The sequence below is a fragment of the Dethiothermospora halolimnae genome, assembly GCF_037577855.1.
GTDB classification, from domain to species: domain Bacteria; phylum Bacillota; class Clostridia; order Tissierellales; family VENL01; genus Dethiothermospora; species Dethiothermospora halolimnae.
This window is the reverse complement of record NZ_JBAKFX010000022.1, coordinates 1-56,851: the sequence shown is the minus strand read 5'-3', so window position 1 is coordinate 56,851 and position 56,851 is coordinate 1. Positions and strand designations below refer to the sequence as shown.

Annotated in this window: 43 protein-coding genes; 39 read left to right on the top strand and 4 right to left on the bottom strand. The window is 29.8% G+C overall.

The window, feature by feature from the left end; genetic code table 11:
• The first annotated feature begins 93 nt into the window (after positions 1-93).
• From V6137_RS10550 to V6137_RS10540, 3 genes are all read left to right on the top strand, one after another.
• Positions 94-867, top strand: a complete 774-nt coding sequence (locus V6137_RS10550; RefSeq protein ID WP_425447892.1) for an ABC transporter permease — start codon at positions 94-96, stop codon at positions 865-867.
• A 146-nt stretch (positions 868-1,013) separates the two neighbouring features.
• Entirely contained in the window at positions 1,014-1,979 is a 966-nt protein-coding gene (locus V6137_RS10545) for a hypothetical protein (RefSeq protein WP_425447891.1), read from the top strand.
• Positions 1,980-2,128: 149 nt separating this feature from the next.
• Positions 2,129-3,055, top strand: coding sequence for a transposase (locus tag V6137_RS10540; protein WP_425447890.1), 927 nt, complete (start codon positions 2,129-2,131; stop codon positions 3,053-3,055).
• Between the two features lie 296 nt (positions 3,056-3,351).
• Here the strand turns inward: V6137_RS10540 and V6137_RS10535 are convergent, their stop codons facing one another.
• Positions 3,352-3,945 (bottom strand): hypothetical protein, encoded by a 594-nt coding sequence (locus tag V6137_RS10535; protein ID WP_425447889.1) that lies wholly within the window; start codon positions 3,943-3,945, stop codon positions 3,352-3,354.
• Positions 3,946-4,186: 241 nt separating this feature from the next.
• On the opposite strand from V6137_RS10535, the gene V6137_RS10530 reads away from it, so the two are divergent.
• The 18 genes from V6137_RS10530 to V6137_RS10445 all read left to right on the top strand — a co-directional run bounded on the left by V6137_RS10530 (position 4,187) and on the right by V6137_RS10445 (position 27,623).
• Positions 4,187-4,330 (top strand): hypothetical protein, encoded by a 144-nt coding sequence (locus V6137_RS10530; RefSeq protein ID WP_425447888.1) that lies wholly within the window; start codon positions 4,187-4,189, stop codon positions 4,328-4,330.
• A 198-nt stretch (positions 4,331-4,528) separates the two neighbouring features.
• Positions 4,529-6,673, top strand: a complete 2,145-nt coding sequence (locus V6137_RS10525; protein WP_425447887.1) for a TIM-barrel domain-containing protein — start codon at positions 4,529-4,531, stop codon at positions 6,671-6,673.
• Between the two features lie 33 nt (positions 6,674-6,706).
• On the top strand, positions 6,707-8,188 hold the full coding sequence (gene malQ, locus V6137_RS10520) for a 4-alpha-glucanotransferase (RefSeq protein WP_425447886.1): 1,482 nt from the start codon (positions 6,707-6,709) through the stop codon (positions 8,186-8,188).
• Between the two features lie 4 nt (positions 8,189-8,192).
• Positions 8,193-10,556 (top strand): glycogen/starch/alpha-glucan phosphorylase, encoded by a 2,364-nt coding sequence (locus V6137_RS10515; RefSeq protein WP_425447885.1) that lies wholly within the window; start codon positions 8,193-8,195, stop codon positions 10,554-10,556.
• Between the two features lie 53 nt (positions 10,557-10,609).
• Positions 10,610-11,914, top strand: coding sequence for a sugar ABC transporter substrate-binding protein (locus V6137_RS10510; RefSeq protein WP_425447884.1), 1,305 nt, complete (start codon positions 10,610-10,612; stop codon positions 11,912-11,914).
• Between the two features lie 73 nt (positions 11,915-11,987).
• Positions 11,988-12,446 carry a hypothetical protein gene (locus V6137_RS10505; RefSeq protein WP_425447883.1) on the top strand — a complete coding sequence of 153 codons (459 nt, stop codon included), beginning with the start codon at positions 11,988-11,990 and terminating at the stop codon, positions 12,444-12,446.
• Between the two features lie 14 nt (positions 12,447-12,460).
• Complete coding sequence (locus V6137_RS10500) at positions 12,461-14,554, top strand: carbohydrate ABC transporter permease (RefSeq protein ID WP_425447882.1); 2,094 nt, start codon at positions 12,461-12,463, stop codon at positions 14,552-14,554.
• Complete coding sequence (locus V6137_RS10495) at positions 14,554-15,447, top strand: sugar ABC transporter permease (RefSeq protein ID WP_425447881.1); 894 nt, start codon at positions 14,554-14,556, stop codon at positions 15,445-15,447. The genes V6137_RS10500 and V6137_RS10495 overlap by 1 nt, the downstream gene beginning before the upstream one ends.
• A gap of 38 nt (positions 15,448-15,485) precedes the next feature.
• Positions 15,486-16,571, top strand: coding sequence for an ABC transporter ATP-binding protein (locus V6137_RS10490; protein WP_425447880.1), 1,086 nt, complete (start codon positions 15,486-15,488; stop codon positions 16,569-16,571).
• Between the two features lie 44 nt (positions 16,572-16,615).
• Positions 16,616-17,641 (top strand): LacI family DNA-binding transcriptional regulator, encoded by a 1,026-nt coding sequence (locus tag V6137_RS10485; RefSeq protein ID WP_425447879.1) that lies wholly within the window; start codon positions 16,616-16,618, stop codon positions 17,639-17,641.
• 74 nt (positions 17,642-17,715) lie between these two features.
• On the top strand, positions 17,716-18,615 hold the full coding sequence (locus V6137_RS10480) for an ROK family protein (RefSeq protein ID WP_425447878.1): 900 nt from the start codon (positions 17,716-17,718) through the stop codon (positions 18,613-18,615).
• 149 nt (positions 18,616-18,764) lie between these two features.
• The gene (locus tag V6137_RS10475) at positions 18,765-19,691 is read left to right on the top strand and encodes a transposase (protein WP_425447877.1); all 927 of its coding nucleotides are present in this window, start codon (positions 18,765-18,767) and stop codon (positions 19,689-19,691) included.
• Positions 19,692-20,042: 351 nt separating this feature from the next.
• Positions 20,043-20,957 carry an NUDIX hydrolase gene (locus V6137_RS10470; RefSeq protein WP_425447876.1) on the top strand — a complete coding sequence of 305 codons (915 nt, stop codon included), beginning with the start codon at positions 20,043-20,045 and terminating at the stop codon, positions 20,955-20,957.
• Positions 20,958-20,979: 22 nt separating this feature from the next.
• A complete protein-coding gene (locus V6137_RS10465; RefSeq protein WP_425447875.1) occupies positions 20,980-21,654 on the top strand; it encodes a cysteine hydrolase family protein in 675 nt (224 codons plus the stop codon).
• 15 nt (positions 21,655-21,669) lie between these two features.
• Entirely contained in the window at positions 21,670-23,025 is a 1,356-nt protein-coding gene (locus V6137_RS10460; RefSeq protein ID WP_425447874.1) for a nicotinate phosphoribosyltransferase, read from the top strand.
• A 30-nt stretch (positions 23,026-23,055) separates the two neighbouring features.
• On the top strand, positions 23,056-23,949 hold the full coding sequence (locus V6137_RS10455; protein WP_425447873.1) for a class I SAM-dependent methyltransferase: 894 nt from the start codon (positions 23,056-23,058) through the stop codon (positions 23,947-23,949).
• Between the two features lie 181 nt (positions 23,950-24,130).
• The gene (locus V6137_RS10450; RefSeq protein ID WP_425447872.1) at positions 24,131-26,206 is read left to right on the top strand and encodes a methyl-accepting chemotaxis protein; all 2,076 of its coding nucleotides are present in this window, start codon (positions 24,131-24,133) and stop codon (positions 26,204-26,206) included.
• A 253-nt stretch (positions 26,207-26,459) separates the two neighbouring features.
• Entirely contained in the window at positions 26,460-27,623 is a 1,164-nt protein-coding gene (locus V6137_RS10445) for a M14 family zinc carboxypeptidase (RefSeq protein WP_425447871.1), read from the top strand.
• 48 nt (positions 27,624-27,671) lie between these two features.
• Here V6137_RS10445 and V6137_RS10440 read toward each other — a convergent pair whose 3' ends face one another.
• Positions 27,672-28,271 (bottom strand): TetR/AcrR family transcriptional regulator, encoded by a 600-nt coding sequence (locus V6137_RS10440; protein WP_425447870.1) that lies wholly within the window; start codon positions 28,269-28,271, stop codon positions 27,672-27,674.
• Between the two features lie 166 nt (positions 28,272-28,437).
• Here V6137_RS10440 and V6137_RS10435 point away from each other — a divergent pair, with 166 nt between their 5' ends.
• The 3 genes from V6137_RS10435 (at position 28,438) to V6137_RS10425 (ending at position 31,982) form a co-directional block, all read left to right on the top strand.
• Positions 28,438-30,441 (top strand): oxidoreductase, encoded by a 2,004-nt coding sequence (locus V6137_RS10435; protein ID WP_425447869.1) that lies wholly within the window; start codon positions 28,438-28,440, stop codon positions 30,439-30,441.
• Between the two features lie 256 nt (positions 30,442-30,697).
• Entirely contained in the window at positions 30,698-31,261 is a 564-nt protein-coding gene (locus tag V6137_RS10430) for a hypothetical protein (RefSeq protein ID WP_425447868.1), read from the top strand.
• Positions 31,212-31,982 carry a nucleotidyltransferase domain-containing protein gene (locus V6137_RS10425; RefSeq protein ID WP_425447867.1) on the top strand — a complete coding sequence of 257 codons (771 nt, stop codon included), beginning with the start codon at positions 31,212-31,214 and terminating at the stop codon, positions 31,980-31,982. The genes V6137_RS10430 and V6137_RS10425 overlap by 50 nt, the downstream gene beginning before the upstream one ends.
• A gap of 121 nt (positions 31,983-32,103) precedes the next feature.
• Here V6137_RS10425 and V6137_RS10420 read toward each other — a convergent pair whose 3' ends face one another.
• Together V6137_RS10420 and V6137_RS10415 are read right to left on the bottom strand one after the other, a co-directional pair.
• The gene (locus V6137_RS10420) at positions 32,104-32,721 is read right to left on the bottom strand and encodes an MBL fold metallo-hydrolase (protein WP_425447866.1); all 618 of its coding nucleotides are present in this window, start codon (positions 32,719-32,721) and stop codon (positions 32,104-32,106) included.
• 44 nt (positions 32,722-32,765) lie between these two features.
• Positions 32,766-33,548: a CPBP family glutamic-type intramembrane protease gene (locus V6137_RS10415; RefSeq protein ID WP_425447865.1), complete on the bottom strand. Its 783-nt coding sequence runs from the start codon at positions 33,546-33,548 to the stop codon at positions 32,766-32,768.
• Positions 33,549-33,716: 168 nt separating this feature from the next.
• Here V6137_RS10415 and V6137_RS10410 point away from each other — a divergent pair, with 168 nt between their 5' ends.
• From V6137_RS10410 to V6137_RS10340, 15 genes are all read left to right on the top strand, one after another.
• A complete protein-coding gene (locus V6137_RS10410; protein WP_425447893.1) occupies positions 33,717-34,250 on the top strand; it encodes an N-6 DNA methylase in 534 nt (177 codons plus the stop codon).
• A 190-nt stretch (positions 34,251-34,440) separates the two neighbouring features.
• Positions 34,441-37,074 carry a hypothetical protein gene (locus tag V6137_RS10405; protein WP_425447864.1) on the top strand — a complete coding sequence of 878 codons (2,634 nt, stop codon included), beginning with the start codon at positions 34,441-34,443 and terminating at the stop codon, positions 37,072-37,074.
• Between the two features lie 208 nt (positions 37,075-37,282).
• Entirely contained in the window at positions 37,283-39,229 is a 1,947-nt protein-coding gene (locus V6137_RS10400) for a response regulator (protein WP_425447863.1), read from the top strand.
• Between the two features lie 358 nt (positions 39,230-39,587).
• Positions 39,588-39,890 carry a hypothetical protein gene (locus V6137_RS10395; RefSeq protein ID WP_425447862.1) on the top strand — a complete coding sequence of 101 codons (303 nt, stop codon included), beginning with the start codon at positions 39,588-39,590 and terminating at the stop codon, positions 39,888-39,890.
• Positions 39,881-41,275, top strand: a complete 1,395-nt coding sequence (locus tag V6137_RS10390) for a class I SAM-dependent methyltransferase (RefSeq protein ID WP_425447861.1) — start codon at positions 39,881-39,883, stop codon at positions 41,273-41,275. Before V6137_RS10395 ends, V6137_RS10390 begins: the two co-directional genes overlap by 10 nt.
• Positions 41,268-42,611, top strand: a complete 1,344-nt coding sequence (locus V6137_RS10385; RefSeq protein WP_425447860.1) for a restriction endonuclease subunit S — start codon at positions 41,268-41,270, stop codon at positions 42,609-42,611. The genes V6137_RS10390 and V6137_RS10385 overlap by 8 nt, the downstream gene beginning before the upstream one ends.
• 222 nt (positions 42,612-42,833) lie before the next feature.
• Positions 42,834-43,163, top strand: coding sequence for a hypothetical protein (locus V6137_RS10380; RefSeq protein WP_425447859.1), 330 nt, complete (start codon positions 42,834-42,836; stop codon positions 43,161-43,163).
• Between the two features lie 143 nt (positions 43,164-43,306).
• Positions 43,307-43,585, top strand: coding sequence for a phospholipase D-like domain-containing protein (locus tag V6137_RS10375; protein WP_425447858.1), 279 nt, complete (start codon positions 43,307-43,309; stop codon positions 43,583-43,585).
• A complete protein-coding gene (locus tag V6137_RS10370) occupies positions 43,582-46,560 on the top strand; it encodes a helicase-related protein (protein WP_425447857.1) in 2,979 nt (992 codons plus the stop codon). The genes V6137_RS10375 and V6137_RS10370 overlap by 4 nt, the downstream gene beginning before the upstream one ends.
• Before the next feature lie 9 nt (positions 46,561-46,569).
• Complete coding sequence (locus V6137_RS10365) at positions 46,570-47,325, top strand: DUF4391 domain-containing protein (RefSeq protein ID WP_425447856.1); 756 nt, start codon at positions 46,570-46,572, stop codon at positions 47,323-47,325.
• Between the two features lie 13 nt (positions 47,326-47,338).
• Positions 47,339-49,216: a site-specific DNA-methyltransferase gene (locus V6137_RS10360; RefSeq protein ID WP_425447855.1), complete on the top strand. Its 1,878-nt coding sequence runs from the start codon at positions 47,339-47,341 to the stop codon at positions 49,214-49,216.
• A gap of 16 nt (positions 49,217-49,232) precedes the next feature.
• Positions 49,233-52,286: a type III restriction-modification system endonuclease gene (locus V6137_RS10355; protein WP_425447854.1), complete on the top strand. Its 3,054-nt coding sequence runs from the start codon at positions 49,233-49,235 to the stop codon at positions 52,284-52,286.
• A gap of 281 nt (positions 52,287-52,567) precedes the next feature.
• Entirely contained in the window at positions 52,568-54,388 is a 1,821-nt protein-coding gene (locus V6137_RS10350; RefSeq protein ID WP_425447853.1) for an ATP-dependent nuclease, read from the top strand.
• A 97-nt stretch (positions 54,389-54,485) separates the two neighbouring features.
• Positions 54,486-55,523 (top strand): hypothetical protein, encoded by a 1,038-nt coding sequence (locus V6137_RS10345; RefSeq protein ID WP_425447852.1) that lies wholly within the window; start codon positions 54,486-54,488, stop codon positions 55,521-55,523.
• A 64-nt stretch (positions 55,524-55,587) separates the two neighbouring features.
• The gene (locus V6137_RS10340) at positions 55,588-56,034 is read left to right on the top strand and encodes a hypothetical protein (RefSeq protein WP_425447851.1); all 447 of its coding nucleotides are present in this window, start codon (positions 55,588-55,590) and stop codon (positions 56,032-56,034) included.
• The last annotated feature ends 817 nt before the right edge of the window (positions 56,035-56,851 follow it).

Genomic DNA, 56,851 nt, shown 5'->3' with positions numbered 1-56,851 from the left:
GGAATTTGTAGTCAAGGGGCTACACCCTAGTAGCTGAATCCTGTGATGCTACCACTTTTGTAAGAAGTGAAAAACTATACTTAATAATTTCTTATGATGTTATTTGATATAGTTTTAGAAACCAGGTATACTATGTATAATATTATAATATGTGAGTTGAAAAAATTTAAAAGAATTTGGATACTCTTAACTTTAGGAGTATTTGCTTTGATGTATATAACCAATATTCCATTAAATAAGTCATCTATAGTAAATGTCGATGATCTATTTACATGGCTAAATATGACTATGTTTTCATATGGTTTTCTTATAGCCATAAATATACTCACAGCATATGTATTTGTAAGTGAATTTAAAAACAATACAATGGAAACATTGATAATGTATAGATATAATAGATGGAAGATATTTGTGGGGAAAATCATTGCAATAGTGTTAGTAGCATTCCTATTATATATTGTGGAGTTTATTATAATTATAGTTATAGGCACTATAAGTTTTAAGGATACCCTTACAACCACAATTATAATAAAACATTTAACACTTACTATAAAAGCTTTTGCCTTTCAAATGCTTATGATTACAGTAACCGGGTCCATAGCATTAGTTAGTAGAAACATAGTTGCTCCGTCAATATATATTTTTGCACAGCTTATTACAAGTATAGTGTTTTTAGTTAATCCAAAGGTGAGAAGTTTTATACCATTTCCATTACCGGTGGTATCTAATCTTATGTTGATAGAGAATAATTATAGTATTATCAAAGGTATCACTATTTTACCCAGTACAGTCATAATAGCTATTGTAATGTTTATTGGAGGACTTATATATGGATGTTGGCATATGGAGAAAATGGAAGTTGATTAATTATAAAGAAAGGTTCTGAGGCTTCAAGTTAGGACCTTTTTTATAAATATGTTAGAAATATAAAGGAGATGAAAGGTGTATATAGAACTCATTAGTATAATATAATGGTCTAAGGAATTTAAGGTGGAAAATAAGGGGGCGGTTAAGTGATCGAAATAAAACCATTTATTAATAATTATGTTGAAGATGCAGTTAAAATATTTACTGATAATTATGGTAGGTTAAGGAGAGATCATAAAGAATTACCTGGTAAATATGAAAAGTTAGATAGTATCTTTTCACTGCTAAAGGGTATAAGTGATAATCCATCGGCAGTAGCTATTAAAAATGGTGAAGTAGTAGGTTACATGGCAGGATATGCAAATATAAAGGAATTTAAAGGTAATAACAAAGGAGTCTATATTCCTGAATGGGGCCATAGTTCCCTTGGTAATGATAACAAAGAAGATATATATTATCGACTTTATAGATATCTTTCAAAAGAATGGATTTCCATGGAAAACTATACCCACTGCATTACATATTATGCCAATGATGATTTGTTAAAGGAGCTGTTCTTTAACCTTTCATTTGGGTTATTAGTAATAGATGGACTAAGACCTATGGTACCAATAGAAATAGACAGGTCAAAAGATATATTAATAAGAAGGGCCAAATTAGATGATATTATGGATATTAAAAGATTTGATAAAGGTATCAATGCCCATTTAAGTAGAGAGCCGATATTTTTAAATAGAGGCAAGGAACCTACAATTGAGGAGTTAAAAAATAATTTTTTTAATAAAGATGTTATAACTTTTGTGGCAGAAAGGCAAGGGGAAATGGTATCTGCCATAAGAGCAATGGTCGGCAAAGGGCCTAATGCTAAAACGGTTCAAGATAAGGGGACTCTAGGGGTAAACTTTGGATACACAGATCCCAGAACCAGAGGTTTGGATATAGCTACTAATGTTCTAGCTGAAGTTATAAATTGGGGAATAAAAAATGGTATGAAGCATTGTACCGTAGATTTTGAATCCCAAAATAGAGAAGGAAAAAGGTTCTGGTTAAGACACTTTGAACCCATTTGTCATTCAGTAATAAGAAAAGTAGACGATAGATCCCAAATTTAAAACCGGTTCAGTGAAAAAGCCGGTAAATTAAATACAATAAACTTCTCCAAATATAAAACCGGTTCATACAATAAAATATTAAATCATGTATAAAAAATATCTCTTAAGCTAATACTTAAGACATAAAAATTAGCGAAAGGGGTATTGCTATGCCTAGACCTATTAGATCAAAAACAAATTTTTCGATTTATCATGTGATGATTAGATCTGTTGATGGAATTTTATTATTTAGAGATGACTATGATAAGGAACAATTCTTGCTAAGATTAAAAAGATATAAAAAGAAGTATGGTTTTAAGTTATATGCTTATTGCTTGATGGATAATCATGCCCATATGGTTATTGATTCAGCTGGAGCTGATATATCAAGACTAATGCACGGATTAAATCTATCATATGCCAAGTATTATAATATAAAATATGAAAGAAGAGGCCATGTTTTTTCAGACAGGTTTAGAAGTGAAATAATAGATAATGATAAGTATATACTTCAAGCATCAAAATATATCCACAAAAACCCTAGAAAATTAAAAGGATGGGGTAAAAAAGTGTTTCTATATCCCTATTCAAGTGCCCCTATATACTTGGGAGAGGTAAAAGATAAGTTCCAAATACTAGATACTGACTTTATATTAAAGTTATATAGCGAAAAAAATAAGAAAAAAGCTATAAAAGAATACTTAGATTTTATGTTAGTGCCCAATTCTGAAGATGAAGAAAAACAAATAGAATTAAAATATGGCTTTGAAAATCAAAAATGTGAATATAAAAGTGAAAAAGTTGTTATAGCTAAGGATATAGAACCCGATAATGTGATTGATTTTGTGGCAAATTATATAAATCAAGATAGAACTAAGATAAAAATGAAATATGTTAGAGAAACAACGGAAGCTAAAGCTATAAGTATGGTACTTATAATAAGGTTTTGTGACTATAAAACTAAAGATGTGTGTGGTTATTTTGGAAATATAACTCAATCGAGGGTGTCGGGATTATGTTCTTTAGGGGTGGATTTGCTATTTGGAGATGACAAGTATAAAAGTATAATAGATGATTTTTTAGATAAGTGTTCATAAATAGGCAAATTTATCTTTAAATTTAAAATTAATAAACGAAAAATTTTATTTAATTATAGTAAATTTGGACAAGCAATCTAATTAAGGAATAAAAGGGGGAAAATAACAAAAAAATAAAGGTTGTTCTAATCTCAAATGTGTTTTTTTCAAATTAAACACATATAAAATTATACAATGAACCGGTTTGAAAATTAATCGGCGCTGAAAACGATAAAAAGGGAGCCAGTAGTAATGTCAAAAATCTTAAGTGATTTGAGCTAACAAAAGAAATAAAGATATAAGCTGTGTATCAATCTTTATAAATATAAGTTGCTTTCTGGTAATTGTTTCACCTTTCTTTTGTCTTCTATAATATTTTGTATAACTATTTTTAATTTACTTAGTTTTTCTAGTTTTATATACTCCTCATCTTTTTCCTTTTTATTATTTGGTACAAATTCAATCATAGACACACCAGTTTCTTCATTTTCGATTACTACTTCATCAAAGGAAATATCTATTGGCATAAAATCATTGGATGTCCATTCTATTTGTCTTTCCTTTCCATTAAAATTGATTCTTAGTGAGTATAGTCCTACTGGATACATCTCTCTTCTTTTCTCAAATTTAGTTGGCATATTTAAAATATCCATATTCTTCATCTCATTATATATCTTCTTCATATCTTCATGAGTTAACTTTAACTTTATAGTTTTTAAGCCTTCCACTGTGTCCTTTGTTATGGTATCTTTAAAGGTATCTACTTTGTTAAGACCTTTAACTCCATATTTTAGTGCAAAATTAAAGTCTTTAGGATATCCATATAAATACTCAAATGCTGTATCATATGAAAGGTAAAAAACTGCTAAAATTGTTAATATTATAATTATAGTTATGTTTGTTTTTTTCATTTAACTCCCCCTAAAAGTTTATGTATTTTTATACATTATATACCATATACATAATATATTCAACTATTTATTAACTGTAATAATGAGAAGATAGAGTATATAACTTCCAACTATGAGTAATCGGTTATATATCCCTTAATAGTAATGAATCAACCTCACTATATGGATTTATATAGGAAGAAGTTAGACAAGTATATTCTGTCTAAACATTAAAAAACCTAACAAACAAAGGGGACAAAATATGAAGAAATCAGGTGCTAAAGATTTTAATATAGATATAAAAAAGAGAAAAAGTCAAAATAATATAAAGAAAAAATTTTTAGAGTGGAAGTTTATTTTTTTATTAAAAGATGAAATCAACCGGTTTAAACAAGTAAATTTCTAAATGAACCGGTTTAATATTATTTATCCCTAATAGTTTTATTTTTAACAACACTTTACAATTGAAATGAAATGGTGTATTCTATTTATATAACAACAGTGCAAGCGGTTGCAAAAGATTATAAACATATAATTTTAAATTATATGTTTATTTATATAGCATTTGTGCAAGCGCTTGCAAGAGTGTAGGAGGGACTTGACCATGGAAACATATAAAATGAATAATGGAATAAAAGTATTTAAGTATGGTAATCCAATAGAAACAGGAGCAGTGGTTAAAGAAAAGGTGATTTCAGAAGAAAAAAATGATTTAGATATTAATTTTCAAGATAAACATAGTAATATATCTATAGCCCTTTCACCGGAAGACATGGTTTATGGTCTGGGAGGGAATTTAGGAGAGATAAATAAAAGGGGTAGATTATACGAATCCTACTGTACCGATGATGCTTGTCACACAGAAGATAAAACTAAGCTTTACTCAGCCCATAACTTTTTTATAGTATCTGGAGAAGTTTCTAGGGGATACTTTATTGATTTTCCAACTAGAATTAAATATGATGTAGGTTATCATGATAAGAATTATCTGAATATTAAAATTTATGGGCAGGACTTTTACATCTATATAATCGAAGGAGATAATCCAACTAATATATCAAATAAATTTTTAGAGATAATAGGTAAACCTTATGTTCCTCCTAAATGGGCCTTTGGATATTTTCAAAGTAGATGGGGATATAAAGATAAAGAGGATGTAAAAAAAGTATATGATACTTTTAGAAATAATGATATACCATTAGAAGGAATTTATCTTGATTTAGATTATATGGATAATTTTAAAGACTTTTCTATATCAGAAGAAAGATTTAGCGGGTTCAAAGATTTTGTTAATGAATTAAAAGAGGATGGTTTATATTTAGTTCCTATAATAGATGCAGGGGTAAAGGTAGAAGATGGATATGACATATATGAAGAGGGCATTAAAGGGGATCATTTCTGTAGGGATAAAGATGGTAAACCCTATGAAGGAGTAGTATGGCCAGGAAAAGTTCATTTTCCAGACTTTATGAAGGAAGAAACTCAATTATGGTTTGGTTCAAAGTATAAAGCTTTAACCGATTGTGGAATTGAAGGTTTCTGGAATGATATGAATGAACCAGCTATATTTTATCAAGAAAAGTACTTAAATCAAGCCATAGAATATGCAAATGAAAAAAAAGGACAGAACTTAAATGTTTATTCATATTTTGAGTTAAAAGATAATTTTTCCAACTTAGCTAATAAAGATTTATACTATCAGAGTTTTTATCATAACGTAGATGGAAAGAAAGTTTCCAATGATGAAGTTCATAATTTGTATGGCTATTATATGACTAAGTCTGCAAATTTAGGGTTAAGTAAGTTATTAAATGATAAAAGGTTTTTATTAATATCTAGAGCTTCTTCAATAGGAATGCATAGATATGGTGGAATTTGGACAGGAGATAATTCCTCTTGGTGGTCCCATTTAGAACAAAATATAAAAATGATGCCTTCATTAAATATGTGTGGATTTTTCTATATTGGAGGGGATACTGGTGGATTTGGTGGTCATTGTAATGGTGAACTTTTAACCAGATGGTTACAACTAAGTGTATTTACACCACTACTTAGAAATCATACAGCCATTGGTTCTGCAAATCAAGAACCCTATGCTTTTACAGAAGAAGTTATGAATAATTCTAGAAATATAATAAAGGGAAGGTATATGCTTATTCCATATATTTATTCAGAATATATGAAAGCTGTAAATAACCATAAATTAATGTTTAAGCCCTTATCCTTTGAATTTAAAGGAGATTTAGCTAAAGAAGTAGAGGATCAAATTCTTTTAGGGGATCAACTAATGATAATACCGATACATCATCCCAATCATAAAGGAAGATATGTATATCTTCCAGAGGAAATGTTAGAGGTGTCCTTCTTAAAAGAAAATATGACTAGTCTTGTAAGGGAAAAGGGAATTCAATATGTAAATTATAACTTAGATGAGTTAAAGTTTTTCATTAGAAAGGATACAATGATTCCCTATACAAAACCTTCTAAAAATGTAAAGGAATTAGATCAAAACACTTTATCAGTTTTAGCCTATGTTGATAAAGAAGCTAAATATCAATTATACGATGATGATGGAGTAAGTTATGACTTTACAAAAGGAAAAAGTTTCACAACCAAGATTAAGATTATTAAAAAAGCTGATGATTACGAGATACAAGTGGATAATACTAATCCAACTATAGAAAATATAAGCTTTAAGATAGTAGATTCCCAAAACAATATAAAATATAAAGAAATTTCAGTTGATTAGCTAATACAGTGGATTTAGATAAAGGAGAATGCTATGGAAAAACAACGTCAAAGTGGTATTTTACTTCATATATCTTCTCTTCCCGGTGATTATGGAATTGGAGATTTTGGAAAAGAAGCCTATAATTTTATTGATTTTTTAGAAAGGACCAATCAGAAAAATTGGCAAGTATTACCTTTAGGGATTACTAGTTATGGAGACTCTCCATATCAATCCTTTTCAGCTTTTGCAGGAAACCCTTATTTTATAGACCTAGAGGAATTTATTGATAGGGGATATATAACCTTAGAGGAAATTAAAAAGTATAACCTAGGAAATAATCCTAAAGAAGTAAACTACGGATTATTATATAAAAATAAGCTGGAAATTTTAAGGCTAGTTTATAATAGTGCTAAAGATAATATATATAATGAACTTAATAAATTCTATTTGGAAAACAAATGGTGGCTTAGGGAATTTGGACTATTTATGGCCTTGAAAGGTTATCATGACAATAGGTCATGGTTCTATTGGGATAAAAAATATAGAAAAATAGATTCCGATGAAGTAAAGAAGTTTGAAAAAGATAATGAAGACTCTATTTACTTTTGGATTTTCACCCAATACTTTTTCGATAAACAATGGAAAAATTTAAAAAAATACGCAAATAAGAAAGAGATAAATATCATAGGGGATTTACCAATATATGTATCAGAGGATAGTGCCGATGTATGGTCAAACCCACAATTATTTAATTTAGATGATAATTTAATTCCTAAAACAGTATCAGGATGTCCTCCAGATGCCTTTGCAGCAAAGGGTCAATTATGGGGTAATCCCATTTACGATTGGGAAGCAATGGAAAAAGATAATTATAAATGGTGGATAGAACGATTTGCACATAGCTTTAAATTATTTGATGTAGTAAGAATAGATCACTTTAGAGGTTTTGAGTCCTATTGGGAAGTTAAATATGGTTCTAAAGATGCAGTTAATGGTAGATGGACTAAGGGACCAGGAATGAAGCTTTTTGATACATTAAAAAGTGAACTGGGAGATTTAAATATAATAGCAGAAGATTTAGGCTTTTTAACAAAAGATGTAGAAAAACTTTTAAAGGATTCAGGTTTTCCGGGAATGAAGGTGTTACAATTTGCCTTTGATCCAAGGGAGGAAAGTGACTATTTACCCCACAATTATAATAAAAATTCTGTAGTATATACAGGAACCCATGATAATTCAACAGTTATTGGGTGGATGAACTTAGTAGATGATAAAACTAGGGAATATGCAACTAAATATTTAAAACTAGATTCCCACGAAGGATCAAACTGGGGCTTCATAAGGGGAGCTTGGAGTTCAAATTCATATTTAGCTCTAACTACTATGCAAGATATTTTAGGTCTAGATGACAAATCTAGGATGAATATTCCATCGACTATTGGCGGCAACTGGATTTGGAGAATGGAAAAAACAGATATTAATGATGAACTAATAACAAGGTTAAGGGATATAACAAATACTTATAGGAGGTGACCCTTTGGATTATAAAGGAAAAATACAAGAAAGAATAAAAAGTTATTCACTAACGACCTTTGGCAAGAAATTTATCGATTGTAATGACAAAGAGAAGTACATTACCCTAGTAAAGGGACTTATGGAAGAGATAGTTCCTAAGTGGAACAATTCCTTAAGTAAATATCATGGTAAAAAGAAGGCATATTACTTTTCGGCAGAATATTTAATGGGAAGAGCTTTAAGTAACAATTTAATAAATATGAATTGGAAGTCAGAAATAAAAGGGTTATTAGAAGAATACCAAATAGATTATAACAAAATAGAAGAAGCAGAAGATGATGCTGGATTGGGGAATGGTGGTTTAGGAAGATTGGCTGCTTGTTTCCTTGATTCAGCTGCCACACTAGACTATCCCTTAATGGGATATGGATTAAGGTATGAATATGGTATTTTCAGTCAAAAATTTATAGATGGTTTTCAAGTCGAAAAACATGATAATTGGCTAGAGTTTGGAGACCCTTGGTCCATAAGAAAATCTCAGGATAAGGTAGTGGTAAACTTTAGTGATGGAGATGTTTTGGCTATTCCATATGACACACCTATTATAGGATATGGGGGAAATACAATAAACACTTTAAGGCTATGGAAAGCTGAAGCTATTAGGCCCTTTGACTTAGAGGAGTTTAATAAACAAAATTATGACTTATCGGTAAAGGATAAAAATGATGCTGAATATATATCTAAGGTTTTATATCCCAATGATTCAAGGGAGGAAGGTAAGATACTAAGATTAAAACAACAGTATTTCTTCGTTTCTGCATCATTACAGGATTTAATTAGAAAACACTTAGAAAACTATGATAATCTAGATAACTTTCATAGCCTACATGGAATACAACTAAATGATACCCATCCAACAGTTGCTATTCCAGAAATGATGAGAATATTAACTGATGAATATGATATGGAGTGGGATAAGGCTTGGAACATTACAGTGAAAACCTTTGCATACACTAATCATACAATACTACAGGAGGCCTTAGAGCAATGGCCAATAAAACTTTATAAATCCCTATTACCTAGGGTATATGAAATGATTGAAAAAATAAATGAAAAATTAATAGAGGAACTAAAAGAGAAAGGCATGTCCCAAAAGACAGAAAATTACGAAATAATATCAGGGGATAATATTAAGATGGCATATCTTGCAATCTATGGCACCCATTCAACAAATGGTGTGGCCCAGGTTCATACTGATATTTTAACTGAAAGTGAATTAAACAACTGGTATAAACTATATCCTGAAAGATTTAACAATAAAACCAATGGAATTACCCAAAGAAGATGGTTATTAAAATCTAATCCAGAACTTTCAGATCTTATAACAGACTTATTAGGTTCAGATAAATGGATAACAAATCTAGAAGAGTTAAAAAAGTTAGAAAAGTATAAGGATGATGAAAAGATCCTTAATAAATTTTTAGATATTAAACAAAAGAAAAAGAATCAGGTGGCAGAATATATCAAGGAAAATGAAGGTGTAGAAATAGACCCTAATTCCATATTTGATATACAAATTAAAAGATTCCATGAATATAAAAGACAATTATTAAATGCATTCCACATATTAGACCTATACTATAGATTAAAAGATAATCCAGATTTAGATATGGTCAATAGAACATTTATCTTTGGTGGAAAGGCAGCTCCAGGTTATGAAAGGGCCAAGGGAGTTATAAAGTTTATAAACGAGATCAAAGAGTTAGTTAACAATGATAAAGATATAAATGAAAAGATTAAAGTAGTACTTGTAACTAACTATGGGGTTTCCTATGGAGAAAAGCTATTTTCAGCAGCAGATATATCAGAACAAATTTCAACAGCGGGAAAAGAAGCATCGGGAACAGGGAATATGAAATTTATGTTAAATGGTACTCCAACAATAGGGACATTAGATGGAGCAAATATTGAAATAGTAGAAGAAGCGGGAGAAGAAAACAACTTCATATTTGGACTTAAGGTAGAAGATATAAAAGAAATAGAGGATAGTTACAATCCAACAAAGTATTATAAAGAAGTAAAGGGATTAAAAAGAGTAATGGACTCTTTAATAGATGGTACATTTAGCGATGGAGATACTGGGATATTTAAAGAACTCCATGACTCTATTTTAAAGGGAGCCAGTTGGCATAGTCCTGATCAGTACTATTTGATGAAGGATTTTGATAGTTATAGAGAGGCCCATAAAAGGGTAGATAATGCCTTTAGGAATAGAAGGGACTGGGCAAAGAAATGTTGGATAAACATGGCCAATGCTGGCAAATTCACATCAGATAGAACCATAGAACAATATGCCAAAGAAATATGGGATATTAAAAAAGCTTAGTTAGTAATAATATATTTTAATAAAAGCATTAATAAAAAATAGGAGGTAAAAAAATGAAAAAACTTATTGCTTTACTTTTAGTGTTAATGTTGTCAGTTACCCTTGTGGCTTGTGGAGGTAATGATGAGTCTAGTAATGGAGAAAATGGAGTTAGTGAGACTATTAGTGTACAGGTAGAAGAAGGTTGGTTGTCCCATTATGAAAAGGCAGCGGAGAGGGTTAAAGAGGAATATCCAGATGCAAAAATTGAGTTTATTAAAACACCTTCCTTTGACCATTTAGATGTATTGGATTCTACAGATGTTACAAATAAAGATGTGGCAGATGTATTTGCAATCCCTGCAGATAGGATCTATGGTCTATCTCAAAATGAAGCCTTATCGGGTCTTGATGCTAAAACAATGGCTAAAAATGTAGGTGGATTTGATAATTATGATGAAGGGTTAGGTGGAAACTTTAAAGTAGGAGAAGACTATCTAGCATTTCCCATGAATATTGAAACTTTAATTATATTTGGAAACTCAGCAAATGCTAAGGCAAATGGAATTGATCTTTCAAAAACTATAGAGTTTACTGACTTAGATACAGAGGATATGTTAATACCGGCTTTTGATGCTTGGTTTGGAGTTGCAACTACAAATTCAGCAGATATAGAACTACTTGGAAAAGATGACTCTGGTAAGCTAACTTCAGATTTAACTAAAGAATTTAGTGACTTGTCAAAGGATAAACAACAATTATTTGAAGCTTTATTTAATTATTGGAAGGCTCACAATGAGGCCAAAACATCTCTTTGGGATGAAGATGCAGCGTGGGGTTATATGGATACAGCATTTAGTACAGGAGGCAAGGCTTCATTAAGACTTGAAGGGCCATGGTCCACAGGAAGTTTATCAAACTTAGCCAATAATGGAGAAGACTTAGAGATATTACCTATAAACAGAGTTACTATAAACGGTAATTCATTAGCCCACTGGAAAGGTGGATGGGGACTGTCAGTAAATGCAAGGGTTGAAGGTAACGAAGGAAAAATGAAGCTTGCTGAGAAATTTATTGAAGAGGTGGTAAACCCTAAGTATGCAGTAGATTTCTTTAAAGCTACAGGTAAGATATTAGAGAATGTACCATTATCAACATATGAAGAATCTGATTTATCAGACACAGACAAAACAGTTATCAGTGCTGTAATTAAATCCTATGAAGAAGCACCAGCTAGACCACTATTTACAGAGTGGGGATCTGTTTGGGATACATGGAAAAATGCAATACTTTCATGGTCAAATACTAAGCCAGCTAATGTGGAAGAGGCTTATGAAGAGCTAAAAGCATCATTTGATGCTATGATGTTAAACTTTTAGTTTTACTAATAATTAATAGGGAAGAATAGCTTTAGCCTTCTTCCCTATACTTTTATTATAAATAGGAGGAGTTATGAATTTTAATGTAAAAATCCCTGAAAAAAAACTTTATATTATATTAATATTATGCGGATTAATTATATTTATAAATTCTATGGATGTTATGATAAAGGTGAAAGATATAGAACTTTATAATCAGTGGGTATTAAAACTAAAAGAAACAGGGGACTTAAATAGTGTGGATGGAGGACTTCATGATTTATATGTTACATCCCATCTTAGCTTTTTTCTCATTAAAATTATAGTACCTATGGTTCTAGGGATATACTCATACTTTGCCTTTAAATATAACAAGATTAATAAAATTTATGTTTATATATGGACTATTTTTCTATTGGGAAGTTTGGCATTTAATTTAGTGGAATTGAGGCTCGATTCAATATTCTATTATGTTAATATAGTCAGTTATATAATTTTAATCATTACCATACTATCCTTATTAAGCATTATAAATAGTAGAAAAAATTCTTAAAAGGTGGGAGTGAGTTGAAAGATTATAATAGATTTTTATATGATGAAATTGGAAACAAGTATGAAAGGAAAAATCTGTATTTAAAAGAAGTTGCTAAATTAAATGAAAGTATAAAAGAAGCATCTATGGAAAAAAAGAAAGAGCTAAAATCTCAACTAAATGAAGTGATAAAAAACAAAGAGAGCCATCCCTATATTAAAAAATTAAGGGAATATAAGAACAAAGAAAAGGACTTCTTAAGTTCATTAAAAGATAAGAAAAAAGAATTTATAACTAAATTAGATAAATCGTTGGCTCCAAAGATAAGAAAACTTAAGATTAATTTATTTATTTCTGAAGAAAAGTATAAGTTTTACAAAGGCTATACAGCTCTAACCTATGATGCTGAATTAAAATATGAAGAAAATAGACTAAAAAAAGAAGAGTTACCTAATATAATAAATTATATAATTAAAGGAGAAAAAGAATTAAAAAAGGCTATAGAAGAAAAGAAAAATATAAGTCCAAATGATGAAAAAAAGGGAAAAGAAGAGTTAGGCAGATTTAAAACACAACAAAAAGAGAAGCTTAAAAAGGAAGAAAAAAGATTAAAGGAAAATAGAAAAAAAGGGTTAATTTCAAAAAAGGCTGAAAAAAATGAAATAAAAGCTCTTAAACAAAAATATAAGGAATCTGTGAAAAGTAAATCCTATAATATTCCGTCAAAATCTAAAAATGGATTTATTAAAAGTAAAAAGCATGATATTAATGAGAAGACCAAATTAGGTCTAAAGGTAATAAAGTCCAATATAGCTGATCAGCGAAGGAAAACTCCCATTGAAGTGGAAAAAAGCAAACCTAAAATAGCATATTTTTCTTTATTATTTCCAGGTATGGGGCAATTAATCAATAAGCAGTTTAAAAAGGGATTGATATTTTTACTAGCCACTTTATTTGTATATTTTATTGCTATACCCTATGCTTTAGGATTTGGAAACTATCAAGGTGAAGGCATAAGGGGACTTATAACCCTTGCTGAGGGAGGCAGACGAATAGATAAATCATTAATATTTATGATAGAAGGTATATTGGCAATATTTTTAGTGATAATATCTATGTTTCTTTTATATATTTCCTTTAAAGATGTACTAAAAACAGAAAGGAATATTATAAAAGGAATTAGGCCTAGAAACTGGTTTGAAACTAAGTCGGCTTTGGGAGAGGAAGGCTTTCCATATATTATAAATGTTCCAGCCTTTATAGTTATTATATTTATTATATTAGTACCTGTAACCACCACTGTATTATTGTCCTTTACAGGGATGGACCCTCAGCATCAATCTAAATTTAGCTGGATAGGGATAGATAACTATAAGGCTATATTTCTAGGAGAGGGTTTAGCAGGCTCTGTATTTTGGCTTACTTTAAGTTGGACACTTATATGGACCTTTGTAGCCACAACACTGGCTATAGTTATAGGATTTGGGCTATCCTTATTAGTTAATAACGATAGGGTAAAGGGAAAATTGTTTTTTAGAACAGTATATCTATTGCCCTGGGCAGTTCCAGCATTTATAACCATAATGTTTTTCAGTATAATGTTATCTCAAAATGGAGCTATATCCCAATTGGCTAATGATTTTTTAGGACTTGAACTAAATGTAAAAAATAATGCAAATCAAACTAGAATGGCCCTTATTTTTCTACAAGGTTGGCTAGGAAGCTCCTATGTATTCTTATTATCCACCGGGGTATTACAAGCTATACCTGGAGATTTATATGAGGCAGCCGAGATGGATGGAGCTACAACATGGCAGAAGTTAAGACGTATTACTATACCCATAGTGTTATTTCAAACGGCACCATTATTGGTAGGACAATATGTATTTAACTTTAATAACTTCTCTATCATATATCTGTTTAATGGAGGAGGACCCTTTGAACCAAGCAAATATGGGAATTTAGCAGGATCTTCAGACTTGCTTATATCATATATTTATAAATTAACAATAGAAAACCAATATCAAGGAATAGGTGCAGCCATTACTATATTTGTAGCTATAGCTGTAATGTTCGTTTCATTCTTGGGATATAGAAACTCTAAAGCCTTTAAAGAGGAGCGATTATAATGAATTTATTTAGAAAAAAAGGAGATTTATATTTATCAGATAAGCAACCTCTAAGCATTTCAGGTAGGATTTTACTAGTAATAACATATATTATTTTGTTTTCTTGGGTATTGGTTATTTTGTGGCCCTTATACCAAATGATTTTATCAGCTTTTAATGGCAAGCAAGAGCAGTATCTAATGTTAAATGATCAATTTATATTTTCTTTAAAGCATTTTAAATATTTATTTGAAAATACGTTATATTTAACATGGGCTAAAAATACGATATTTATTGCATTGGCCACAGCAGTACTGACATTAATTATTGTTTCTTTTACAGGATATGCCTATTCAAGGTATAGATTTAAAGCTAAAAAAACATCTTTAATGGCTATGATGCTTATACAGGCTATACCTACATTTGCAGGAATTACAGCCTATTTTACAATGTACTCTGTTATAGCATCTATAAATCCAGCTTTTACAAGACAAGTTATGCTTACACTAATATATGCAGGAGCAGGAATAGCAAATAACACATTTATACTAAAGGGATATATAGATTCTATTTCAACGGAGTTAGATGATGCAGCGAAAATAGATGGGTGTTCTAATATGCAGGTGTATAGATTAATTATTATGCCCATTGCAAGACCTATGTTAGCTTTAATTGGACTATGGTCATTTATAGGTCCATTTATGGACTATTTGTTACCTAAGGTTTTATTAACAAGTCCAGAAAGTTACACCCTGGCAGCAGGGTTATTTACATTGGTAAATGATAAAAGAACCATAAATCAGCCGGCCTTTGCTGCGGGAGGATTACTCACGGCTATTCCAATAGTAATATTGTTTGTAGTGCTACAAAAACAACTGGTTTCAGGCTTATCTAAAGGCTCAGTTAAAGGTTAGTAAATATATAAAGCTATAAAAGGTTTGGAGGGAAATTTATGGAAGTTAGACTAAATAATATAGGTAAAAAGTATGAAGGGCGAGAAGAATTCACATTAAAAAATATAGATTTAACAATAGAAAGTGGAGATTTTTGTGTTATATTAGGGCCATCGGGATGTGGTAAAACTACATTGCTAAGAATGATAGCTGGACTTAACTCTATAACAGAAGGGGACTTATATTTTAATGATAAAAGAATAAATAGAACTCCACCTAAAGATAGGGACATAGCTATGGTTTTCCAATCTTATGCCCTATATCCCCATATGACAGTATATGATAATATGGCCTTTTCCCTAGTGATGAGGAAAGAAAATAAAAAAGTCATCCATGATAGAGTTATAGAAGCGGCAAAACTACTAGAGCTTAGTGATTATCTATACTCTAAACCATCGGATATTTCAGGGGGACAGAGACAAAGGGTTGCCCTTGGAAGGGCAATAGTAAGGAAACCTAAGGTATTCCTTATGGATGAACCCTTGTCAAATTTGGATGCTAAACTTAGGGAGCACATGAGGGTTGAACTTGTAAGGTTTCATAAAGCCTTAGGCAGTACTACAATATATGTTACCCATGACCAAATAGAAGCTATGACAATGGCAACAAAAATTATATTAATGAATGATGGTAAAATTCAGCAGGTAGGGAATCCGGAAGAGTTTTATAACAAACCTGCCAATAGATTTGTGGCTAAGTTTATCGGGGCACCTACAATAAATATTATCGAAGGAAGTATTAAAGATGGAAAGTTCATGGCTAAAAATGGTATTATAAATGTAAAACCCTCTAAAGAAGATGCAGTAGCATTGAAGGGTTATGAAGGCAAAGAAGTTTCCATGGGAATAAGGGCAGAAAGGTTTAAAAGTGGTGGAAAGCTAGGAGATACCTTTGAATGTACAGTGGAAATGGTGGAAATGTTAGGTAAAGAAAAAACTTTATATACTAGACTGGATAATGGACAGGAGTTAATTATATCTGTACCGGGACATTATGTATATAATGGAGGAGAAAGGCATTCCTTTGGATATGACATTGGCGCTTTACATTTCTTTGACAGTGAAACAGGAAAACGTATAAACTAAACAGAAAATAGACTCATAATATATGGGAGGAAAAGAGGTGAGTTATGAAAAAAGGAAAGCAGGTTACGGCTAGTGATGTTGCACAATTGGCAGGAGTTTCTATATCCACAGTATCGAGGGTAATATCTAATAATCCTAAAATAAGTGAACCTACGAGATTGAAGGTGCTAGAGTGTATGGATAAACTAGAGTATTATCCAAATGCAAATGCCAGATCATTAGCTATAAAAAAGACAGGAACAATAGGAATAGTAATACCTACAACTTCAGAAGATTATTTTTCTAACCCATTCTTTACTGAGTCTCTTAGGGGAATTATTAAAGGAGCATCAAATTTAGATTATGATTTATTAGTTTCTACCAATACAGAGAAAGGTGAAGAACTTAAGATAATACAAAAATTTATAAGGGGCTCTAAAGTCGATGGAATAATACTTATGACTAGTAAAATTAATGATGAATGTATAGAGTATTTAGAAAATATTGATTTTCCCTTTTCCCTTATTGGTTCCACTATAGAGCAGGATAAGAGGACTAATCAAGTTGATAATGATAACTATTCCGCTGCATATGAATTAACAAAACATATCCTTGATAACGGAAGAAGAAATGTGGCTATGATAGTAGGGGATATGGATTTGATAGTAAGTAAAGAAAGGGTAAAGGGTTATAAGAAGGCACTAGAGGATTATAATATTGGTTTTGATAGTAAGTTACTCTTTAGTGGTAGCTTTGATGAGAAAACAGGATATTATTATGGAAAGAAGATATCTAAAATTAACCCAATTCCCGATGGATTAATTGTGACCGATGATTTAGTAGCCTTTGGTGCAGTTAAGGCGCTTCATGATATGGGAGTAAATATACCAAAGGATATACAAGTGGGTAGTTTTAATAATAGTTCACTGGCAGAGCATTCAAATATACCTTTAACATCTGTGGAAATCAATGCTAGTCAGTTGGGAAAAGAGGCTATGAAATTATTGGTAGATGCAATTGAAAATGAAACCAGAGGAAAGAAAATATTAGTACCATATACAATTTATAAAAGGAAATCCACAAGACGATAAGGAAATATTATACATGGATAAATATAATATTTATCCATGTATAATATTTTGTAATGTAAGGGAGGAAAGGATATATGGAAAGAGTAATTGGAATTGACTTAGGAGGTACTAAGATATCCGGTGGACTTATTAATGAAAATGGAAAAATACTTAAAAGAGCAAGGCGACATTCTCAAGGCAGAGAAGGAAGAAAAGCTGTATTAGAAGGGATATCTAAGGTAGTCGAGGAATTAATGGAAGGTGAAAATATAAAAGCCATTGGTCTAGGCTCCCCAGGGGTAATAGACGTGGATGAGGGCAAGGTTTTGCATGTTGGAGGTAATATAGAAGGATGGGCCCATACAAATATTAGAGAAGAATTATCGGAAAGATTTAGTAATATACCTATTTTCGTAGAAAATGATGCAAATGTGGCAGCTATATGTGAGGAATGGGTTGGAGCAGCTAAAGGATTAGAAAATTTTATAATGATAACACTGGGAACTGGTTTAGGAGGAGGTATATACTCGAAAGAGTCTGGCATATGGTACGGCAAAAACTACCAAGGAGCAGAGTTAGGCCATGGGATTTTATATCCAGGTGGAAGACAATGTAACTGTGGACAGAAGGGGTGTGTGGAACAATATATCTCTGGAAGTGGTATTGAGAAAAATTATTATGAGTTAACCGGTAGAAGAATGAAGGGAAAGGATATATTTAAAAGTATTAAAGAAGATGAAGATGCTGAAGGGGCTGTTGAAAAGTTTATCAGAGATTTAGGTATATATCTAATAAATATTAAAAATATCTTCGATCCAGAGGGAATAATTATAGGGGGTGGAGTTATAAACTCTAAAGAATACTGGTGGGATGAAGTTATTAAATATTATAAAAAAAATTGCAATAGCCCAGAAGGGACGGAAATATTACCGGCCAAGTATTTAAATGATTCAGGAATGATAGGCGCAGCTAAGGTAGCTTTTGATAATATTTAAAACCGGTTCAGTGAAAAAAATGAAAAGTTTAAAAAACCGAATATCTCTAAATTTTAAACCGGTTCACACAATAGATTACTAAATCATGTATAAAAATTACCCCTTAAGCTAATACTTAAAACATAAAAATTAGCGAAAGGGGTATTGTCATGCCTAGACCTATTAGATTAAAAACAAATTTTTCGATTTATCATGTGATGATTAGATCTGTTGATGGAATTTTATTGTTTAGAGATGATTATGATAAGGAACAATTTTTATTAAGATTAAAAAGATATAAAAAGAAGTATGGATTTAAGTTATATGCTTATTGCTTGATGGACAATCATGCCCATATGGTTATTGATTCAGCTGGAGCTGATATATCGAGACTAATGCATGGATTAAATCTATCCTATGCCAAGTATTATAATATAAAATATGAAAGAAGAGGTCATGTTTTTTCAGATAGATTTAGAAGTGAAATAATAGATAATGATAAGTATATACTTCAGGCATCAAAATATATCCACAAAAACCCTAGAAAATTAAAAGGATGGGGTAAAAAAGTGTTTCTATATCCCTATTCAAGTGCCCCTATATACTTGGGAGAGGTAGAAGATAAGTTCCAAATACTAGATACTGACTTTATATTAAAGTTATATAGCGAAAAAAATAAGAAAAAAGCTATAAAAGAATACTTAGATTTTATGTTAGTGCCCAATTCTGAAGATGAAGAAAAGCAAATAGAATTAAAATACAGCTTTGAAAATCAAAAATGTGAATATAAAAGTGAAAAAGTTGTTATAGCTAAGGATATAGAACCCGATGATGTGATTGACTTTGTGGCAAATTATATAAATCAAGATAAAGCTAAGATAAAAATGAAATATATTAGAGCAACAACGGAAGCTAAAGCTATAAGCATGGTGCTTATAATAAGGTTTTGTGACTATAAAACTAAAGATGTGTGTGGTTACTTTGGAAATATAACTCAATCGAGGGTGTCGGGATTATGTTCTTTAGGGGTAAATTTACTTTTTGAAGAGAAAAAATATAAAAATATTATAGATGACTTTTTACATATGTGCCTATAGTAACTTAGTGTATATTTTGGCATAAAAATTAAAATAAACGGGCTAAAATCTTTATTTAATTATAATAAAGGTGGACAAGCAGTAAAATCACAAGGTTAAAATTATAAAAACTTAGTGAAATTTTTAATGAAAGGGTAGAATTTTAGAATAAAAATAAATATAGATTTAGTCAATGAACCGTTTTTATGTCTTTAACTTAGTTTTAAAATATAATTTAATCACTGAACCGGTTTAATATTATTTCCAAATAAACCCTTGACAAATATAATCATAAAGAGTACAATGTTAATAACAAAAAGTTAATAACCTATAGTTAACTACTCTTATATTTAAAGTGAAAGGGAGAGTTATATGGTAAAAGAGATTAAAAACGAAAAGGGACAAACCGAGAAAGAGTTTTATAAAAGTTATAATCCAGATAAGTATAATAACCGTAAACCTTCTATAACTTCTGATGCCCTAATGTTTACGGTACAATGGAAGGATGGAAGGGAAAATTCTAAGAAATTGGAGGATCTAAGACTTAAAATACTAATGGTTCAACGGGGGAATTTCCCTGATATACATAAATGGGCTTTACCCGGTGGTTTTATGGAGAAGAATGAAACTGCACTGGAAACCGCCAAAAGAGAGCTCAAGGAGGAGACTGGAGTTGAAGGGGTATATTTAGAGCAGCTATATACTTGGGATGATGTAGAAAGGGATAAAAGGGATAGAGTTATTTCCATATCCCATATGGCTCTTATAGATAGCTCTGAACTTAAAGTTAAAGCCGGTAGCGATGCTAAGGATGTCAAATGGTTTGAAATAACAAGGGAAGTTAAAAGGGTAGATAAAAGAATTACTGAAGATGGGTACATCAAATATAAATATATAGATATTTATTTAAAAAATGGAGGTATAGACATTAAAGGTGAGGTTTTAGAAACCACCACTGTAAAAAATAGAATTAGGGAAATTAAGTATGAAGTTATAAATAAAGAAAATAGTGGCATAGCCTTTGACCATGCCATGATGATCTACTATGGCCTATTAAGACTTAAAAATAAAGTGGAGTATACAGATGTTGCCTTTAGCTTACTTCCAGAATATTTTACAATAGCAGAGGCCCATAGGATATTTGAACTTACCACAGGTATCCAGTATACGAACCAAAACTTTAGAAAAAAATTTAAACATATGATGATTGAAACCAATAAAAAAAGTAAAAAGTATAGTCCAAGACCTGCTAAACTATACAAACTTAATATTTATTGGGACGAATAATTATAAAGGGGGTTTTATAACTATGAGGTTAAATAAGGAAAGTTTATTAACAAATGGAGTCAAATCACTAGAAGGTATGTTAGATATGATAGATAAGGCTCCAAAGTTAAATATAGATAATCTAGACTCAAACAAAACTATTTTAATCATAATAGATATGGTTAATGGCTTTGCAAAGAAAGGAATACTTAGTAGCCCAAGGGTGAATGATTTAATATCCCCTATAACTAAATTACAAAATAAATGTATAATGAAAGATATTTATACTCTAGCCTTTATAGATAACCATACAAAGGATTCTATAGAACTTAAGTTTAGACCAAAGCACTGTATAGAGGATACAGATGAAAGTAAGTTAGTAAAGGAAATTGAGGAATTAGGGGTTGACAAAGTTATTAAAAAGAATTCCACCAATGGATTTGTAAATGAAGCCTTTATAGATTGGAAAGATGCTTTAGAAAATAAAGATTTTGATAACTTTATTATAGTTGGAGACTGTACCGATATATGTATAAGCCAATTTGCCCTAACTTTAAAGGCTTACTTCAATGAAAGGAATCTGGATAAAAGGGTTATAGTACCGATAAATGCAGTGGATACCTATGATTTGGATATTCACAATGGAGATTTAATGAATTTAATTAGTTTATATCAATTTATAGATAATGGAATAGAGGTAGTTAAGTCAATAGACTAAAAGGGGGAGCAGATCATGACCAATAGAGATCAAAGATTGCCAAAGGAAGTATTTCAAATAGATTCAAGGGTAAAAACAGGGTGGTTTTCAGATGAATATTTAAACAATACAGCAAGGATTTTATCGGCTTTAGCTAAGGAAAACTATAAATTTGGAGACAATAAAAGTGATTTATTAGATGTAGATATAACAGAGGTGAAGAATGGAAACTTAGAACTTGAAATGCAGTTTTTCACTAGAAGAAAGCCCTTTAGTGTTGTAGTTGGTGTAGACGAAGCCTTGGCAATATTAGAAGAAGGTACAGGTTATTTTGATGAGAATGGTAACTTTGTTAACACCTATAAAAATCTAGAAGTTGAAGCAGTTAGGGATGGTTCAATGGTAGACTACGATGGCAACCCCCTTAATGTAAAACCGGTTTTAAAAATAAGGGGAAGATATAGGAATTTTGCCCATCTAGAAACTGTACTTTTAGGAGTATTATCTGAACCCACAAGAATAGCAACTAATGTATATAGTACTCTAGTTGCTTCAGAGGGAAAGGACCTACTTTTCTTCCCTGCAAGATTTGCCCATTATAAAATGCAAGGTATCCATGGCTATGCCCATAAAATAGCTGTAGAAACCTATAATAAAATGCATAAAAAAGAATTGCCAGCCTTTGTATCAACCCACGAACAGGGTTCATGGTGGGGAGGTAGAGGAGGAGGAACAGTGGCCCATGCTACAATAGCCTCTTTTCTAGGAAATACCCCTGAAACAATGATGCAATTTGCTAGGATTATGCCTGTGGAAACCCCCAGAATAGCATTGGTAGATTTTCATAATGATTGTGTAGGTGAAACCTTAAAGGTAATGGCTAAAATGTTTGAAAAATATTGGGAAGCCTATGAAAAAGGTGATACTAAAGAAGCAGATAAATACAAACTTTATGGAGTAAGACCAGATACCTCAGGTAATATGATTGATAAATGTATAGAAGAACCCCATACAGATGATGACTTTGGAGTAAATCCTAAACTTGTATGGAGATTAAGAAAAGCAATAGACAATGGTTATATGGATTGGGAAAACAATTTCACATGTAATGATATAATGTCAAAGAAAAAGGAAGTTGCAAAAAAGTGGTGTGAAGATATAAAAATCATCGTTACCGGTGGTTTTGATGTTGAAAAAATTAAAAGGTTTGAGAAGTTTAAAGTACCGGTAGATGTATATGGGGTAGGTTCAAGTCTTCTTAAAAATGATAAAAAAACTAATAACGATTATACCGCCGATGTGGTAAGGGTTAAGATTCATAACAAATGGTATAATTTATCTAAAAAAGGTAGAAAACCTTGTGACAATAAAGAACTGGAAAGGGTTAATTAAAATTAAATTAACATATAGGGTGATAATATAATGGGAGATAGTATTTGGAATAATGCAGTTGAATATTTAAAAAATTCTAGAATGAGCTGGTGGAATAATGACTATATGGAGTTTTTAATAGAAAAGGTTTGGAAAATTAAAAAGCCTGTATCCGTAGTTGACTTTGGCTGTGGAATTGGATTTTTAGGAGAATTATTATTGCCCCTTTTACCTAAAGGTAGTGTATACACGGGAATAGATGTGGGAGATAAGCTATTAGATGAAGCTAGGAAAAAATTTAAAGATAAGGAATATGAAACCCATTTAATAGAGGCAGATTTAAATGATTATGAACCAAAAGAAAAGTACGATATTGCCATATGTCAGACGGTATTACAGCATATACCTAATTCCATAAACATATTAAAGAAGATGAAGAAGTCAGTAAAATCAGAAGGGATGGTTATCTGCATAGAGTTAAGCAGAGATGTAAGTGGTGCAGCCATCTATATTGATGGATTGGACTATGGTAAACTAAATACATTGGGAATTGAGCAAAAACTACGTAGAAATAGTTTAGATAGAGTAGGAAAAGACTTCGAAATAGGATTGAAATTGCCTGTTTATATGGAAAGGATAGGACTTGAAAATGTGGGTATAAGGGTTAATGACCATGCCCAGTTTATAAGTGCATCCCAAATAGAGTATAAAAATAAGGTATATGCTTCCATGTCGGGGGAATATCCCAATAAGATGTCAAGGGAAAATAAAGAGGAATTTGTAAAAAATTTAGTGGATAGGGGACTTACAGAAAAAGAAGCAGAACATGAATTTGAAAGTCGACTTGAGATTTCCAATCATCTATATAAAAATCAAGAAAAGTCTAGTATTGTAGTTAGCAATGGAATGTTTATTTCCTATGGATATAATCCTAAAAATCTATAAAAGAGATAAGGGATACTCAATATTGAGTATCCCTTATCTCTTTATTTTTAAATTAGTTAAATAAATAAAACCTAATATAACAAAAATTGTTTACAGTAACATTAAGATTCATATATAATATGAAAGTCGGATAAAAATTTGTAGAATATGTTAGCGATGATTTTGGAGAGGAGGACAATAAATGAAAAACAATAAGAGACAGGCACTTGGTAGTATTAAGATAAAGTTAATTTTTTATTTTGGCATCATAGCACTTATACCCATATTATTAATAGGAGCTTTTACATACATTAATTCATCTAAAGCTTTAGAAAGAGAAATAGGGGTTAAGGTGAAAAACTTTGCAGCTATGCATATGGAAAAAGTGGATCAACTAATATATGAGAGAGTAAAAGATCTTGAGTCAATAAGTATCTCTCCTACAGTTATAAACTCTGTTAAAAAGTCAACACTTAAAAAAAAGGGAGAAGAATTAGGGGTGTTTATAGCTAATAAGACCAGGCAATATCTCAACAAAGAAGTAGAGAAATCAGGTTATTTTTCAAGTTTTATTATTATTGATAAAGAGGGGCGTATAGTTGAGTCTACTAAAGGTGGAAAATCTAAATTTATTAAAAAAGATGCAAAATGGTGGAAAGAGGTTTTAAGCAAAGAAGTATCATTTGAAAAGTTAGAATATGATGAAGAACTTAAAGAATATGTTATGGGGATAAATGTACCTATTATAGATGATAATAAAGAAAAAAGAGGGGTATTACAAGGAAATTTTAGATTTAAAACTGTGTGGGAAATTGTTAACAACGGTTCAGCTGAAGGCACATTAGTTAAACTAATAAAAGATGATGGAACTAAGTTGGCTGATACAGTCTCAGGTGCCAGTATAAATGTTGATTTAACAGAACATAAGATAAATAAAGAATCCAGTGGATATAAAAAAATTACTAAAATAAAACCGGGAGAATTAGGATATTTTAAGGATAAGGATATTAAAGGAGAAGAAGTGATCACAGGATATATAAAAAGTGACGGATATAAAAGTTTTAAAGGATTTTCATGGGGGCTAATTGTAAGTCAACCAACAGAAACCGCTTTGGAATCTATAGAAAAATTAAAGAGTTTTAATTTAGTGTTAGGAATACTAACCCTAATGGTAGTTATAATACTATCTATTGTTATTTCTCAGAATATATCTAACCCCCTTATTAAACTTAAAAATAAAGTAATAAAAGTATCTAATGGTGATCTAAGTCAGGAATTTAATATTAAGAGAAATGATGAACTGGGAGAATTGGCAAAGGCCATGAATAGTATGACTAAAGGCCTTAAAAATATAATTGAAGAAACCATAAACGCATCTAAAGAAATAGATACTCAGAGTGACAAATTAAGTAAAGCCAGTACTGAAATTAAAGCGGGCAGTAATCAAATAGCTTCTACCATGGAAGCAATGGCCAATGGAGCTGAAGAGCTGGCAAGTTCATCTACAAATATAGCAAATGCAATACACAGTCTTGACACTCAAATAATAAAATCCAGCACTCAAGGAAGTTCGTTGGAACAATCTTCTAAAACTGTCTTGGATACTTCCAATGAAGGAAAGGACGAAATGTTAAAATCCATAAAGAAAATGGAAAGTATAAATGAATATGTATATAAGTCAGTTGAAAAGGTTAAGCACCTAGATAAAAAATCCCAAGAAATATCGAAACTAGTCCAAGTAATAAACAATATTTCGGAACAAACTAATCTTTTAGCATTAAATGCAGCCATTGAAGCTGCTAGAGCTGGAGAGTCCGGTAAAGGCTTTGGTGTGGTTGCAGAAGAGATAAGAAAGTTGGCAGAAGAAGTAAGTATAAATGTAATTGATATATCTGAAATAATAAAAAACATGCAAAATGAATCTAGTGTAGTAACAGAATCATTAGATAGTACATATCAACAGGTCAAAAAAGGGAGAGAGCAAATTAAAATAACGGGAGAATATTTTAATAATATAAATTTAGAAATAAATGAAATGATAGATAAGATAAAAATTATGTCCAAGGGCTTAAATAATATGGAATACAATAGTAAAAAAATAAATGTTGGAATAGAAAAGATAGCAGCTATATCTCAAGAAAATTCTGCAAGTATAGAGGAGACAACAGCTTCAGTACAACAGCAGGACAGTTGTGTAGAAGATGTTTTCAATAATATTTACTTACTATCCCAAATGTCTGCTAAACTAAATGATATGATAAAGAAGTTTAAAATATAGATGTTTGACAATGTATAACTATCAACAAAGCCTAGATACGTATCTAGGCTTTGTTGATAGTTATACTTAAATTATAATATTAGAAAATGCTTTCTCTAATTTTATAAACATTTTAGTCATAAAATAATAATAATATAATTACATATAATAAAATAAGTGTCGAACTCTAGAAAAAAATGGAGAAACATGATATTATAGTTTTATTAATCAATATGACTAAAAAGACTTAAGACACTACAAAGGGGGAGTCATTATGTTGAAAAATGGACTTAAAGGGACTATATTATTAATTATATTACTATTTATATCATCTACTGTATCAGCCACAGATTTTGATCCGACAAAACCAATAACATCTAGTATGATGAAAAACATTTTAATTGAATTAGAAAAATCTAATCCAGATATAATAAAACTAGATATTATAGGTAAAAGCCATGATAATAAGGAAATATATTCTGTTAGATTAGGTAATGGAAATGTGGAAATATTAATAGGAGGTTCTATACATGCCAGAGAAAGAATAACAACCAATATAATATTACAAAATATAAAGGACTACATAAAGGCATATAGAAATAATACTAAAATAGATGGTTATAATGTAAAAGCATTATTAAACCAAGTAACTATAACCTTTGTACCAATGATAAATCCCGATGGAGTAGACTATACTATAGAAGGTAAAAATAGTATAAAGGATAGTATGTTAAGGGAAGCCATAGGTTATATAGAACCCCATCCCAATAATATAAGCTATACCGATAGTAGATGGAAAGCAAATATAGTAGGGGTAGATTTAAATAGAAACTGGAATGTAAGCTGGGACATGGTACAAAAATATGAAATAGATAGACCCAGTGATGCCCACTTTAAAGGGTATTTTCCCATGTCTCAACCGGAAGTAATAGCACTAAAAAATTTATCAATAAGCAAACCCTATATAGGGTATTATTCCTATCATACCCAGGGGCATGTGTTGTACTGGTATACAAATCAAAAGGGACAGGACCTAGAAGAGCTAAAGGATGTGACTAGGGCCATTCAACGATATACAAGATTTAGACTTGACCCTAATATAAATAATATAAAAAGAGATGAAAAGCCAAAAAAAGGCTATATAAGTTGGACCTCTGTAAAGTTACATAAACCCTCATTGGTAGTGGAATTTGCCAATGGGAGATATAGTGAAAAGGATTTTTGGAAAATATATAAAAGATCAAAGGCCATACCTTTGATAACTAGTAACAAAGCTTTAAAATATAAGGACTTATATAAATATAATGTTTTTGTCACTAATAAACTAGTACAAAAATATAAAAGTCTTGAAAGGGCTAAAACATTTTGTAATGATTTTATAGAGAAGGATAAGAAAGCAATAATAAAGTATGAAGGAAAAGTGGTTTACAGTAAGTAGAAATTAAAAAACCCCTAGATATAGAGCTCTATATCTAGGGGTTTTGAGTTATGGTCTAAAGATATTAATGACTTTTTTCATAGAGTCCTTAGCGACCTTTTCAATATCATAAGATCCATCATGAACACACCAGTCATAGATTATGCCCCTTGAGAATCTAAGGATAAAATCTGTTATTTCTTGAGGAGTCATTGAAGATGTTATTTCTCCTTTACTTTGTCCAATGACAACAATATTCCTAAGTATAGATGGGAGACTGCGGTCATTAGAAATAAAAAATCTATTGCCAGCTTGAATCTGACTTTTATAAACCTGAATCATAAGGTCAATTCCCATTTCCTTAGCATAGTTTACCTGATAGATTACAAATTCTATTATTTTATCAAGATTATTTTTACTTTTGAGCTTATTAGCAACATTAGATTCAAAATATTTATCAACGATTCTGTAGGCTTCTATAATGATACCCTCTTTAGATTTAAAATGATGATAGAAAGATCCTACAGAAACATTTGCTGATTTACAAATAGAACTTACTGTGATATTATCGTATCCCTCTTTTACCATAAGTTTAATAGCGGTATCATAAATTTTTTTTCTGGTTTCAATGGCTTGCAATTGACGCTTGTTTAAATTTTCTTTTTTCATTTTAGTTCTCCTAACATATTTAATATACATAAAGATTATAACATAGAATATAATTCTGATAAATTTATTAAAGAAGTTTGACATAAAAATAACAAAAAGATATAATGAACTTATTCACCGAATACGTTCTGTGAAATGTTTAGAAATTAAAAGGGGGTTATTTAAAATGAAAGAAAAGTATTCAAATCTTTTTGCACCTTTTTCAATTGGTAATTGTGAAATAAAAAACAAATTTACTATGGCTCCAATGGGACCAGCGGGACTTTGTGAGAAGGATGGAGCCTTTAATCAAAAGGCTATAGATTATTATGTAGAAAGGGCAAAAGGGGGAACAGGACTTATAATGACTGGCATATGTTATGTGGAAAATGAAATAGAAAAGTGTGCCATGCCATCTATGCCTTGTCCTACACTAAATCCAGCAAACTTTATAAAAACTGGAAGGATAATGACAGAAAGGGTACATGCATACGATTCAAAGATATTTTTACAGTTAACAGCAGGATTTGGTCGTGTTGCTTTACCCATAGTACTTGAGGGTGAAGCTGTAGCACCATCACCAATAGAAAATAAATGGGATCCTAGAATTAAATGTAGAGAGCTTACTACTAAAGAAGTGGAAGCATATGTTAAAAAGTTTGCAGAAGCTGCAATGGTTGCCAAAATGGCAGGTTTTGATGGAGTAGAGATTCATGCAGTTCATGAGGGCTACCTTCTTGACCAGTTTGCAATATCATTATTTAATAACAGAACAGATAAATATGGGGGAGATCTTAAGGGAAGATTAAGATTTACAACAGAAATAGTAGAAGCTATAAAAAATACATGTGGAGAAGATTTTCCTGTTTCATTAAGATATAGTGTTAAAAGTTATATCAAGGGAATAAATCAAGGGGGACTTCCTGATGAAGATTTCAAAGAACTTGGTCGTGACCTTGATGAAGGGTTAGAGGCTGCAAAAATACTTGAAGAAGCAGGATATGATGCCTTTAATGCAGATGCAGGTACATACGATTCGTGGTATTGGAATCATCCACCTATGTATTTTGAAAAAGGGATGTACTTACATCTTACTGAAGAATTAAAAAAGGTTGTAAATGTACCAGTATTAGCAGCAGGAAGGATGGAAAATCCAGATTTAGCATCTAGGGCAATAGAAGAAGGAAAGACCGATGCTCTGTCCCTTGGTAGAGCTCTTTTAGCAGATCCATATGTTCCTAAAAAAATTAGACAAAATAATCTTGAAGATATTAGACCATGTCTTTCATGTCATGATGGATGTATGGGAAGAATAGGAGAAGGAGGAAACCTATCCTGTGCAGTTAATCCTTCGGCAGGAAGGGAGAAAGTCTATGGAATTGAACCAGCCATTAATAAAAAGAAAGTTATGATTATAGGTGGAGGCCTTGCAGGTATGGAGGCAGCTAGAGTATGTGCCATAAAGGGACATAATGTTAACATTTATGAAAAGGGATATAAGTTAGGAGGCAACATTATACCAGGGGGAGTACCTGATTTTAAGGAAGATGATAGAGCCCTTGTAAAATGGTATGAAAAGCAATTAACAGATCTAGATATAGAAATAAACTTAAATGCAAAGGTAAATAAGGATATAGTGTTAAATGAAAACCCAGATACAGTGATAGTTGCAACTGGTTCTACTCCGATAATTTTAGATATACCAGGTATTAATGATAATAATGTGTTAACAGCAAGTGATGTATTATTAGATGAAGATAAAGCTGGGGATGAAATAATAGTCATAGGAGCAGGACTTGTAGGTTGTGAAACAGCTCTTTGGCTTAGACAAAAGGGAAAAAAAGTGACAGTTATAGAAGCTTCTTCTGAAATATTAGGGGGTCCCCATAGTATGCCATTTATGAATTATGATATGCTTAAGGACCTACTTAATTATGATGGGGTCGATATAAAAACGAACACTACTGTTAAATCAATAAATAATGAGGGAGTATTAATAGAAACTAAAGAAGGAGAGATATCATTAAAAGCTGATACAGTAGTAATGGCAGTAGGTTATAAACCTCAAAGAGAATTATATAAAGAGTTAGAAAAAGAAATAGGAGATGTTTATCTTCTAGGGGATGCAAGAAAAGTTAAAAATATTATGCATGCAATATGGGATTCATATGAAGTAGCAAGGGGTATATAGTTAAGATTTAAGTTTGTGAAATAATATGGAACTTTATAGGTTAAGTAATAATAGAAATAACCATCATTTTTTAAGAAATGATGGTTATCTCTATTATTGCTATTTTTATATACCAGTAATAATCCCCCAACAATAATAATATACATTTATTATGTATAAACTAGACAAGCTACTATGGTGTCAGTTATTAAAAATTCTTTGATATAATCAATTCCACATAAAAATTAGAAATAATATAAAGCGGGGGATATAGAAAATGAAAGAATACAATAAGCCAGACAAATGGCAAATCCTAGATGACAATTTTGATTATTATTTAAACTGTTATTCTTGGTGTTACACTAAAGAGTATAGATATAGTAAAGATAATCTATCATTTAGATATAAACTATTTATCAATTTAGAAAATAGTAAAGAAGTCTTTTATTATCCCGATGGATTGGAATTAAGGGATAAATTAGTAAAACTAAATTTAGTGATTTCACCTAAGAACATTAAAAGGGATAAGCTAGAAAATATATCTAAAGAAACAGGTTTATCAATAAAGGATATTGATTATGATATAATTAATAAATATAGAAGCTATAATATAGTTTTATTAGAAAAAAACATAAAGCCATGGGATCTTATTATGGAAGATCTAGACCATATAGGTCCTATCCCTTTATTAGATAAAATAGATCTAGATGAAGTTACTAACCCTAGGGACATCAATGACTGTATATTAAATATACAAGAGAATTTCACTAGCTTTATAAAGGAGATTACATATGACGGAAAAAATAATAAAGAAACTAAAGAAAATAGAGAAAAATCATAATATAAAAATATTATATGCCGTTGAAGCCGGTAGTAGGGGATGGGGTTTTAAATCACCTGATAGTGACTATGACATTAGGTTTATATATATCCATAAATCAGAGTGGTACCTATCAATATTAGAGAAGAAAGACGTTATAGAACCACCAATAGAAGATTTATTAGACATAAGTGGTTGGGATATAAGAAAGACCCTAAGATTATACAGTAAATCAAACCCATCACTATTGGAGTGGCTAAGTTCCCCAATAATTTATATGCAGAGAACAAGCTTTATAGATAAATTGAAATTACTAACAAATGAGTACTTTCAATCAAAGTCCTGTATATATCATTATTTGCATATGGCAGAAGGAAACTATAAGGAATACATAAAAAAAGATACTGGAAAAACAAAAAAATACCTATATATATTACGTTCAATAATGGCATGTATGTGGGTAGAAAAACATGGGACTCAACCTCCTATGTTATTTGAAAAATTAATGGATTCATTAGACCTTGACAAAAATATTATTGATGAGATTAATAGCCTTCTTATAAGAAAGAAGCAGGGAAAAATAATAGGGAATGAAAGTCCCATAGAAACCATTAATGAATTTATAGATGACAAGATAGATTATTTTAATAGATATGTTAAGGCTTTACAAATTAATAGAAATCATAATATAGAAGCTTTAGATAGGCTATTTAGGGATACTTTAAAAGAGACTTGGAGTTAAAATGAAAATTAAATAGGTGTTAAGATGAAATGTAGGGACTGGGCATGCCCAGTCCGGAATATAATCATAAGGCTAAGATTCTCCAAAAAGCATAACAAAAAAATAAACTTTTAAATTCTCCCTAAAAATTCAAAACATCATATTGTTTCATAACAATATAATTTTTATCAATAAAAAAATCCTTCTCCAGATCTTCATCTCTCAAATGACACAAAATAACATGCTTTGCTTTAAAACACTTACCTTGCCTATTAAGCTCCTTTAGAATCCAAGGATTAACAAAAGCTATATCTATATCTTCTAAATCGACTAAATGACTAATATCTGTTGTATCCCCAGAAACATAAAAAGTGATATCTTTCCATTTAAATAACAAAGTATTATGAAAAATACAGTATTTATGAGGGGTTTTAATAACCTTCATTTCTATGCCAATTGATTTTAAATCTTTAGCTTTCAATATTTTAAATCTCTTCATAAAAAAAGTAATATCCCTTGGACCGAATATCTTCCAACTATACTTATTAAACTCCCTTCTGTTCCAATGATCCCTATGGCTATGGGTTATAAAACAAATAGATTTATTATTATGATTAATAAGATTAGGGTCATACTCCATATACCCATAGGATCCAGAGGTATAGGGATAGTCAATGTATATATGGTTATTATCATCGGTTATATAAAATCCTGAGTTTCCAATGTATTGTATATGTAAATCTAAATTAGAACTTATCATAGAAGCATCTCCTAATAAATTAAATAATAAAAAATATATAAATCCTATATACCTAGAACAGTAAATCTAATTACATCTACTAAAGTATGTGCTGCAATAGCAGAGAATAAATCTCTTTTTCGTAGTAATAGAGCAAAGGGTAATCCAAATAATAAAGTTAAAACTACCACACTCATTATTATACTTCCAATACCATTTGTTGCTATCATATCGGGAAAGTGCATTAAAACATGGGGTACAGTCATAATAAAGTAACAGAGAACACTTTGGAATTTTGTTTTAGGATTATCCTTTAAAAAATATACGCATATTGCAAAGGGAAACAAGCGATAAGCTATTTCCTCAGTGATACCGGCTTGTAGAGCATTTATTAGATGTACAATAGAAAATGAAACCGATATATTAGAACTCTTCATTCCTAATAACAAGTTTATCATACCTAAAAGACACCCACAAATAGTAGCAATTATAGCTGATTTGATAATACCTTTAAATGTCTTATCTTTAAAAATTGGAACATTAACATGGATATATTTTAATATACATGATGAGCCTATATATGCAACTATAGTTGTAACCCCCATAAAAGGTGACTTCATTCCAGAAAGAATGCCGAATAAAATTGCTACAAAGATATCCTTCTTTTTAAGTTTTTTTGTCTTTATTATTATATAAATAGTGATAACTGATATAGTAACGAAACAAATAAACAACAATCTCGCTGTATATGCCTGTGGACTTCTTATATTATTAGGAAGTAATTGGTTTACAATAAATAGAAGCATAAATGTTAAGAATATACAGATTAACTTTAAGTTCTTAGTCATGATACTCCTCCTTTAAAATTAGATAAATAAGAGACTGTCTATATTTATAGTAAGGTTTAATATAATGCCTTCACTATGTAATACGTTTAAGTCTTTAAAATGTTCACAAAGTATAAGATTTTTCAGGGGAATCCACAGAAGGACTTCTAATAGGACCATTTATAGAGGATTCTTTTCAAAGATATTTTAGAAAGGAAAAAAATACAACCCATATCAGCAGATTGGGCATATATACAGCATATAATAGGTTCTCTAGAAGAAGACGGAAAAGCAGCAGTAGTGGTATCTAAAAGTGTTTTATACAGAGCCAATACATCGGATATTAGAAAAGCTGTGTTAAAGGATGATATATTAGGTGAAATCATAGCATTACCAAAGATAGAAGTTGGAAATAACCAAAAATATAGAATGATATTTAATAACAATAAAGAAAAGGAAAGGAAAAATAAAGTGCAACTAATAAAGGGAAAGGAAATGTTTAAAGAAGATGGCAGGGATAAATATATCACAGGTGAAATGATAAATACTATAGTAGATACCTATAAAAATGGTAAGCATAAGGGAGAATTTAGCCAGTTTATAACCATTGAGGAAATAGAAAGACATAATTGGGATCTAAATGGATTTGAATATCTAAAGATGGAAGCTATTAAAAAAGAATTTGGGGATATGATTAAACTAAAGGATGTATTAGAAAAATAAGAAGGGGAGTTCAAGCCGATAAAAGAAAACTTGAAGAACTAAGAAAGCCAAAGGGTAAAACCCTATTAGAAGGAATAGAAACGGGAACTAGAAGTTTTAGATTATTTTTGTTCTATTTATTCCACAATTTAATCATCAAATTCACATTTAATATAAAAATATTGGAAACAATGAAGGAAAAAGACATTATTTGAAGAATAAAAATAAATATGATATAAATTTTAGAAAAAAAGGTGATTTTATGATTGAATGTATAAAGGTTTCAAGATGGATATCTGAAGATAATATAAATGATGAAAAAAAAGTAAATAAAAACATCCAGAAATTAATCCATAATAAATTAGAACAGATTACTATAAAGGATGCTTTTAATGGAGATAAATTTAATAAATTTAGAAAATTCTGTAATGATAGTAATATAAAAAATATTAGTGATATCAGCCAACAACAGTTACAAGAGTTTTTTCAAGTTAAGGGAGTGGGGGAGACTAGATTAAAAAATGTAAGGGATAAAATTCTTTCTATCATAAAGCCTATTGTAAAAAAAATAAATAAATATAATAATGATGTAATTTCTTTAAATGATGAAATATATAAGAGCATTAAAGATTTTAAAATTCAACAAGTATTTAGTATTCTTAAAATACCCTATTATGAAGGGGACTATTATTTCCATGAGATCCAAGGGAAAAACTATAAAGAAGTGTTGGGAAAAGAAAATATAAAAAATTTAGAAGATGTTGAAAACTTAGATAGGGGTATTCAATTATTAAATATGTTAAAATCTCCAAAAGACATAAGCAATAGTGTAATAGGGAGTTTAGGGGAAAAGGAAAAACATATTTTAAATTCAATATTTATTGATAATTTAACTTTGAGAGAGACTTCTAGAGATATGGATTTGAGTACAGAAGGTGTTAGGTTAGTTAAAAATAATACAGTAGATAATATTATAGATAGTTTTTATGAAAGCAAATTTATTGAAAGTTTTAGGTTATTCACCAATGATAAACAAGTGGTATTTATAAGTGAATTAGAAAAAATTCTGGGAGAGAATAATAAGATTATTTCAAATATCATTAAGAGAAATAATATAGAATGGATATCCTATTTTGAACCCCTTGACATTATATATTTTAAGATGATTCAGCCCCAGATTGATAGAATGAAAAAATATATATTATCTTTACCAAGTATGTTTTTGTTAGAGGATCATATTAACAATATTAGGTCAATATTAAGTACAATACATAAGGATTGTTTAGGTATAGAGAAAATAGAAAGGGTTTTTAATTACTTTGGTTATAGAGCATATGGAAGATATTTCTCAAATAAAAAAGTATCTCGTGTAGAAATGTTAGAAGTCTTACTTAGGGATTATATTAAAAAACCTATTAAGATGGACGATAGTAGCATGATTTTCATATGTAGAATGTGCAAAAAAATATTTAACTACAAGTTAATTGAAAACACAAAAGTTATTGATGCAAGGTTAAGGGATATAGACAATATTATACTGGTAGGGCCTCGAACATTTTGTCACATAAACAATTTTTACTATGATAAGTCAATTATAGACCAGGCATCTGAATATATAGATAAAGAGTTTGAAAAACGAAAAGTAATCAATATAAAAGAAGTTTTTTTAAAATTTAAAGATGTACTTATTCAATATGACATTAAAGATAAAAGAGCTTTATATTCCCTTATCAGATATCATTTAGGTGGTAAATATAATATAGGACATCGAAATAGTTTAAATATATTTAGAGCAGATATTACTAAAAAACTCACCCTAGAAGATAAAGTTATTCATTATTTGAAAAAAAGAGATGGGATAGCCTCTAAAGAAGAAGTTAAAAAATTATTAGGGGGGAAGCAATATAAGTTTAATAATGTGATTTCGGTATCTGATTCAATATTATTATGGGGAAATAATGAAGTTATTTTGGTTGAAAATATACAAATAAACCAGAAGATTATAAACAAAATAAGAAATTTATTATATAGGGTCATGACCCAGGGATTTACCACAGGACAAGTTGTACTTAAAGAAATGTTATTTGATGATGAATTGAAAAATTTTTTAAATGTAAATAAAATAGATAATTATAAAAAACTTAATGCTATTTTAAGATATGAATTTAAGAACTTAAAAGGTCGGGGGAATTTTATATGTGATGAAAGTTCTAAATTCCATAGTTTTAAAGATGTTCTCATACATAAATATAGAGATGTAACTTTTAGAAATGAGATGAGAGATTTTATAATGGACTATGGCTACAAATCTTTTATGTCTCGTAACTTTATAGACAATCTTATAAAAAATAAAGAATATATACGTATTTCCAAGAATGAAATATTACCAAAGGATAAATTTAATCTTTCTAAAGAAGTGACAGTATCAACATGTCAATATATATTAGATAAAATGAAGGGAAAAGAATATATTTCCTTAAGCAATTTAAAGGATTATGAAGGAAGTTTACCAAAAATTAACTACAAATGGAATGCCTATTTGATAAAAGCTATTTTAGAGGAAAATGGATTTAAAAGTGTTTTTAGACACGGGGGCGATTATAGATATGATAGGGTTATAGTAGTTAGAGAAGAGAGTGAAATAGAAAACTTTGAAGATCTTTTGTATTATATTTTAAAATATGAATATAACGGTGATTTAGAGGAATCAAAAGTATATGAATATTTGACTAGCACTGGAATACTATGGGGTACAAAGAGTAAATACTATAAAAAAATGCCTAGTACAGTTCGTGATTTTAAAAAGATCACCATTGATAATAGGGGAAGAATTCAGCTAGCATAAAAATTTAAGGTAAATATAAAAACTATCTAGAGTCATTATAGATAGTTTTTTATATTTAAGAAGAAATGAATATTCTATAAAACGTGAAATAAATGAACATTTCTACAAAATTTTCGTTTAAAATACATGGTTTTATGGTATAATAGATAAAAAGGACATATTATAAAATTTGACATTTAAAATAATATAAAGGAGGTTTATGTCTACTATGGTAAGTGAATTGACAGATATTAGTACATATAGAGGTGCTAACAGAGAATATAACCCTTTATATAGGGGGTTTTTAGTCACTGAGAGAGAAGGTAGTCCTTTATATAAAGTCCTATTTGAAAAAAATAGTGATGTGATTTTAATTATTGATCCAGTTACGGGCAGGATCATTGATGCAAATAAACAAGCGGTATCTTTTTATGGCTATGAAAGGGAAGAATTATGTAACATGACAGTTTATAATTTAAATACTTTAAATAATAATGAAATAAAGGAAAAAATGGATGATGTCATGGATGGAAAAGAAAAGATGTTTTACTTTAAACATAAAATATCCAGTGGGGAAATAAAGCATGTTGAAGTAGAAACTTTTACAATGAAATATGAATATAAAAAATATTTGTGTTCTACTATAAAAGATATGGCTAATTATGAACTGGACAATGATTTTTTAAATACATTAACTAACAACTCCTCCTATGCCATTTGTAAAATTAATGATAATAATAAAATAGTAGATATAAACCATAATTTTGAAAAACTATTTAAATACAAAAAAGATGAAATAATTGGAAACAAGTTAAGGGACACTATATATTTAAATAACGAAGAATATAATCTTCAAGATCAAATAGCATATATTAATGGAAAAGGATTAATAAAGGAGAACATTAAAAGGGTGGACAAATATAATAATGTTATATTTGTGGATTTAATAGTCTTTCCCATATACTTCAATAAAAAACATATGGGGGCATATGTACTTTATAAGGATATAAGAAAGCAAAAAGAAGCAGAAATATCTAATAACTTAAAAAATAAGCTTTTAATAAATATGAGTCATGAAATAAGAACACCAATAAGTGGAATTATTGGAATGATAGATTTGGCTAAGAATAGTAATGATGAAAAGGAAAGAATAGAATCATTAACTATTGCAAAGAAAACCACAGAGACTTTAAATGATCTACTTAATAGTATATTGAATTACTCCAAATTAAAGTCAGGAAATATTAATATAAAGGAAGAAAGCTTTAACTTAATTAAGGAAGTAAAGGAAACCCTAGATATATTCAAAATTCACATTAAGGAAAAAAATCTAACAGCAAAGCTTGACTATACTTTAGATATCCCAAAGGAAGTTATAGGAGATAACTTGAAAATAAAGGAAGTACTATTTAATCTTATAAGTAATGCTATTAAATTTACAAAGGAAGGATTTATTAAGGTAAGTGTAAAGAGCGAAAAAATAGACCTAGAAAAAACTAAGTTAATATTTTCTGTAAAAGATACTGGCATAGGAATACCACGGGAGAAACAGGATATAATATTTAACAGTTTTAAGCAAATAGAGTATGGTTATTCTAAAAAACAAAAAGGCACAGGACTAGGCCTCACCATTTCTAAGGAATTGGTAAAGCTAATGGGTGGAGAAATATGGTTAGATAGTCAAGAGGGTATAGGTACTACCTTTTACTTTCAAGTGGTGGTCAAAAACAGCAAGAAAAATTCAAATATTTCAGAAAACAAATCCACAAATAATACTAATACAGATAACGTAAGCAGCCTTAATACCAAGGTTTTATTAGTAGAAGACGACTTTATAAGTCAGAAACTAATAAAAACATATTTAACCGAGAAAGGTATGAATATATCAATAGTAGAAAATGGTTATAGGGCTATTGAAAAATTACGAAAAGAAAAGTTTAATCTTATATTAATGGATGTTCAGATGCCTATGATGGATGGTATAGAGGTTACAAGAGAGATACGAAGTATGAAAACAAAAGGTATAAAAGATATCCCCATTATTGGATGTACTGCCCGTGGTTTTGAAGATGAAAAAGAAAAATACTTAAATGCTGGAATGGATGATTACATAACTAAACCTATTGACTTCAAAAAGCTAATGAAAAAGATTGAATTTTGGTCAAATGATTTTTGAAGACCAGTATAAGAATAAAATATAAGGATAAAGAAGCCCCCTTTTAAAATTATAATTTTAAAAGGGGGCTTCTTTGATATGAAGTTAGATATTTATAAGAAATTGTGTGGAAATTAAGGATATATAGGAAGCAAAATATACGTAGGGGCTAGGCATGCCTAGAGCGGTTTTAATGCCATAAAATATCAAGTAGCAACAATATTTAACTCAACTAAATAAATCGAATTAAAATAAAACACACACATGAAAATAAAATAAAATTTAAACACACCCTTGACAAATTAAAAATAAAAGCATATAATAAAATCAATAACACGACAGTGAAACAATAAAAATAAAAAACAAGGAGTGGGTTAAGGTGAAAATAAGTTTTTGGAAGGCTATTTGCAAATACGGTCATGTGGGACATAGAAATGAAATAAGTGTGGCTAGGTACATCCAAGTACAGGGGGAAACCACATCTTTAGAGGTATTAAAACTAGTAGAAGAAATGCCGGGAATAAAAAATCATGGAGTACTATCGGTGGAAAAAATCGATGAATCTACATATAAACTAGGGAAAGCCCAAGAAAAAGAAAATCTATACCTTCAAAAATTGATGACATATAATCCAGTTATAGATAATGAAGAAACAGAGGAGGAAAAATTAACATGTGCATAAAGGAAAATACAATAAAATCCACTGAAAAATATCTCAAAGAACTAGGAATCACAATAATAGAAAGTACCAGTAGGGAAAAGGAAAACCTATTTACATTAGTAGGATATACAATTGTTAAAGAGGGGGATAAAGTACCAGAGGTTTCAGCATGTATAACAAAGGAAGCTGGAATAGGAGTACAAAAGGTACTATCAAGTAAAGCTAAAGAAAATAAGACCAATTACTCCCTATTGATTATCGATGATAAGGAAAAAAGTAAATACTGGTATGATTCAAAGACCATGTTACCCATAAAGGAACCTAAGTTTGAAAGCGAATTCCCTTATCTAATAAAAAAAGAAGATATAGAAACTAAGATATTATCATTATTAAATGATATAAGCACAGCCATTAGACCCTTTACAACCATGGAATTAATATTAGATACATTATTAATAAGAACCTATTTAAAAGATAAAGGGGAACTTAATAAATGGAATAATATCAAACCATCTGATCTAATTAAGCTATTAAAAGAGACAAAGGAACATTATAATCTAAATTTCAATGAATATGAAATAAAAGAAGATTACCTTTTTAAAATAATAAATGAACTAAAGAATTTACCACCTAAGTCTGACATATATCCTAAAGTATTTATATCAGTACTTGAAAGGGCTAATACAAAGGATATAGGAATGTATACAACCACTAGAAATCTTATAGATATTATAAAGAAAATAATAAAAAGTATAAATATAACTAAAGGAAAAATATTAGACTTATCATCGGGGCTGGCATTTATATTAATGGAAATAAAGAAAGAAAGCATTGGAGAAAAATACTTAGGTTTAGAAATAAATAAAGAAATAAGCCAACTATCAAAGATCGTTACCATCATAAGTGGCCATAATGATATAGACATAGAAAATACTGATACTCTACTTTATGATGAAGGGGAAAAATATGACCTAACATTTATAGAACCCCCAATGGGACCAACTACCCTACAGGATAAATATAAAGACTATGATATAACTAAAAATGGTAAGCGAAAAAGAATAGATTACTCAGAGCTATTTATAGAAAAGGCCATTAGATTAACAAAGGAACAAGGACATATTATATCAATAGTGCCAGAAGGGATACTATCATCATCCAAAAGTCAAATAACCCGGGACTTAATACAGAATAAAACATTTATAAAGGGAATCATAAGTCTACCACCCCATGTATTAAGACCATACTCAGGAACAAAACTAAGTGTACTTATTCTCCAGAAAAAAAGAGATAACTTAGATACACCTAAAAACTTCTTCGCCGGTAAAATTGAAAACCTTGATGATGAAAAAAAAGTAATAGATGAGTTTGAAAAATGGATAAATGGGGGAGATAATATTGGTTAAAAATAATATACTACCCTACAACACATTAAGTAATAGAGAATGGACAGTGGATTCATTAAACTTCACTTTAAAAGTTAATGATACCAATAGAATTCCCTTAGCGGAATATGCATCCATTAATAAATTGAAGGTAAGTAAACTAACCTTTAATGAAGATAGGGAATACCCATATATAGAAGTAAAAGCAATAAACCCAGAAACCAAGATGCTAGAAGATGTAGAGTATATAAAACCAAATGAGTTTCCAACTAGGGCTAAATTAGTGGCAACAAAGGGAGATATATTATTATCAAAAGTAAGACCAGATAGGGGAGCTATAGCCATAGTACCGGATAAATATGATAAATATATAGTAACAAATGCAATAGCAGTACTAACCCCTAAAAACATATCCCCAGAGTTACTATACTTTATCATTAGTCATCCAACAGTAATAGAGGAACTAGGCTTAATGGCCAGCGGCAGCGCCATCCCAAATCTATCACTAAAAAAGCTAAAGGACTACAAACTTCCTTTAAATAGTATAGATAATGATAAAGAAAACCAGGCAAAGGAACTATATGAAAAATGGAGTAAAAGAAATATTAAAAATAAAACCCTAGGAGAAATAACAGATACTATATTTAATGAAGAAATGGTAAAGGCCCATAGTCCAGAAGACAGGAAAGATGATAACTATCTAACAATACCCTATAATAAATTAGGAAATAGACTAGACACAAAATATTACTTTTCATTAAATAATAAAAACACCCAATGGAAGGTACCAACCCAAAAGCTAGGAGATCTAGTAGCCTTTAAAAATACCATTAATGAACCAATTAAAAACCAGTACTTTACTGAAACAATACCCTATATAAGGACCCAAGATTTAGAAGAAGATACTTTGTTTATTAAAGATAATCATTTAGAAAAACTAAAATGTAAAGAAGCCACTGACACCATAGCTAAGGAAAGGTTTCTACAGCATAAAGATATAGTAATACCAAGACATGGTGGCAATATAAGGAAGACAAATATGATACCTAAAACCCTAGAAGGTGCCATAGTAAATCAACACCTGTTTACTATACAAACTAAGGAAAAACTATTACCAGAGTATCTAACTCTATACCTTAAAACTAAATATGCCCAACAACAGATCAACTTAAAACTAACAGGAACTGTACAAACCATTATAAAAATGGATTCAATAAAAAACATAGATATACCAGTCCCTTCATTAGAAAAGCAGAGGGAAATAGTAGATAAGATTTTAAAGATAAAGGAAGAGTTAAGTTTAGAGAATATAAAGGATAAAGTAGATAGATTTGTAATGGATTTATGTCATCTGTAGGGACAGGGCATGCCCTGTCCGACTTTAATGCCATATACCATAGAATATACAAATAAACCTACCTCATAACAAAATCGTCGAAAACAAACGGAACCTAAATATAACCAATATAACTAGACATAGGGTCTAGGCATGCCTAGACCAGATTCAATGCCACATACCATGGAATATATAAATAAACCCATTTCACAAAAAAACACTAAAACCAAAAGGAGGAATACCATGAATACCCAAGGCTGGACAAGAGGATTAATGGCAAAAAATATGGAAGATGAAAAATTTTTAAATCATGTTATAGACTGCATAGGAAGGGAATTTGATATTGATGTTAATGTTTGTAAAAAGGATAAAGATTATATCGTTAATGTAGGAGAGTATAAAGTTAAGGTTACTATGGTAGATGTAACGATTTATAAGGGAAAGGGGCCTTATAATTTAGATAGGTTTATTTTGGAGGGACTAATGGGACAAGGGTTTGAGGTTGATAGGGAGGGGAGTGGGTATTTGAGGTATTGTTTTTGGGGGAGGGGTAAGAGTGAGGGAAGTCTGTAAGCATATAAAATAACAAATAATAAAAAAGGGAATTTATTGATTCATGTAGAAGAATGTATATATCTAAAATACTATAGTAATTAAAAAAGAACTATAGATATTAAAAAATAATAGAAATAGATTATTATAGGGGATGACTAGATATGCAGAACTTTAAGATGTTAGATAACAAGAAAAATGGCAAAGTGGGGGAAGAATTAAAAAAGGGTATTAAAAAGGGCTCAAAGCTTTCAGTTATTTCAGCCTATTTTACTATATATGCATATAATGAACTTTATAAAGAGTTAAATAAAATAGATAATATGAGATTTATATTTACTGAGCCTAGTTTTACAAAAAAGCAAGAAGAGCTAACTAGACAATATTACATAGATCGACATTCTGAAAAAAAACTATCAGGTAATGAATTTGAGATAAAATGAGAAATGAGTTAAATCAAGCCCATATAGCTAAGGAATGTGCCCAATGGTTAAAAGATAAAGTTGAGATAAAGTCATTAAAAAAGGCTAACCCAGCGCAACAACGATTAATTTATGTGGAAAATAGTGATACTAATGTGTCCATAAATGGAACCGTAGATTTTACTGCTGATGGATTAGGATTCACATCTTCAAGTAGAAATGATATGAATGCATGTATAAAAGGAAAAGAAGCTACATATCAATTTATCGAGCAATTTAATGAAATTTGGGAAGATGAAGCCCAGGTTGAAGATGTAAAAGAAGAAGTACTAAAACAAATGAAAATAATATATAAAGAAAATACTCCGGAATTTATTTATTTTATTACTTTATATAATATATTTCAAAACTATTTAGATGAATTAACAGAAGAAAATATTGTAAAAACTAAGACTGGATTTAAAGATACCATCATTTGGGACAAACTATATAAATTCCAAAAAGATGGAGTCATTGGGGCTATAGATAAATTAGAAAAATACAATGGATGTATAATTGCTGATTCAGTAGGTTTGGGTAAAACATTTTCAGCATTGGGGGTTATTAAATATTATGAACTTAGAAACTATAGAGTATTAGTGCTATCACCTAAAAAATTAAGAGAAAATTGGACAATCTATACTATGAATGATAAACGTAATATTTTACTAGATGATAGATTTAATTATGATGTTTTAAACCATACAGATTTGAGTAGATATGGTGGCTATTCTGGAGAGATTAACTTAGAAACAGTTAATTGGTCAAATTATGACCTTATAGTAATTGATGAGTCGCATAATTTTAGAAATAATAATCCACGGAAAAATAAAGTAACGAGATATTCTAGACTATTAAATGAAGTAATAAAATCTGGTGTAAAAACAAAAATATTAATGCTTTCAGCCACCCCTGTAAATAACAAGATGAATGACTTAAAAAATCAAATCGCTTTTATTACAGAAGGAAATGATAAAGCTTTACAATCAGAGGGCATCATAAGCATAGAACAGACTTTAAGAAAGTCTCAGTTAGTATTTAATAAATGGTCTCAATTGCCCGATGAAGAAAGGACTGTCGATGTTTTTGTTGAAATGATGAATATGGATTATTTTAAACTTTTAGATACAGTAACCATAGCTAGATCTAGAAAGCATATAGAAAAATATTACAATATAAGTGAAATAGGGAAATTTCCCACAAGAAAGAAACCGGTAAATATATATGCAGATATTGATAAGTCTAATATTTTTCCACCCCTTAAATATGTAAATAAAATGATAAAAAATCTTAATATGGCTTCCTATTCACCTCTTAAATATTTACTTCCAGAAAAACAGGTAGAGTATAGCGAAAAGTATGATATAAAGGTGCAAGAAGGGAAGTCAATATTTAGACAAACTGATCGGGAACAGGCATTAGTCAATTTGATGAGGGTAAATATTTTAAAGCGCATGGAAAGTTCTATACATTCATTTGGCATGACAATTTCAAAACTTTTAAAACGGATTGATAATATACTTAAAAAGATTGACGAAAAACAATTTGAGTATTATGGGGAACTAAATATTTTAGATATAGATGAAGAAGACACAGTTTATGAAGATTTGATTATAGGGAATAAAATTAAGGTTTTACTTCAGGATATGGATTTAATAAGGTGGAGGGAAGATTTAGAAGATGATAGAGACAAGCTAGAAGAATTGTTAATAGAGTCTGCGAAAATTACCCATTTAAGGGATGCTAAACTTGAAAGGATAAAAGATTTAATTAAAGAAAAAATAGAAAATCCATTGAATAATAGCAATAATAAAGTGCTTGTGTTTACTGCGTTTGCTGATACCGCTGAATATTTATATAATAATTTGTCAAAATGGATTTTTCAAAAATATGGATTACACTCAGCATTAGTTACAGGAGGGGGGAAAAATAAGACCACCCTTAATGCTATAAAAAAGAAGGATTTAAATTCTGTTATTACTAATTTTTCACCTAGATCAAAAGAAAGGGATAAGATTTATCCAAATATTAAAGAGGATATAGATTTATTAATAGCCACTGATTGTATATCTGAAGGACAAAATCTTCAAGATTGTGATTATTTAATCAACTATGATATTCATTGGAATCCAGTTAGAATAATACAGAGGTTTGGTCGTATAGATCGTTTAGGGTCAACCAATGACTTTATTCAGTTAGTAAACTTTTGGCCCAATATGGATTTAGATGAATATATAAACTTAGAAGCAAGGGTAACAGGAAGAATGGTGCTTTTAGATGTTTCTGCCACAGGAGAAGAAAATGTCATTGATTTTGATGAGAAGAAAAAGATGAATGATCTTGAATATAGAAAAAAACAACTTAAACAATTAAAAGAAGAGGTTATTGACCTTGAAGATATTTCAGGTGGGATTAGCATTACGGATCTTACTATGAATGATTTTAAAATGGACTTAATGGAGTATATGAAAGAAAATAAAAACAAGCTTGAAAAAGCCCCGATGGGTATGTATGCTATTTCGACAGTTGAAGATGAAAGCTTAAAGAAAAATATAAAGCCTGGTGTAATATTTACATTAAAGCAAGTTACCGAATTGGCAAAACCCCAGGAGCATAATCCATTATATCCATATTATATGGTTTATATTTATGATGATGGAACAGTAAGATTTAATTACCTTCATACAAAGAAAATATTAGATTTTTATAAGAAACTATGTAGTGGCAAAGAAGAAGTGCTTTATGATTTGGCAGAACACTTTAATAGCGAAACAAAAGAAGGCAGACATATGGGAAAATACTCTGAGCTTTTAGAAGATGCCATAAATAATATTATAGGAAAAACAGAAGAAAAGGGTGTAGCTAGTTTATTTAGCAAAGGCGGGACAACCCTTCAGAAAAGTTTATTTAGTGGAATAGAAGATTTTGAGTTAATCTCATTTTTAATAATAAAGTAGGTGGATAGAATGAATATTTTATATAAAGCTATGGACATACCAAAAAGCTGTGAAGTGGGAAATACAATTTTTAAAAAACTTTTTTATGAAAATAGTTCAATGAACACTAGAGATAAAGAGATATTTAAAGATTGTATAGATAAGATAATATGGAGGTATTCATTTAAGGAAGATACTATTAACATACAGACCTATAAAGATGATATTAGGGAATATGATGAAATAGCTATAATAGAAGTTATATTAGAAAAAGACTCTAAATGCAAACGAATTGCTGAGATTATTCAAGGCACTATTCCCTATCCAATAATTTTGGTATTTTCTTATAAAGATTCGTTTTTGATAAATGTAGGGCATAAAAGAACTAATAAAGTAGATGAGAGTAAAAATACAGTGGAAGAACTAATCTTTACAGATTGGATAAAAACAAATAAACTACAATATAGGGATAAAGTTTTTACTAAAAGTATTGATATTAGCAAATTATCCTATGCTAATTTTTATAAATTTTATTCTGATTTTATAAATGCCATTAATTTGTATAATGCATCTATTTATCAAAATGACTTAAAAGCATTAGAAAATAAGGATGCAGATGAAGTAAAAGAAATTACTGATAGTATTGAGGGAATAAAGAAAAAAATAGATAAATTAAAGTCTAAAATTAAAAAGGAAAGACAGATAAGTAAGACCATTGATTTAAATATTAAAATAAAAAAACTAGAAAAACAAAGGGATAAATTAATTAGCAAACTAAACAAATAAAGGGGAGATTTCAATGGATAAAGTAGAAATGAAACCGCTTGATAACACAAGTGTGGATATTGTATCAGAGAATAAGAAGAAACTGATGGAACTGTTTCCTGAAGTGTTTACTGAAGAAGGAATAATTTTGGATAAACTAAAATCAGTATTTGGAGAATACGTGGAAGATAAAGACGAATTTTATAACTTTACTTGGAATGGAAAGGATAAAGCATTTAGATTATCCCAAGCCCAATCCACAGGGACATTAAGACCTTGTAAAGAAAAAAGTAAAAATTGGGAGGATACCCAGAACCTTTATATAGAAGGGGATAATTTAGAAGTCCTTATGCTTCTTAGAAAATCTTATTATAATAAAGTAAAGATGATTTATATAGACCCTCCTTATAACACAGGAAAGGACTTTGTTTATAAGGATAATTATAAAGATAATTTGAAAAATTATTTGGAATTAACTGAACAAGTAGATGAAGAAGGAAATAAATATTCTACTAATTCAGAACAGAATGGAAGATATCATACTGATTGGTTAAATATGATGTATCCAAGATTAAGAATTGCTAGGGATTTGCTAAAAGATGATGGAGTTATATTTATTAGTATAGACGATAATGAGGTTCATAACTTGAGGAAAGTATGTGATGAGATTTTTGGAGAGGATAATTTTATTGCGACAATAATATGGGAAAAGAAATTTTCACCACAAAATGATGCTAAATGGTTAAGTGCTAATCATGATTATGTCTTACTATATGCAAAAAACAAAGAAATTTGGAGACCTAACTTATTGCCTAGAACAAAAGAACAAAATAAAAGGTATAAGAACCCAGATGATGATCCAAGAGGACCATGGGCTTCAAGTGATTTATCCGTTAAAACTTATTCACCTGAATATGATTTTCCTATTACTACGCCTTCCGGGAAAGTCATAGAGTTACCTGCAGGACGATGCTGGATGACTTCCAAAGATAGGATTCAAGAGTTGATAGAAGATAACCGAATTTGGTTTGGGAAAAATGGTAATAACACTCCAAGATTAAAACGGTTTTTGTCTGAAGTTAAAGGCGGTATAACTCCTTTAACTATTTGGTATAGAAAAGATGTAGGGGATACTCAAACAGCTAAAAAACAATTGTTAAAAGTTATGCCCGAAAACGTCTTTCAGACACCTAAGGTTTTAGAACTAATAGAAAGAATGTTATTTATATCAACACAATCAAAAGAGAGGGATATAGTATTAGATTTCTTCTCCGGTTCTGCAACAACAGCACACGCCACTATGAAACTTAATGCTGAAGATGGTGGTAATCGTAAATATATAATGGTACAATTACCAGAACCCACAGATGAAAAGTCTGAAGCTTATAAATCAGGATATAAAAACATATGTGAAATAGGTAAAGAACGTATTCGAAGAGCAGGGGATAAAATTATAGAAGAAAATAAAGACAAAGAAGGAATAGAAGACCTTGATATTGGGTTTAAGGTTTTTAAATTAGATTCTTCAAATATAAGAAAATGGGAAGCCGATGGAGAGGACTTAGAGGACTATTTAAAGACCATGGTGGATAATTTTGTTGAAGGAAGAACGGAAGAGGATATTTTATATGAAGTTATGTTAAAGTATGGTATTGATTTAACAGCACCAATAGAAAGTAGGAATATAGAAGGTAAAGAGGTATATTCCATAGGATATGGAGCACTATTTGTATGTTTGGATAAGGAGATAACATTAGATATTATAAAAGGAATTATTGATTATAAAGATGAGTTAGAACCTGCTAAAACTAGTATTATTTTTAGAGACAATGGTTTTAAAGATTCATCTGTTAAGACTAATGCACTTCAGTTATTAAAGACAAATGATATAGATGAAGTATTAAGTATATAGAAGGGAGGGGTTAATAATGAAGTTTAAATTTAAATCTAATTTAGACTATCAAAATGAAGCTGTAAAGGCAGTTGTAGACATTTTTGAGGGACAACCCCTTGCTCAGTCTAATTTTACTGTAACAAATTTGGATAGTCAAATGAGTATGATAAATACTACAAAGGGTATAAGTAATAAGTTGGTTACTGATGAAGATGATATTTTAGAAAACTTAAGAAGAATACAGCTAAATAATGGGATTAAACAAACTAAAAAATTAAAAAAAGATGATTATCATTTTACTATTGAAATGGAAACTGGTACAGGGAAAACCTATGTATACTTAAAAACAATATTTGAGCTTAATAAAAAATATGGTTTTTCAAAATTTGTAATTGTAGTTCCATCGATAGCTATAAAAGAAGGGGTATATAAGACTTTACAGATTACAGAGGAACATTTTAAAGGATTATATGAGAATATTCCCTATGATTATTTTATTTATGATTCTAAAAAATTAGAACAAGTCAGAAATTTTGCTATAAGTGACAGTATACAAATTATGGTTATTAATATTGATGCATTTAGAAAAAGCTTTACAGATCCCACTAAGGAAACTAAGGCAAATATTATTCATAGGAGAAATGATAGATTAAGTGGGATGAAGCCGATTCAATTAATAGGCCAGACTAATCCCATTGTTATTATTGATGAGCCTCAAAGTGTTGATACTACATCTAACTCTAAAAAAGCAATTGACTCTCTAAATCCACTATGCACACTAAGGTATTCAGCTACCCATGTGGACAAGCATAATATGCTATATAGATTAGATTCAATTGATGCCTATGAAAAAGAACTTGTAAAACAAATAGAAGTTGCTTCTATCACTTCTCAAGATAGCGACAATGATGCTTATTTAGAGCTTATTAGCGTAGATAATAAAAAGTCACCTATTACAGCTAAAATTAAACTAGGTATACAAAAAGGTAATAAAATAGATTATAAAATTAAGACCTTTACTGTTGGAGATGATTTATGGGAGGCCTCTGGATATAGAGATATTTATGAAGGATATCAAATTACAGATATTTATACTAAAGAAGGCTACGAATCTGTATATTTTTCCAGTAAAGACCCAATTGAACTTGGAGAAGTAAGGGGAAAGGGACTATCCGATGATGAAGTGAAAAGGGCACAGATTAGAAAAACAATACAGGAACATCTTGATAAGGAAGTTATTCTTAATAAAAAGGGAATAAAAGTACTTAGTTTATTCTTTATAGATAGGGTTTCAAATTATCGATATTATGATGAAGACGGGAATCCTCAAAAAGGGAAATATGCTCTTTGGTTTGAGGAAGAGTATAAAAAAGTCAGAAGTATGCCTAAATACAATGATTTATTAGAGGAAACGGATATTGAATACGATGCTGAGGTTGTACATGATGGATATTTTTCAATAGATAAAAAGGGAAGGTTTAAGGATAGTAGAACAACAAAAAAGGGAAAACTTAGAGCTAATAAGGCAGATGAATCTACTTTTAATAAAATAATGAAAAATAAAGAAAGATTACTCAGTTTTGAAGAACCCCTTAGATTTATTTTTTCCCATAGTGCATTAAAAGAAGGTTGGGATAATCCAAATGTATTTCAGATTTGCACATTAAATGAGACTGGCTCTGAAGTTAAAAAACGTCAAGAGATAGGAAGGGGACTAAGATTAGCTGTAAATCAAGAGGGGGAGAGAATACAAGGCTTTGATGTAAATACACTAACTGTAATGGCCAATCAATCCTATGAAGATTTTGTTATGGGGTTACAGAAGGAAATTGAAAAAGAAGAGGGTATTAAATTTGGAATAGTAGAAGACCATTATTTTGCAAACATAAAAATAATAGAAGATGATACTCCTAAAAATTTAGGACAAAAAAAATCAGAGAAACTATGGGAGCACTTATTAGATGAAGATTATATAAATAACAAAGGGAAAATACAGGATAAACTTAAAAAAGATTTAAAGGATAATAATGTTCAAATACCAGATGAATTTTCTAAAGCAAAAGATGCTATAGTTTCTAAACTAAGAAAAGTTGCAGGAAATCTTAATATTAAGGATAACTCGAAAAAGAAAACAGTGAAACTTAATAAGAAAGTTTATCTTAGCCCTAAGTTTAAAGAATTATGGAATAAGATAAAATATAAAACAACATACTCAGTGGAATTTGATGAAGAAAAATTGATAGAGGAATGTATTCTAGATATAAGAGATAATCTTCATATTGGCAAAGCAAAATTAGTTTACGCTAAGGCGAAGGTAGATATAAATGAGGCTGGAACATCAGCAGAGGAATTGAATCGTGAATTAGTTATAGTAGACGATCCCCAGTATGAGTTACCTGATATAATAACATATTTACAAAATAAAACTAATCTAACTAGAAAAACTATTGTGGAAATACTTATTCGTTCCAAAAGTATAAAATTATTTTTAAAAAATCCTCAAAAATATATGGATGAAATTGCCGATATAATACAGAGAAAAATGAAGTATATGATTATTGATGGGATTAAGTATAGAAGATTAGGCGAAAATGAATACTACACTCAAGAATTATTTGAAAACAAAGAGCTTACAGGATACTTAGAAAAGAATATGATGAAGGCTAATTTACATGAGGATAAATATCCATATGAGTATGTGGTTTATGATTCAGAGGTAGAAGAAACCTTTGCTAAAAGACTTGAAAAAGACTCCCATGTCAAAGTTTATGCAAAGCTACCTAATTGGTTTAAAATCGATACTCCATTAGGTTCCTATAATCCTGACTGGGCTGTACTTTTTGATAAAGATGGAGAAGAAAAAGTATACTTTGTAGTTGAAACAAAATATAGTACCTTAAATGAAGATCTTAGAGGCAAAGAAAGGTCTAAAATAGAATGTGCTAAACAACACTTTAAAGCAATAAAAACGGAAGCTGAATATATGGAAACGAATAGTTATGATAAATTTGTTGATAGGGTATATGAAGAAAATGATGAAGTTGTTTATAATCCACAATATGGATATGATAAGGTGGCAGAAGAATAGGTTATTATAAAAAAATCAAGTTATTCAGATGAAAAAGTAGCAAATTTTGCTACTTTTTTATTTTTTTTTGAAAGGACATGTTATAGTTTGTATAGAATGGATATAATAGTAATTATTTTGGTGCAGATTATAAAAAGTATAACTGTTTTTACATAAAAAAAGAATATAATAGCAAAGAAATATTATTAGTGATAATAATAAATGGGTCATTATTATAGTCTGCATTAAAAGATATCTTAAATTTTCTAAAGTGGAGAAGTAAAATATAAGGAGTGATAAGCATGAAGTTAAGTTCATTAAAAATTGAAGGGTTTAGAAGATGTAACGAAACTACAGTTAGTTTCGGTGATGCGACTTTTTTAATTGGAGAGAATAATGTCGGGAAAAGTAGTGTATTACGTGCAATCGAAATTTTACTTTCTGGGGAGAATAAGCTACAAGAAGATGAATTTTGTATGGCATTTGACACTGAAACAAATACCAATATTAGAAAGTCAGATAAGATAGTTTTAACAGGAGAATTTATAAATGTACCTAAGGAAGCGGAAAATTGGAAGGGGTTCAAAGGTAGAGTTCTCAATGACGACTCCGATATTAATTCTACTGGGTTTAAAATAGTATATTGCAAGACCTTTGAAGTTGGTAAAAATGCAATGGTTGAAATGCTTTCTAATAAACGAAAATTAAAGACAAGCTATGAGGGATGCAAGAACCCAAAAGATTTTATAGAAGTAGGGCTAGATGAAAGCATAATAGAAGATGTACTTGGTGAAGTTAAACTAGATAAAAATTTAACAAAAAAACAAAAAGAGCAAATTTATTTAATTAATGAGATTTGGGATGTTGATACTACAGAGGAAGTTTGGGATGAAAATCCAGGTGGAATTGTAGGGAATGTTTTAAGCAAATTGCCTAAATGTATAATTATACCAGCTCAAGATAGTGCAGAAGAAATAGGCGAAGATGGAAAGAAAGGTGCAATGATTGAGATCATGAAAGATTTATTTGAGGAGGTAAGAGATACTTCAGAGAATTTTCAACAAGCTCAAAAATATTTAAATTTACTATGTAGTGAATTAGATCCTAGTGATGAAGAAAGTCAATTTGGAGAAATGATGTCAGATTTAAACTATATACTTAATGGAGTGTTTCCTAATACAAGGTTGCATGCCAGTGCTAATTTAAATGATCCAAACACTGCGTTAAAACCAGAGTTTGACATAAAGCTTGCGAGTAATGTTTTAACAAAAGTATCCTATCAAGGAACGGGAATGATTCGTGCTACAGTTTTTTCTCTTTTGAGATATAGGGAAAATTTTATTAAAAAGAAAGGTAGAAGTAATAGGAATCTAATAATTGGTTTTGAAGAACCAGAAATTTATTTACACCCAAATGCTGCTAATCAGATGCGAGATATAATCTATGAACTAGCTAGTGAAAATTCACAAATAATATGCACTACACATTCTCCATATATGATAGATCTAAGTAGAAAACCACGTCAAATTTTAAATAATTTTATAATTAATGATAATAATGATGTAAATATATATCCATTTAATATTAGTGAAAAGTTTAAAGAGCTTTCAAGTCACGACAAGAGTTACGTTAAAATGCTATTGAAGATGGATGATTATATATCTAGAGTATTTTTTGCGAAAAAAGTAATAATTGTGGAAGGTGATACAGAAGAGATAGTGTTAAAAGAGACTATAAATAAAATTGAAGATGAAATTCGAAGAAAAATTTTATCAGAAGTTCAAATTATTAAAGCCAGAGGGAAAGCTGTAATAATATCATTAGTCAAGTATTTAAAATCAATGAACATAAATGTTTTTGTAATCCATGATAGAGATGGTGGAACTGAAAAAGCCGAATCTTTTAATAGGCCCATTGTTGACGCATTGGGGGCAGAAGATTCTAGGATAATGTTAGAAGAATGTATAGAGGATTTACTAGGGTATAAAACAAGCTATGAAAAACCATATAAAGCATTTTGCCATTCTAGTAATTGGGGGAAATGGGATGACATCCCTAAAAAATGGAGAGATGTTGTTACTAGTGTGTTTACGGATTATTTTGATAATCAAATAATTAGCTGAAAATAATTTGTTAAAAGTTTAAAGTGAAAACTTTACATAAAACTATAATTTTGATTGTAAATATGGTGTTATAAATAATAGCAAGGAGAGGGGAAAAATGAAATTAAAAATATATATAGAAGAGTTTTTAGATTATCAAAAAAAGGAAGGCTTTTTAAAAGAAGCATCAGTAAATAATTACAGATCTAAACTGGAAATTTTTCATGATTTTCTGTATGCGCATGAAAAAGTACAGGATAGCACATTAGATACTATTTTAAATGGTCTAGATATTAGCAAAGTTTTTGAAAGTATAAAATATTATATAAGTTCAAGAGGAATAAAAGCAGAGTATTCAGTTAGGCTATATACTTCAGTTTTATCTGAATTTTTAAAGTTTTTATTTTCCAATAAGAAAGTAATAGTAAATGATAATTTAATTAAAAGTATGGGGACGTCATATAAGAATTTTAACGAATCTTTTTCAGCACAAATTACCCAATACATAAATAGACTTTTGGATGAAAAGATAATAGTTTATGGAGTTTCAGAAGAACCAATATCAGATGAAGAATATATAAAATTAATAGAGTATTGTGACATTAACTTGCATATTGGAGATATAGAAGACTTATTTTTATATAATAAAAGAAATGATGCTCATATAAAATATGTTGGTGCTTTAATGTTAAAGTTTATTTTAGCATTTGGTTTTAAGGTGAATATTTTATATAAATTGGATGTAAAATGTATCAATTTATCAAATAATACAATAAAGCATAATGGATATAGTGTATATTTACCGGATAATCTTTCATATCAAGTTAAAGAATATATGGAAATAAGAGAAAGAATACAAACGAATAGTGATAAGTTATTCGTAGATTATAAAGGGAATGAAATTAGATCAAGCGATACAATTAATACTTACATACAAAATAATATATTAAAAGGCAATACTAAGAAAGTTAGTAAATATATTATCATGAAAATGTTTCAAGAAGGGATACCTAGAATGGTAATTGAGGAATTTACAGGTTACAAGAATAAGATTTTAAATTATTGTCAATGTAGAGTATATGAACTTAAAGCTTTAAAGAAAGATGTATATTTAAAATCAAAAATGATCAGTATTGATGTTAATCAATCTTTATAGAAATTAATGTTGTAATTATAGTATGTTAAATAGAATCTATATTAAAGGGAGGTAAATAGTAAAAATGGACAAGTTATTAGAACAAATAAAGGCAAACTTTCCCCAAAAGGCCATAGATATTAGCGAAAGTCTCGAATTATTAAAAGAATCTATAAGTGATACCATTGAAAAGATATCAGTAAAAACTAAGGTTTCTATGGATTCTAGAGATTTTGAAAAATCAAAAGTATATTCTCAGATGGCAGAAGAGGTTTATATTTATGAATTAAAAATTGATGAAATAATGAATAAGCTTGATGTAGCCGGAGGAGATATAGAGGAAGAAACCGATGAAGAAACGGAAAAAAGGACTATTCCTGATTATTCACGATATACAGTAGACTATAATGTAGAGCATACATTACATTTATCGATTATAAAATCTAAACAGCTCCTTCTCTCCTGCTTTATTAATAAAGTATCTTTTTTCATGGCCATAACTCTTATCTTTATCATGAAAAATATAGCCTAGTGTTTTTAATTCCTGGATAGCCTCATTGGTTGAGTGTTTATGAGAGAAATTAAAAATGCTATTTATTTGATTGACATTTAATCCTTGGTTTTTATTTTCAAAAAGGGAATCAAGGATTTTTATAGCATATATTTTTAGTTTTTCATCTAATTTATCAAAATATCCAGATATAAGGTCTCCATCCATAATAATACCCCCATGATAGATCGTATATATAAATATATATTAATTAAGTAGTTTGTCTGATGCATAACATTAATATTGTGTTATAGTTTAATAAAAGTAAATGGGCAAAAGGTGATTGCTATAAAAAATTTCCTTCTATAACCATCAAATGTAAACACCTTATATACACCAGTCAAACATCAATATACTTATGTAAAATAAAGACCCCTATCAATATAGATTTATATAAATAAAAGAAATTCGAACTACATATAAACTTCCAAAGGACACAGACAAGAATGTAAAGAATGAAAAGAATAAAGAAAAAATAAATATATTGTATAGTAAAAAAATATTTTAGCTTCTATATAGGTATTGAAACAATAGTGATTTTAGGAGTTCTTGTTATTATTAAGCAAGGGACAGTTCATTAATAGTTAGTAATTCTTAAATATAATCTTAGATAATATAGTGTACTTATAGGCTTTGTAGGAAGATATTAGCTCTTCCACAGAGGGAAGAGCTAGGGGGCTGTCGGAAAATAGCAAATTTTAACTCGCCAGACCACAAATAAAGAAAAATGCTTAAGAACTTAATTTTAACTAGAAGTAAGTTTTTAAGCATTTTCTATTTTTTGACAAGAAAATTATTT

Coding starts and splice junctions, on each gene's coding strand:
- V6137_RS10360 (WP_425447855.1), top strand. CDS start 47,339: ATGGATAAAGTAGAAATGAAACCGCTTGATAACACAAGTGTGGATATT.
- V6137_RS10550 (WP_425447892.1), top strand. CDS start 94: ATGATGTTATTTGATATAGTTTTAGAAACCAGGTATACTATGTATAAT.
- V6137_RS10415 (WP_425447865.1), bottom strand. CDS start 33,548: ATGACTAAGAACTTAAAGTTAATCTGTATATTCTTAACATTTATGCTT.
- V6137_RS10430 (WP_425447868.1), top strand. CDS start 30,698: ATGAAAGAATACAATAAGCCAGACAAATGGCAAATCCTAGATGACAAT.
- V6137_RS10375 (WP_425447858.1), top strand. CDS start 43,307: ATGCAGAACTTTAAGATGTTAGATAACAAGAAAAATGGCAAAGTGGGG.
- V6137_RS10525 (WP_425447887.1), top strand. CDS start 4,529: ATGGAAACATATAAAATGAATAATGGAATAAAAGTATTTAAGTATGGT.
- V6137_RS10390 (WP_425447861.1), top strand. CDS start 39,881: ATGTGCATAAAGGAAAATACAATAAAATCCACTGAAAAATATCTCAAA.
- V6137_RS10505 (WP_425447883.1), top strand. CDS start 11,988: ATGAATTTTAATGTAAAAATCCCTGAAAAAAAACTTTATATTATATTA.
- V6137_RS10510 (WP_425447884.1), top strand. CDS start 10,610: ATGAAAAAACTTATTGCTTTACTTTTAGTGTTAATGTTGTCAGTTACC.
- V6137_RS10470 (WP_425447876.1), top strand. CDS start 20,043: ATGGTAAAAGAGATTAAAAACGAAAAGGGACAAACCGAGAAAGAGTTT.
- V6137_RS10465 (WP_425447875.1), top strand. CDS start 20,980: ATGAGGTTAAATAAGGAAAGTTTATTAACAAATGGAGTCAAATCACTA.
- V6137_RS10450 (WP_425447872.1), top strand. CDS start 24,131: ATGAAAAACAATAAGAGACAGGCACTTGGTAGTATTAAGATAAAGTTA.
- V6137_RS10540 (WP_425447890.1), top strand. CDS start 2,129: ATGCCTAGACCTATTAGATCAAAAACAAATTTTTCGATTTATCATGTG.
- V6137_RS10535 (WP_425447889.1), bottom strand. CDS start 3,945: ATGAAAAAAACAAACATAACTATAATTATAATATTAACAATTTTAGCA.
- V6137_RS10480 (WP_425447878.1), top strand. CDS start 17,716: ATGGAAAGAGTAATTGGAATTGACTTAGGAGGTACTAAGATATCCGGT.
- malQ (WP_425447886.1), top strand. CDS start 6,707: ATGGAAAAACAACGTCAAAGTGGTATTTTACTTCATATATCTTCTCTT.
- V6137_RS10355 (WP_425447854.1), top strand. CDS start 49,233: ATGAAGTTTAAATTTAAATCTAATTTAGACTATCAAAATGAAGCTGTA.
- V6137_RS10345 (WP_425447852.1), top strand. CDS start 54,486: ATGAAATTAAAAATATATATAGAAGAGTTTTTAGATTATCAAAAAAAG.
- V6137_RS10370 (WP_425447857.1), top strand. CDS start 43,582: ATGAGAAATGAGTTAAATCAAGCCCATATAGCTAAGGAATGTGCCCAA.
- V6137_RS10365 (WP_425447856.1), top strand. CDS start 46,570: ATGAATATTTTATATAAAGCTATGGACATACCAAAAAGCTGTGAAGTG.
- V6137_RS10530 (WP_425447888.1), top strand. CDS start 4,187: ATGAAGAAATCAGGTGCTAAAGATTTTAATATAGATATAAAAAAGAGA.
- V6137_RS10350 (WP_425447853.1), top strand. CDS start 52,568: ATGAAGTTAAGTTCATTAAAAATTGAAGGGTTTAGAAGATGTAACGAA.
- V6137_RS10420 (WP_425447866.1), bottom strand. CDS start 32,721: ATGATAAGTTCTAATTTAGATTTACATATACAATACATTGGAAACTCA.
- V6137_RS10490 (WP_425447880.1), top strand. CDS start 15,486: ATGGAAGTTAGACTAAATAATATAGGTAAAAAGTATGAAGGGCGAGAA.
- V6137_RS10455 (WP_425447873.1), top strand. CDS start 23,056: ATGGGAGATAGTATTTGGAATAATGCAGTTGAATATTTAAAAAATTCT.
- V6137_RS10475 (WP_425447877.1), top strand. CDS start 18,765: ATGCCTAGACCTATTAGATTAAAAACAAATTTTTCGATTTATCATGTG.
- V6137_RS10400 (WP_425447863.1), top strand. CDS start 37,283: ATGGTAAGTGAATTGACAGATATTAGTACATATAGAGGTGCTAACAGA.
- V6137_RS10435 (WP_425447869.1), top strand. CDS start 28,438: ATGAAAGAAAAGTATTCAAATCTTTTTGCACCTTTTTCAATTGGTAAT.
- V6137_RS10460 (WP_425447874.1), top strand. CDS start 21,670: ATGACCAATAGAGATCAAAGATTGCCAAAGGAAGTATTTCAAATAGAT.
- V6137_RS10340 (WP_425447851.1), top strand. CDS start 55,588: ATGGACAAGTTATTAGAACAAATAAAGGCAAACTTTCCCCAAAAGGCC.
- V6137_RS10425 (WP_425447867.1), top strand. CDS start 31,212: ATGACGGAAAAAATAATAAAGAAACTAAAGAAAATAGAGAAAAATCAT.
- V6137_RS10495 (WP_425447881.1), top strand. CDS start 14,554: ATGAATTTATTTAGAAAAAAAGGAGATTTATATTTATCAGATAAGCAA.
- V6137_RS10485 (WP_425447879.1), top strand. CDS start 16,616: ATGAAAAAAGGAAAGCAGGTTACGGCTAGTGATGTTGCACAATTGGCA.
- V6137_RS10380 (WP_425447859.1), top strand. CDS start 42,834: ATGAATACCCAAGGCTGGACAAGAGGATTAATGGCAAAAAATATGGAA.
- V6137_RS10440 (WP_425447870.1), bottom strand. CDS start 28,271: ATGAAAAAAGAAAATTTAAACAAGCGTCAATTGCAAGCCATTGAAACC.
- V6137_RS10445 (WP_425447871.1), top strand. CDS start 26,460: ATGTTGAAAAATGGACTTAAAGGGACTATATTATTAATTATATTACTA.